The sequence below is a fragment of the Heterorhizobium halophytocola genome (assembly GCF_017873095.1).
Classification (GTDB): Bacteria; Pseudomonadota; Alphaproteobacteria; order Rhizobiales; family Rhizobiaceae; genus Allorhizobium; species Allorhizobium halophytocola.
Window position 1 is genome coordinate 1 of sequence record NZ_JAGGJU010000009.1, and the last position, 56967, is coordinate 56967.

Sequence of the window (56967 nt, forward strand, 5' to 3'; positions counted from 1 at the left end):
AACACCAGAGGAAAAATATAGAAAAAGTTACAAGCAATTGAAAATATTTTGTTTTCTCGATTTTTGCATCTCACGGGGGCGTTTTGGCCGACTGCGACGCCCCTGTTGCTCCACGGATTGCTGCAGGAACATGACGGTGCAGCCCGCAGGATCACAAAGAGCCGGTTTCGGCATGCCGCGCTTGGCGCTAGTGTCCGCCCGACACAGACTTCCAGAGCAGATGACATGAGCGCCAGTCTTCCCACCCTCCCCGTTTCCGCCGTTCTCGACGATCTCGAGACAGCGCTCACCGCAGGTCCAAGAGCCATCCTTTGCGCCCCGCCCGGCGCCGGCAAGACGACGCTGGTGCCTTTGCGATTGCTGGATGCTCCCTGGCGCGCCGGGCGACGCATCCTGCTGCTCGAGCCGCGCCGGCTTGCCGCGCGCGCCGCCGCGCGCCGCATGGCGCAGCTGATCGGCGAAAGCGTCGGTGAAACCGTGGGCTACCGGATGCGGCTCGACACAAGGATATCGGCACGCACCGCCATAGAAGTTGTGACCGAAGGCGTCTTTACCCGGATGATTCTCGATGACCCGGAGCTTGCGGACATAGCGGCCGTTATCTTCGACGAGTTTCACGAGCGCTCCCTCGACGCGGATCTCGGCCTGGCGCTGGCGCTCGACGTGCAGTCGGCCTTGCGGCCGGACTTGCGTATCCTGGTGATGTCGGCGACGCTCGACACGGCACGGATCGCCGACCTGATGGACAGGCCGCCGGTGATAGAGAGCCAGGGCCGCAGTTTCCCGGTGGAGATTCGCCACCAGCCCCGCAGCGGCGGCAGCAGGATCGAGGACGCCATGATCGAGACGGTCACGCGGTGTTACCGGACCGAGCCGGGCTCGATCCTGGCCTTCCTGCCGGGCCAGGCCGAAATCCGCCGCGTGGCCGCCAGTCTTGCGGAGACACTGCCGGGCGATGCGTTGATCGCGCCGCTTTACGGCAATCTCGACCAGGCAGAGCAGGACGCCGCCATCCGGCTGGCAGCGCCCGGTCGGCGCAAGATCGTGCTGGCGACCTCGATCGCCGAAACGTCGATCACCATCGACGGCGTGCGCATCGTGATCGACAGCGGCCTGCAGCGCCTGCCGGTGTTCGAGCCGGCAACCGGCATCACCAGGCTCGAGACCGTCAAGGTGTCGCGCGCCTCGGCCGACCAGCGGGCCGGGCGGGCCGGACGCACCGAGCCGGGGATCGCCATCCGCCTCTGGAACGAGGGCCAGACGGCCGCCATGCCGGCATTCACGCCGCCGGAGATCCTGGCGACCGATCTGTCCGCCTTCCTCCTGGACCTTGCCCATTGGGGCGTGCAGGATCCCGCCACCCTCTCCTTTATCGATCTGCCGCCGGCGGCTGCACTTGCCGAGGCGCGGCAGTTGCTGGCAAGGCTCGGCGCCCTTGACACCAAAGGGCTGCTGACACCCAAGGGCCGGCTGATGCGCGATCTCGGCCTGGAGCCGCGGCTGGCGGCGATGGCGATTGCCGCTGCAACGCTTGGCCAGGGCGAGCCGGCCTGCCGGCTGGCCGTGCTGCTCGGCGAACAGGGACTGGGGGGGCCGTCGATCGATCTGGAAGACCGGCTTCGGCGCTTTTCGACCGACAGGAGCGAACGAGCGACGAAGGCCCGCCAGCTCGCCGCCCAGCTCGCCAAGCGGCTGGGCCCGCGCAACGGCGATCCCGCGGCACGCCAAGAGGTGCTGACGGCGGGACAATTGCTGATGTTTGCCTTTCCCGACCGGATCGCGGCGGCGCGCGGGGCGCGGGGGCGTTTCGTTCTGGCCAATGGGCGCGGCGGCGAACTCGACGAAACCGAACGGCTGGCAGCCGCCCGCATGCTGGTCGTTGCAGACCTCACCGGTCGCGCCGGGCGCCAGCGTATTCTTGCGGCTGCCGAGCTGGAGCGCGGCGATGTCGAGGCGCTGATGCCGGAGCTTGTCGGCCAGAAGGACGAGGTCTATTTCGATCTGGCAAGCCGCCAGGTGCGGGCCCGCCGTGTGACCCGGCTTGGCGCCATCCTGCTCGATGAGGCGCCGCGCGGTGCACCGACCGGTGCGGCGGTGGCCGAGGGTCTTGCAGACGGGGTGAGGCAATTGGGCCTCGACGTCCTGCCCTTCGCCAAGGCCGCACGGCAATTGCGCCAGCGCATCGGCTTTTTGCATCGCACGCTCGGTGACCCCTGGCCCGACATGTCGGAGGAGGCGCTTCTGGCGCGGCTCGACGACTGGTTCGTGCCGTTCCAGGGGTCTGCACGCAGCCTGGAGACGATCGATCCGTCGAGCCTGCATGCGGGGCTCCTGTCGCTGGTGCCGCACGCGCTGCAGCGGGAGCTGGACGTGCTGACGCCCAGCCATTTCACTGCGCCGACCGGACAGGCCCATCCCATCCGTTACGATGCCGAGGAGCCGGTGATCTCGGTCCGGGTGCAGGAGCTCTATGGCCTCAAGACCCATCCGACGATTGGTGGCGGGGCGCTGCCGCTGGTCCTCGAACTGACCTCGCCGGCGCATCGCCCGATCCAGACGACGCGCGATCTGCCCGGTTTCTGGGCGGGGTCGTGGAGAGACGTGCGGGCGGACATGCGCGGGCGCTATCCCAAGCACGAATGGCCCGAGCGTCCGGCAGATGCTATGCCGACCACTCGCGCGAAACCACGCAGCAAATGACGAGGCAGGCATGATCAACCGGCTCAAGGCAAATTTCGACGGGCGCTTCGACGAGGCAAGCCGGCGCCTGCGGCTTGAAACCCTGGTGCGGCTGCGCTGGCTTGCGGTCGCCGGCCAGACGCTGACCGTTCTGGTCGTCGGCCTGTGGTTCCAGTTCTCGCTTCCGCTGTTTGCCTGCCTTGCCCTGATCGGAGGGCTGGCGGCGGCAAACCTGGTGCTGACACTGGCCTTTCCCTCGACCCACAGGCTGTCGCCGCTCTCCGCCTCGCTGCTGCTCGGCTTCGACCTGCTGCAGCTGGCAGCGCTGCTGTTCATCACCGGCGGGCTTGCCAATCCGTTTGCGCCGCTGCTCTGCGTCGCCGTCATCATCTCCTTCTCCTCCCAGCCGCTCAATTACTCGCTGATCCTGATGGGACTCGCCGCCATCGTCGTCAGCGCTCAGTTCTTCACGCCCTTTCCGCTGCCCTGGTATGGCGACCAGCATCTGGTCGAGCAGCCGGTGATGAGCGTGGCGACCTGGACATCGGTCATTTCCATGATGGGGTTTGCGGCATTCTATGCCTACCGCGTCTCGGAGGAGGCATCGCTTCTCTCCGATGCGCTTGCTGCGACCGAACTGGTGCTGCAGCGGGAAAAGCATCTTTCGCAGCTGGACGGGCTTGCAGCGGCCGCGGCGCACGAGCTCGGCACACCGCTTGCGACCATCAGCGTCGTGGCCCGGGAGATGGAGCGCGAGCTTGGAAACGACGAGCGTTTCGGCGAGGACGTGCACCTGCTGCGCAGCCAGAGCGAGCGCTGCCGCGACATCCTGCGGCGGCTGACCAGCCTGCCGTCGGAAAGCGAGCAGCACATGCGCACTTTGCCCCTGTCCTCGATGATCGAGGAAGTGGTCGCGCCGCACCGCGAATTCGGCATCACCATCGATCTGGTCGAACAACGCGGCAAAGGTCCCGAGCCTGTGCTGGAGCGCAGCCCCGGCATCCAGTTCGGCCTCGGCAACCTCGTCGAAAACGCCGTCGACTATGCCCGCGACAAGGTGACGCTCACGGTCGGTTATACCGCGAGCCTTGTGACGATCATGCTCGAAGACGACGGCAACGGCTATTCGCAGGATATCCTGGCCCGCATCGGCGAGCCCTACATGACCAGCCGCAGCCGGGCGGAAAGCGCCGGCGGCCTCGGCCTCGGCCTGTTCATCGCCAAGACCCTGCTGGAGCGATCGGGCGCGGTCCTGCGCTTCGAGAACCGGGGGGATGGCGGCGGAGCCCGCGTCGTCATCACCTGGCCACGGACGCGAATCGAGACAATTTCGGCAGCGCGGGATTGAGGCGCCTATATATAGGGTATAACCGGCTTACAGGTTCAAGAAGCCTTCGAGGACGACCATGACCGAATATACGCCTGCGGAACCCCATCTGGAAGATGCGCAACTTTCATCGACCGATTATATCGGCCCCGACGCCACCCTGCTGATCGTCGATGACGATGCCCCCTTTCTGCGCCGCCTGGCACGTGCCATGGAATCCCGCGGCTTCAGCGTGGACATCGCAGCGTCCGTCGCCGAGGGTGTCGCCAAGTCGCGCAGCACGCCGCCCAAATATGCGGTGGTGGATCTGAGGCTCGGCGACGGCAATGGCCTCGACGTGATCGAGGCAATCCGCCAGCAGCGCGACGACACCAAGATCGTGGTGCTGACCGGCTATGGCAATATCGCAACGGCCGTGACCGCGGTGAAGCTCGGCGCGCTCGACTATCTGTCGAAACCGGCGGATGCCGACGACGTGTTCAACGCCCTGACGCAGCGCCCGGGCGAGAAGGCCGACGTACCGGAAAATCCGATGTCGGCGGACAGGGTGCGGTGGGAACATATCCAGCGGGTCTATGAAGCATGCGAACGCAATGTTTCGGAGACCGCAAGGCGGCTCAACATGCATCGCCGCACGCTGCAGCGGATTCTCGCCAAGCGCGCGCCCAAGTAAGTCGCGGTGCCTGAGGTCCGATCAGACGCCGGGCCACTTTTCGCATGCGGCCAGTTCCGCCTGCATCAGGCGCTCGGCGGCCGTGCGCGAATAGGTGAGTGTTACCGCCTTTCGCGTGGCGGGCGGCAGGCGATGTTCCGGCGCCTCCCGCAACAGATGGGCACCATATCCGTCGGACAGGAACAGTCCGCATTCCTCGGGAAAGATCTCGGTCGGTACGCCGGGATGGGTGGCGAAGAAGAACCGGTCGCAGCAGAGCCGGTATTCCGGCCATTTGCGATCGACCCGGAAGTCCTCGATCGACGACTTGATCTCGATGATCCAGATTTCTCCCTTGTCCGACAGCGAAACGAGATCGGCCCGGCGCCCTCCGGCCAGCACAAGTTCCGGAAGCACCGCATGGCGCATGTCGCGCAACAGCGCCTGCATGCCGCGGCGAATCATTAACGCCTTATCGGACTGGCGTCCGTCCACTAACGGATTGTTTGCCGAAACCTGCAAAAGAGTCATGGGCTAACCGTTTATCCCATCCTTATCTTTGTTGCAAAAAAACCATGGAATTCTAATTTGCGCCACGGTTGCGCCGATCGGTAGCCAGTCTCCTTGCCAAGCGCCCATTAATTTAAAATAAACCATAATCGAAGATGGTCGATACCTCCATCATACCCCAGCACAGATGAGCCCCCCATGCGTTTCCGCAATGCCCTGACCGCCTTCGGTCTCCTGGCTACCCTTTTCGTCGCGGGTTGCGCGACGACCGATGGTTCCAGCGAGAGCGCGAAGGTCGAGACCAAACAGATCTTCAGCGATTCCTACGGCACGATGACGGATGCCGGGTATACGCTTCCGGCGATCCCGATCAGCAAGGTGAAGCCGCAATTCTATCGCCAGGTGGTCAACTATCCGACCAGCGAGCGGGCCGGCACCATCATCGTCAACACCCGCGAGCGTTTCCTCTATTACATCCTGCCCGGCAACAAGGCGATGCGCTACGGCATCGGCGTCGGCAAGGACGGTTTTGCCTGGTCCGGCAATGCCTATGTCGCCTGGAAGCAGCAGTGGCCGAGCTGGCATCCGCCCAAGGAAATGGCAGAGCGCAAGCCTTCGCTCACCAAATACGTCAAGGACGGCATGGACGGCGGCCTGCGCAATCCGCTCGGCGCGCGTGCCATGTACCTGTTCAACGAAAAGGGCCAGGACACGCTGTTCCGCATCCACGGCACGCCGGAATGGAACTCGATCGGCACGGCTGCGTCGTCGGGCTGCATCCGCATGATGAACCAGGACGTCATCGACCTCTACGGTCGCGTGCATCCGGGCAGAAGCTCCAAGGTGATCGTCATCCAGTAGGATCACGACAACAGCATCTTGTGAAAAAGCCGCCCTTCGAGGCGGCTTTTTTGTTGAGCCTAGCTCAGGAGGCGCGGCGTCAGTCTTGGCGCGAGGCCTTCAGCTCCAGCCGGCGGCGATGCAGAACCGGCTCGGTATAGCCGTTCGGCTGCTCGCGCCCCTTCAAGACGAGATCGCAGGCGGCCTTGAAGGCGATCGAGCCATCGAAATCCGGGGCCATGGGCCGGTAGAGCGGATCGCCGGCATTCTGCTTGTCGACGACGGCCGCCATGCGCTTCATTGTTTCTACGATCTGCTCTTCGCCGACCACGCCGTGATGCAGCCAGTTGGCCATGTGCTGCGAGGAAATGCGCAAGGTCGCGCGGTCCTCCATCAGGCCGACATTGTTGATATCCGGCACCTTGGAGCAGCCGACGCCCTGGTCGATCCAGCGCACGACATAGCCGAGGATGCCCTGCGCGTTATTGTCGAGTTCGGCCTGGATCTCGTCCGGCGTCCAGTTCGGCCGCGTTGCCACGGGCACCGAAAGGATGTCGGAAAGCTTGGCCCGGTCGCGGCTCTTCAAGCGATCCTGGACGTCTGCGACATCGACCTTGTGATAATGCGTGGCGTGCAGGGTCGCCGCCGTTGGCGATGGCACCCATGCCGTGTTGGCCCCGGCCTTCGGATGGGCAATCTTCTGCTCCAGCATGGCCGCCATCAGGTCCGGCATGGCCCACATGCCCTTGCCGATCTGCGCATGGCCGGACAGGCCGCATTCCAGTCCGATATCGACGTTCCAGTTCTCATAGGCCGAAATCCAGGCGGCCTGCTTCATGTCACCCTTGCGGATCATCGGACCCGCTTCCATCGAGGTGTGGATCTCGTCGCCTGTCCTGTCGAGGAAGCCGGTATTGATGAAGACGACGCGTTCGCGGGCATTTCGGATGCATTCCTTGAGGTTGACGGTGGTGCGCCGTTCCTCGTCCATGATCCCCATCTTGATGGTGTTGGCCGCCATGCCGAGCATGGCTTCCACCCGCGAGAAAATCTCGACGGCGAAAGCGACCTCCTCCGGCCCGTGCATCTTCGGCTTGACCACATACATGGAACCGGCATGCGAATTCTGCCGCCGACCGTTCGGCCCGATATCGTGCAGCGCGATCAGCGCTGTTACGGCGGCATCCATGATACCTTCCGGCACCTCCGCCCCATCCTTGTCGAGGATGGCCGGATTGGTCATCAGGTGTCCGACATTGCGCACCAGCATCAGCGATCGGGCATGTACATCGAAGCTCGAGCCGTCCGGCGCCGTGAAGCGCACGTCGGGATTGAGCGCGCGGGTGATCGTACGCCCGGCCTTTTCGAGTTTTTCCGTCAGATCGCCCTTCATCAGGCCGAGCCAGTTGGAATAGACGAGAACCTTGTCCTCGGCGTCGACTGCCGCGATCGAATCCTCGCAGTCCATGATCGTCGTGATGGCCGATTCCAGCCTGACATCGTTGATCCCGGCCGGATCCGCCTTGCCGATATCGCCGCCGGCATCGACCACCACTTCGGCCAGCAGGTTGTTATGCCGCAACAGGATGGAGGTCGGCTGCTCGGGCTGTCCGAGATAACCGGCGAAGCTGCCCGACATGGCAGGCTCGCTCGTTACGCCGCCCGCAAGGCCTACCACCAGCTTGCCGCCCGCAACCGAAAGCGACGCCACATCGGCCCATGATCCCGATGCCAGCGGTACGGCGTCGTCGAGGAAGGCACGCGCCCAGGCGATGACCTTTTCGCCGCGCTTCGGGTTGTAGCCCTTGCCTTTCTCCGCGCCGCCTTCTTCCGAGATAGCGTCCGTGCCATAGAGCGCATCATAGAGCGAGCCCCAGCGCGCATTGGCAGCGTTGAGCGCATAGCGGGCATTCATCACCGGGACGACCAGCTGCGGGCCGGCGATCTTTGCAATCTCCGCATCGACATGATCCGTCTTAACGGAGAAATCCCCCCCTTCCGGCAGCAGATAGCCGATCTCGCGCAGGAAGGCTTCATAGACGCCCATGTCGGACGGTGCGCCATTCTCGCGGTACCAGGCATCGATCTTGGCCTGCATCGCGTCGCGGGTGGCGAGCAGTGCCCTGTTTTTCGGCGCAAGGTCGTGGACCAGGCTCGCAAGTCCGGAGAAGAAGGCCTCCGCCTCCACGCCGGTCCCCGGCAATGCGTCGTCGACCAGGAAGTCGTGCAGTTTTTCGTCGATCGCAAGACCGTATTTTTCGACGCGCGCCATGGTCAATCTCCGTCTGGGAATACAAAATTCGTGCGGAAGCAAACGCTGCTTGCCATTGCTTGTCAACGCGGCAGGAGTTCGAAAGATTTTCGCCGAAACGGAAATAATCTCAGGATGCAAAACGCGGTCGCCCGCTGGCGATCGCCGTCACCCGCGCCTCGATCAGCGTCCGCCGCCCCTCGATCTCGGCCCCGTCGATCTCGACGCCCACATCGACCACCGGGGCAACGGCACCGCTTTCGCGCGCGCGTGCGATGGCGCCCGCTTCCGCTCGCGTCCGCGCCGTGGCGATGGCCGTTTCTTCATTGGTGCAGACGGCCGCCTCGCCCTCACCCTGGACCACATAGCGCCCCTCTTCCGGCACCGTGACGAAAACCGTGACGCTCGCACGCACCTGGCCGACCACCGCACCGATGGCATTGGCAACATCCGCGTCATCCGGCACATGGACCTCGGCCGAGAGCAGGGCTCCGATAGCCGGGTAATAAACCGGCGCGGAAGCGCCAAGGGCGATCAGCGGCCGGTCGAGGCCGACCTGAAAGCGGGCAATGCCCCTGGTGCGGTTCAGCGCCCGATCGATGATCGGGGATGTCGCAGGGTCGATGCCGGCGACACCGTCATCTCCGAGTGCTGCGCCCAGCAGCGTTTCAGCCGACCGCCGGACGAGCCGGTCGAAGATGCGTCCGGCAAGCGCCTCGGGGCCGTCGACAATCGGCCGGCCGGCGCCGTCTTTGACACGGGCAGCCAGGCTGAGCCCGAGCACTGCGGCGCGCCGGTCCCATTGCTGCTGGTGTCCGAGCGCCAGCATGGCGTCGGACGGCGTCAGCGCCGCGATATGCACGAGGCCGCGCGCCACCAGCCGGTCGAGCAGTGCCAGCTGCGATGTCATGGTGATCAGATCGTCGAGGGCCACGGGGCTATCGCCGATCCCATCGAACAACTCGGCCTCTTTCGCGGTGAGACCGGCGGCGAAACGGTCGGGCAAGCCGGTTCTGACGGCAAGGCGTGCGTCATGCCGACCGGCGCGCGGTGCCCGCAGTTGCCGTTCGAGCACCGTTGTCACCGCATCGCCATGCAGATGCGCCGCAAGTCCGAGCGGCAGGACGCGGCGCGGTCCGAGATCGATCCTGGCGGTGAGCCCGCGTTCGTCGATCCTCACCTCCGAATCGCCCCCCAAACCAAATGTCCGCATGGCGACGGCCTCGACCATGGTCCGGTAGCCGCCGACCGTGGCGCCCTGTTCGTCCAGCCGCGGCCGGCCGCCTTCGAGAACGGCGATATCGGTCGTCGTGCCGCCAATATCCGAGACCAGGGCCTCGTCGAGTCCGGTCAGATAGCGCGCGCCCACCAGGCTTGCCGCCGGACCGGACAGGATGGTCTCGATCGGGCGAAGCCGCGCATCCTGGGCCGACATCAGCGCACCATCTCCCCGCACCACCATCATCGGCGCGGCAATCCCTCTTGCCGTCGTGAACCGCTCGCAGGCATCGATCAGCCTGCCGATCATGGATACCAGCCGGGCGTTCAGCACCGTGGTCAGCGCCCGGCGCGGACCGCCGAGCTTCGACGACAGCTCGTGGCTGCAGGTCACGGGCAGATCGGTGGCCTCCAGCAACAGGTCACGCACCCTGCATTCATGGGCCGGATTGCGCACGGCGAAATAGCCGGCAATGGCAAAAGACGAGACCTCGTCCTTCAGCGCGGCAATCCTCTGCCGCAGAGGATCGAGGTCGAGCGGCGTTTCGCCCCCATGGACATCGTGGCCGCCGGCCAGAAACACGACAGGATCCTGACCCAGCGCATGGTCAAGCCCGTCCCGCTTCAGATCGTCGGGGCCAAAACCGATCATGACCAGCCCGACGCGGCCCCCCTGCCCCTCGACTAGGGCATTGGTGGCTAGGGTGGTGGACAGGGAGACCATGGCAATGTCGCCAGGCGCCGTTCCGGCACTTAAAAGCACCGCATCGACGGCGCCGGCCATGCCGATGGCAAGGTCGTGCCGCGTCGTCAGCGCCTTGGCCTTGGCAATCACGCCCTGTTGTTCGGAAAAAAGCACGGCATCGGTATAGGTGCCGCCCGTATCGATACCCAGCAAAACCGGCGAGGCCACGCCATCCTCCACGCATACGCTCATCACAGGCAACCGTTATGGCAGGAGAAAGATCTGCTCGCCAGCGCGTCCACGGCAAAAGCCGGCGTGTTCGAACCTCAGAGGGCTTGCTTGGCGGCACGCGGCGTGACCCGCATCGGCATACCCTTGATCGGCTGAACCGTCAGCCGCTGGACAGGCCAAGGCCTGAAGCCGGGCAAAGGATCGAAACGGTATCGATGCATCAGCACCCCGAGCGCAATCACCGCCTCCTGCAGGGCGAAGGTAGCGCCGATGCACACACGCGGGCCGGCGCCGAAGGGCAGATACTGGAAACGGTCGATCTTGCCACGATTCTCCGGCAGGAAGCGCTCCGGTCTGAACAGCCGCGGCTCCTCCCAGAGCAGTTCGTGACGATGCAGCGTCCAGGGCATGATCAGCACGGTCACGCCGGCCGGGATCTCGACCACTTCGCCTTCCGGCGATGTCCAGCTGTCGGCCTTCACCGCCTGCCGGTTGATCGAGGGCGCCGGCGGATAGAGCCGCATCGCTTCCTCGAAAGCCGCCCGGACATGCGGCATGCTTTCCAGCCAGTCGACGGGATCGACCGCCTCCGCCAAGACACGGTCGATCTCGTCTTCCATGGCTTCACGGACCGATGGCGTATTGGCGACACAATAAAGCGTCCAGGCAAGTGCCCGGGCCGTGGTTTCGTGGCCGGCGCCGATGAAGGTCAGGATATTGTCCTGCAGCTCGTCTTCGGTAAGGCCGCTGTCGGTGTCGATCAGCGCCAGCATCAGGGTGAGAAAATCCTGCGGCGCATTTGCGGGATCCGCCGCGACGCGCCTGCGACGCATGTCGATCGTGTTCTTCACGATATCGCGGAACTTCGCCATTACCGGTCCACCGCCGATCCGGGTGACGCGCGGCACCCAGGAGGGCGCTTCCATCAGGTCCATCGGATCGATCCGGCCCATGAAGTGCAGGAGATTTTCGGTATCCCTGGAAAAGGTCTCCTCCGACACCGCGATCTCGCCTGAAAACAGCGTTTCGGACAAGATGGCGAAGGTCATCTGAGCCATGTCGACGGAGATGTCCCGTGGCAGCCCGGTCGCATCGGCGCCGAAATAGCTTTCCTCGACGAAGTCGATCGATTTGGCGTACATCTGGGTGGCGAAACCCTTCGCATGACGCGGCGTGAACACAGGGGCTATGGCCTTGCGGGTGCGCTTCCATACCAGTCCTTCAGCCGTCAGCAAGCCGTCCCGCAGGATCGGCCGCAAGACAAGCTGGCGGACGTTCTGCATCTTGTAGTTCGAGGCGTTGTCGACCAGCAGATGCCGGATCAGGCCGGGATGATTGACGATCAGGCTGCGCCGGCCAAAGAAGCGCGTGTCAATCCAGGGTAGCGTGTAAGACGCCTCACCCCAAAGTTCGAGCGGATTGCGAAAGACGGTGCGGATCACCTCCAGCCGCCCGGGGGGCACGGTTCGCGGGATCGGCGCCGGCGGCTCGAAGGGCGGAATTGCAAGGTCCATCGACGTCATTCCCTCACCTTCGCGTTGAGCCTGATATCCTTCGACGAACGTTACAGCAGCCGCTGCAGTTCCGGCAGCTTGTCGTTGATCAGCCAGCCATAGTAATTCTCTTCCGGCAGACCGCCCTTGGCCGCCAGAGCCTGGGCGCGCTGCTTCGGGTCGCCGACATTGAAAAGCGTTGCCGTGATGCCCGGATTGCCGGAGATATCGACATTTGCATATCGGCGATAATCGTCGATTGACGTCCGGATGATCGCTGCCATGTAGGCCAGCGAACGGTCGGGATCCATGATGGCCTTGTAGACGGCACCCGCGTCGTCGGCATCGAGCTTGGGATAGCCCGATGTCCTGTTGACCAGATCGCTCATCATCAGAGCGGTCAGCGGATTGATCTGGCCGAGGCCGAAGGTCTGCCCGGCATAGAAGGGCTGGAAGAAGACCGCGCTGAATCGATTGTTCGGAAAGCTCTTGCCGTCGACCGACTTGCCCTGGAAGGTGGCGCGCCAGACTTCGTCGCGACAGGTCCACAACTGGTAGGACTCGGTGATGCCGGCACATCTGGCAAATTGCGGCCGGGCCACGAAGTCGTCGATCTTCTCGCCGTCATAGGAAAAGTTGAAGGCCTTGCCGGCATAGGACGCGGCCTTGACGTAGTAGCTCTGCAGCCGGTCATAGGCATCGACATTATAGGTGTGCTCGCCGACGATCGCGCCGATCATGTGGATCGGATCGATGCCATAGGCGGACGCTGTGGACTTGATCTTGCCCATCAGCCGGTGATCCGTCGACAGCAGCTCATAGACCTTGTCGTATTTCAGGTCGAAGGTGGTCTTGCCGGCCTTGGTGCGGCGAACGGAGGCGCCGGGCACCGGCGGCTGTTCGGCATGGCGGTTGCCGGGCGGCATCCGGGTCGCGGCGACAGCAGAGGCGGCCGGCATGGTCAGGCCAAGGATGAGAAAAGCGGTAAGGACGGAGCGTCGCACGATCATATGCCTTTATTGTCTCAGCAGCCTCGCGTCCCCCGAAGCAGGCCTGGAATCATTTCGACCCGGGCCATCATGGCCGGGGCGGACATACTTATAAAGCGATCGTGCCACTGTCGAGGCCGGGGCAGATTTTTCGGCCGCCCCGGCCTTGTTGCATTGAAGCGTCAGAGGATGTAGCGCGACAGATCCGCATCGCCGGCAATATCGCCGACATGCTTTTCGACATAGGCGCGGTCGATCATCACCTCGCTGCCCGAGCGATCGGGCGCATTGAACGAGATCTCGTCGAGCACCCGCTCCATGACGGTCTGCAGGCGGCGGGCACCGATATTCTCGATCGAGGAGTTGAGCTTGACCGCGATATCGGCAAGCGCATCGATCGCATCCTCGGTAAAGTCGAGATTCAGCTCTTCCGTGCCCATCAGCGCCTTGTACTGGCGGATCAGGCTCGCCTCCGGTTCCGTCAGGATCCGTCGGAAGTCGTCCTGGGTCAGCGGCTTCAGCTCGACCCGGATCGGCAGACGTCCCTGAAGCTCCGGCAGAAGGTCCGAGGGCTTGGAGACGTGGAAGGCGCCGGACGCGATGAACAGGATATGATCGGTCTTCACCGGACCATATTTGGTCGAGACGGTCGTGCCTTCGACCAGCGGCAGCAGGTCGCGCTGCACGCCTTCGCGCGACACGCCCGCGCCCATGCCGCCGTCGCGAGCCGCGATCTTGTCGATCTCGTCGAGGAAAACGATGCCGTCATTCTCGACCGACCGAACGGCCTCGCGCTGGATCACCTCGTTGTCGATCAGCTTGTCGGACTCGTCGCGGATCAGATCGGTGTAGGAGGCCCGGACCGTCGTGCGGACCTTCTTGGTCTTGCCACCCATGGCCTTGCCGAACAGATCGGAAATGTTGAGCACACCGATATTGGCGCCGGGCATGCCCGGTATCTCGAGACCCGGCATGCCGCCGCCACTGTCGGCAACCTCGATGTCGATCTCCTTGTCGTCCATCTCGCCGGCGCGCAGCTTCTTTCTGAAGCTGTCGCGGGTGCCGGGCGATGCGGTGGCGCCAACCAGCGCATCCAGCACGCGTTCTTCCGCTCCGGCATGGGCCTTGGCTTCCACCTCCGTACGCTTCTTTTCGCGCACCAGCGTGATGCCGGTCTCCACCAGATCGCGGATGATCTGCTCGACGTCGCGGCCGACATAGCCGACTTCGGTGAACTTGGTCGCCTCGACCTTGATGAAGGGCGCGCCCGCAAGCTTTGCCAGCCGGCGCGAGATTTCGGTCTTGCCGACGCCGGTCGGGCCGATCATCAGGATGTTCTTCGGCATCACCTCGTCGCGCAGCCCTTCCTCGAGCTGCTGGCGGCGCCAGCGGTTTCTGAGTGCAATCGCGACCGCGCGCTTGGCGTCATGCTGGCCGATAATGTAGCGGTCGAGCTCGGACACGATCTCCCGCGGGGAAAAATTGGTCATTCTGATATCCTTAGAAGACAGGGTCAGGCGTCGGCTTCCAGCGCTTCGACGATGATGCTGTGATTGGTGTAGACGCAGATGTCTGCCGCGATATCCAGCGCCTTGCGGGCGACCTCCTCGGCCGACTTGTCGCTGTCCATCATGGCGCGTGCGGCGGCAAAGGCATAATTGCCGCCCGAGCCGATGGCGATCGTGCCATGTTCGGGCTCCAGAACGTCGCCATTGCCGGTGACGGCCAGCGTCGTCGACTTGTCTGCGACCAGCATCATGGCTTCGAGATTGCGCAGATACTTGTCGGTGCGCCAGTCCTTGGCAAGCTCGACGGCGGCGCGCATCAGCTGCCCCGGATATTGCTCGAGCTTCTTTTCCAGCCGGTCGAGCAGCGTGAAGGCGTCGGCCGTGGCGCCGGCAAATCCGGCGATCACCTCGCCGCCCTTGCCGATGCGGCGCACCTTGCGGGCATTGCCCTTCATGACCGTCTGGCCGAGGCTGACCTGGCCGTCGCCGGCCATGACAACCGTTCCACCTTTGCGAACTGTGATAATTGTCGTCATTCATTCACCCGTGTGCCCCAGTGCGGGGCGGTTCGTCTGGCCAACAATGGCCTGCTTGGCGCTTTATGTAAGTGTGGCCCGCGCATTTGCAAACGTCCCGGTCCCCGGTCTGCCCCCGACAGGCTGCAGGCGCTTGCCTGCTGGATATTTGCAAAACCTGCTGATATGGAACCTCGACAGTTCCAAGGAGAAGCCTGATGGCCGAACGTAAAGCCGAGATTTCCCGCAAGACCAACGAGACCGAAGTCTCCGTTTCCGTCAACCTGGACGGCACCGGTACATCGAAGATCTCGACCGGCGTGGGCTTTTTCGACCATATGCTCGACCAGCTGAGCCGCCATTCGCTCGTCGACATGGTGATCGAGGCAAAAGGCGACCTGCATGTCGACGACCACCACACGGTCGAGGACACGGGCATTGCCATCGGCCAGGCGATTGCCAAGGCGCTGGGCGACCGCCGCGGCATCACCCGCTATGCCTCGATCGACCTTGCCATGGACGAAACCATGACCAAGGCGGCGATCGATGTTTCCGGCCGGCCCTTCCTGGTCTGGAATGTCGAGTTCTCCTCGCCGAAGATCGGCACCTTCGACACCGAACTGGTGCGTGAATTCTTCCAGGCGCTGGCCCAGAATGCCGGGATCACCCTGCATGTCTTCAACTATTACGGTGCCAACAACCACCATATCTCCGAGACCTGCTTCAAGGCGGTCGCCCGCGCATTGCGTACGGCGCTCGAAATCGACCCGAGACAGGCAAGCCGCATTCCATCGACCAAGGGCACCCTTGGCTAAGCGGACACGGCAAAGGAACAGACCATGCGTGTTGCCATCATCGACTACGGCTCCGGCAATCTGAAATCGGCCACCAAGGCCTTCGAACGGGCCGCCCGCGAAGCCGGCATCGACGCGACCATCGACCTGACCGACAGGCCGGAGGCCGTGGCAGCGGCCGATCGTATCGTCCTGCCGGGCGTCGGCGCCTATGCCGACTGCCGAAAGGGCCTCGATGCCGTCACCGGCATGCCGGAGGCACTGGTCGAAGCGGTCGAGGGCAAGGCCCGGCCATTTCTCGGCATCTGCGTCGGCATGCAGCTGATGTCGTCGCGCGGACTTGAAAAGACCACGACCCACGGCTTCGGCTGGATCAAGGGCGACGTGGTCGAGATGACGCCCGCCGATCCGGCGCTGAAGATCCCGCAGATCGGCTGGAACACGCTCAATCTCAACCGGCCGCATCCGCTGTTCGACGATATCGAGACCGGGCCGGACGGACTGCATGCCTATTTCGTCCATTCCTACCATCTGGCGGCCGAAAACGCCGATGAGGTCATCGCGACCACCGATTACGGCGGGCCGATGACGGCTGTCGTCGGTCGCGACAATCTGGTCGGCACCCAGTTTCACCCGGAAAAGAGCCAGAAGCTCGGCCTGAAGCTGATCGCAAACTTCCTGTCCTGGGCGCCCTGAGGCCCCTTCCCGGCACACGAGGATAAACCGAAATGATCCTTTTCCCCGCCATCGACCTCAAGGATGGCCAGTGCGTGCGCCTCAAGCTCGGCGATATGGAGCAGGCGACGGTCTACAATCCCGATCCGGCCGGCCAGGCCCGGGCCTTCGAGAACCAAGGCTTCGAATGGCTGCATGTGGTCGATCTCAACGGTGCCTTTGCCGGTTCCAGCGTCAATGGCGCTGCGGTCGATGCGATCCTGCAGGCGACGAAGAACCCGGTGCAGCTCGGCGGCGGCATCCGCACCCTCGAGCATATCGAGAACTGGCTGTCGCGCGGCCTGTCGCGGGTGATCCTCGGCACGGTTGCCGTGCGCGATCCGGCGCTGGTGATCGAGGCCTGCAAGCGTTTCCCCGGCAAGATTGCCGTCGGCATCGATGCCAAGGGCGGCAAGGTGGCGGTCGAAGGCTGGGCGGAGGCGAGCGAACTCGGTGTGATCGAGCTTGCCCGCAAATTCGAGGGCGCCGGCGTCGCGGCGATCATCTATACCGATATAGACCGTGACGGCATCCTGACCGGAATCAACTGGGACTCGACGCTGGAACTGGCCGATGCCGTTTCCATTCCCGTCATCGCCTCCGGCGGGCTTGCCTCGATCGACGATGTCCGCCGCATGCTGGAGCCCGATGCCGGGAAACTCGAAGGTGCGATTTCCGGACGCGCCCTCTATGATGGCCGGATAGACCCCACCGAGGCACTCGACCTCATCCGCGCTGCCCGCGCCAGCGCCTGAAGGAACCGCCATGACCCTCAAGGCCCGCGTAATCCCCTGCCTCGACGTCAAGGACGGACGTGTCGTCAAGGGCGTCAACTTCGTCGACCTGATCGACGCCGGCGACCCGGTCGAGGCCGCCAAGGCCTATGACGCGGCCGGTGCCGACGAACTCTGCTTTCTCGACATCACCGCCTCTTCCGACAATCGCGACACGATCTTCGACGTCGTCGCGCAGACGGCCGAGCACTGCTTCATGCCGCTAACGGTCGGCGGCGGCGTGCGCGCGGTGGCGGATATCCGCAAGCTGCTGCTCTGCGGCGCCGACAAGGTATCGATCAATTCGGCGGCGGTGAAGAACCCGAATTTCGTTGCCGAAGCCGCCGACAAGTTCGGCAACCAGTGCATCGTGGTGTCGATCGACGCGAAAAAGGTTTCACGTGAAAACGAAATTCCGCGCTGGGAGATCTTCACTCATGGCGGACGTCAGTCGACCGGTATCGACGCCGTGGAATTCGCCCGCAAGGTGGTAGAGCTCGGCGCCGGCGAGTTGCTGGTCACCTCCATGGACCGCGACGGCACCAAGAGCGGATACGATATCGGACTGACACGCACGATCGCCGACAGCGTGCGCGTGCCGGTGGTCGCTTCCGGCGGTGTTGGCAATCTCGACGATCTGGTGGCCGGCGTGCGCGAGGGCCACGCGACAGCCGTGCTTGCAGCATCCATTTTCCACTTTGGCACCCATTCGATCGGGGAAGCCAAGCGTTATATGTCGGAACACGGGCTTGCCATGCGCCTCGATTGAGGCTGTAACGCGGGTGTGAGGACGGAGGATACGGGTTGAGCGATTTTTCTCTCAAGGATCTCGAGGAGATCGTGGCCAGGCGCGCCGCGGCGTCGCCGGAGGAATCCTGGACGGCAAAGCTCGTTGCTGCTGGCCAGCCGAAGGCTGCCAAGAAGCTCGGTGAGGAAGCGGTGGAAACGGTGATGGCCGCCGTCACCCATGATCACGACAATCTCGTCTATGAGAGTGCCGATCTGCTCTATCATCTGATGGTGGTGCTGAAGATCGCCGATATTCCTCTCGACACCGTGATGCAGGAACTGGAGCGCCGGACCACACAGTCCGGGCTTGCGGAAAAGGCCGGTCGTAAAAACCCATGAGCACGTCAAGCAGGAATGCCGAACCGCGGGCGCCGCTGGATCATTTCCAGGCTAACGATTTTTCCCCCTACCACTTCTTCTCTTCCGAAGAGTGGGCCCGCTTTCGCGCCGACACGCCGCTGACGCTGACGGCGGACGAGGTGCAGCGGTTACGCTCGCTTGGCGACCCGATCGACCTCAACGAGGTGCGGCGGATCTATCTGTCGCTGTCGCGTCTGTTGTCGGCCCATGTGGAATCCTCGCTGCTGCTGTTTCAGCAGCGCAACCGCTTCCTCAGCCTGTCCGACGTAACGAAGACACCCTTCGTTATCGGCATTGCCGGGTCTGTCGCGGTCGGAAAGTCGACCACCGCGCGTATCCTGAAGGAATTGCTGCGGCGCTGGCCCTCCAGCCCCAAGGTCGACCTGATCACCACCGACGGTTTTCTCTATCCCAATGCGACGCTGATCCAGAAGGATATCCTCAACCGCAAGGGCTTTCCGGAAAGCTACGATACCAGCGCCATCCTCGGCTTTCTCGCGGCGATCAAGGCCGGGCGTCCGAATGTTGCGGCACCCTGCTATTCGCACCTGACCTATGATGTCCTGCCGGAACAGTTCACCACGATCGACCGGCCCGATATCCTGATCTTCGAGGGCATCAACGTGCTGCAGTCGCGCGACCTGCCGGCCGACGGCAAGATCGTGCCGATGGTCTCAGACTTCTTCGACTTCTCGATCTATATCGACGCCGACGAGCCGCTCATTCACAACTGGTATGTCAACCGCTTCATGAACCTGCGGCAGACGGCCTTCCGGGATCCCAATTCCTATTTCCATCGCTATGCGGCGATCAGCGAGGACGAAGCGCTGGCGCGGGCCGAGGATCTGTGGGCCAATATCAATCTGAAGAACCTGCGCGAAAACATCCTGCCGACCCGCCCGCGGGCGGATCTCATCCTGCGCAAGGGGGAAAACCACCTGATCGATTCGGTCGCACTCAGAAAACTGTAGGCGATCCATCGCCTGCAATGTGTTCGGCGAAGCTTGTGTCCCTATGGCGTGACGCGGCGCAGCGTCAGATTGATGCGGCCTTCCGATTTCAGCAGTGTCGAGGTGCCCGGATAGATCCGGTCGACGCCATGAAAGCGCAGCCGGCTTTCGCCGCCGAGAACGAGAACATCGCCGCTTTCCAGCCGAAACGACCGCGTCGGCGCATTGCGCTCGAAGCCACCCACCCGGAACAGGCAGCTGTCGCCCAGGGAAATGGACAGGACCGGCGCGGAAAGATCGGTCTCGTCCCTGTCCTGATGAAGGCCCATTTTTGCGTCCGGCCCATAGTAATTGACCAGGCAGGCCTCCGGCGGCCGGTCGCAGCCGCCGACGCTTTGCCAGATGTCGAGCAATTTCCGTGGAATGGCCGGCCAGGCTTTGCCGGTCACCGGATGCGTCTCCTGGTAGCGATAGCCGCGCTGACGATCGGTCAGCCAGCCGAGGCGGCCGCAATTGGTCATCCGCACCGAAAGCGGCTTGCCGCTGCGCGGCATTTCCGGCGTATAGAGCGGCGCTGCGGCCACCACGTCCCTGATGTCTAGGAGCAGGGCTTCCTGCTCCGCACGATCCAGAAAGGCCGGATGGAAATCGAGGCCCTCTGGCAGGCTGTCGGGCTTTGCCATATCCGCCGAACTCCTCTTGCCCTTCCCGCGCGTACTATTGGTCTTTTTCCGGACGGCTGCGCATCTTCTTGACCTCGGAGCGGCCGCTCTTTTCCTTCAGCCGCCGCTCGATCGATCCCTTGGATGGCCGCGTCTTGCGTCTCGGCGGTGGCGGCGGCTCGGCGGCCTTCAGGATCAGCTCCTTCAGCCGCTCGCGGGCATCCTCGCGGTTGCGCTCCTGGCTGCGAAACCGATTGGCCTCGATCATCACCACACCGTCCTTGGAGGCCCGGCGACCGGCAAGCTTCAGCGCATTGGCCTTCACGCGATCATTCAGTGCCGGTGAATTCTGCACGCTGAAAAACAGCTGGACCGCCGTCGAGACCTTGTTGACGTTCTGTCCGCCCGGCCCGCCGGCCAGCACGAATTGCTCGCTCAGCTCCCAGCCGGCGATGGTGATCTTGCTGTTGACGATGAGCGCTTCGCTGGCCATGGCCCAAATCCCTTCGGCGGCTTCTATTCCACACAATCCACCGGTCTGTCGCCCCCCAAACGCGAAAACCCGGCGAAGCGTTCGCCGGGTTTTCTGAAATCGGAAAGCGGGATGCCGATTATTCGGCGGCCATCGGCAGTTGCGGGGCTGCCTCCAGCACGCCGGCATCCACATGGTCTTCGAACTTGGCGAAGTTGGAGATGAACATGCCGACCAGCTTTTGCGCCTGGGCGTCATAGGCATCGCCATCGGCCCATGTCGAGCGCGGATCGAGGATACCGGGCTCGATCCCCTCGACCGCCACCGGAACGGCAAAGCCGAAATTCGCATCGATGCGGAAATCGGCCGCGTTCAGATTGCCGTTCAGCGCCGCAGACAGCAGGCCGCGCGTCACCTTGATCGGCATCCGGCTGCCGGTGCCGTAGGCGCCGCCGGTCCAGCCGGTATTGACCAGCCAGCAATCGACGTCGTGCCGTGCGATAAGATCGCGCAGCAGGCGCCCATATTCGGCCGGATGACGCGGCATGAACGGCGCGCCGAAACATGTCGAGAAGGTCGCTTCCGGCTCGGTCACGCCCTTTTCGGTGCCGGCCACCTTGGCGGTGTAGCCAGACAGGAAGTGGTACATCGCCTGTTCCGGCGTCAGCTTGGCAATCGGCGGCAGCACCCCGAAGGCGTCGGCCGTCAGCATGATGATCGTCGTCGGATGCCCGGCCTTGCCGCTGTCGGAAGCGTTCGGAATGAAGTCCAGCGGATAGGCGCAGCGGGTGTTTTCGGTGCGCGAGCCATCGTCGAAGTCCGGAACGCCGTTCTCGTCGAGCACGACATTTTCCAGCACGGTGCCGAAGCGCTTGGTGGTGGCATAGATTTCCGGCTCGGCTTCGGCCGAAAGACGAATGGTCTTGGCGTAGCAGCCCCCCTCGAAGTTGAAGATGCCCGCCTCGCCCCAGCCGTGTTCGTCATCGCCGATCAGCGTGCGGGCGGGATCGGCCGACAAGGTGGTCTTGCCGGTGCCGGACAGGCCGAAGAAGACCGCCGCGTCGCCATCCGGCCCCGCATTGGCGGAGCAATGCATCGGCATCACGCCCTTTTCCGGCAAGAGGTAGTTCAGCGTGGTGAACACCGACTTCTTCATTTCGCCGGCATAGGATGTGCCGCCAATCAGGATCAGCCGGTTCTTGAAATCGCACGCGATGACGGTTTCCGTCCGGCAACCGTGCCGTTGCGGATCGGCCTTGAAGCTCGGCAGGTCGATGATCGTCAGTTGCGGCAGGAAGCCCTTCAGCCTCTCGCGCTCCGGCCGGATCAGCAGATTGCGGATGAACAGCGAATGCCAGGCATATTCGGTGACGACGCGGGTCGGAAGCGCGTTGTCGGCGTCGGCGCCACCCACCAGATCCTGCACGAAAAGATCCATCCCGGCCGCATGGGCCAGCATGTCCTGGCGCAGCAGCTCGAACTGATCGGGCGACATCGGCTTGTTGTTGTCCCACCAGATCTGCCCCTCGGTCATCTCGTCCCTGACGACGAACTTGTCCTTCGGCGAGCGGCCCGTGTGCTGGCCGGTATCGGCACAGACGGCGCCGTCGGCGGTCAGCACGGCCTCGCCGCGGCGGATCGTTTCCTCGTAAAGCTTGTTGGGCGTCAGATTGTAATAGACGCGCGCAGCATCCTTCAGACCGAGTCTTGCCACCCCGTTGTCTGGGTTGAACAGGCCGAGCTCCTCCATCATCCGCTTTCCTTCATGTTGCGACGAAAAATTGAAAACTTCGATCAGAACCTAGGGCGGAATGCCTAAGCTAGCAAGACAAGAATCAGAAATAGCCAATAATTTCAATTATTTAATCGATTTAAAGAAATTTTTTCGATTTTAAATCGGTTGAATGAAGGGGTATCTTCCGGCCCTGTGCGACCCGTCTCCAAGACAGGACGGAACCTTTCCCGTCAGCCCACCCTTTATGTTTGCCACAATTTGTTCCACCTTTATCCCCAAAAGCGGTCTCCTCTTGTTGAGGGAGCCGAATGATGATGACGGAGACAAGCATTATGCAGACCATCGCGCTCGTAGATGACGATCGCAACATCTTGACCTCCGTGTCGATCGCCCTGGAGGCTGAAGGCTACAAGGTCGAGACCTATACGGACGGCGCATCGGCGCTGGAGGGCTTGCTCGGCCGGCCGCCGCAGCTGGCGATCTTCGATATCAAGATGCCGCGCATGGACGGCATGGAACTGCTGCGCCGCCTGCGCCAGAAATCCGACCTTCCGGTGATCTTCCTGACCTCCAAGGATGAGGAGATCGATGAATTGTTCGGCCTGAAGATGGGCGCCGACGATTTCATCACCAAGCCGTTTTCGCAGCGCCTGCTGGTCGAACGCGTAAAAGCGATCCTGCGCCGTGCTGCAAGCCGCGATACGGCAGCGATCACAGGCGGCGCGCGCAGCCCCGGCGACCAGGCGGCGCGCACGCTGGAGCGCGGTCAACTGGCCATGGACGAGGAGCGGCATACCTGCACCTGGAAGGGCGATCCGGTGACCCTGACCGTCACCGAATTCCTCATCCTCCAGGCCCTCGCCCAGCGCCCCGGTGTCGTCAAGAGCCGCGATGCCCTGATGGATGCGGCCTATGACGAGCAGGTCTATGTCGACGACCGGACCATCGACAGCCACATCAAGCGCTTGCGCAAGAAGTTCAAGATGGTCGATAACGACTTCGACATGATTGAAACACTGTACGGTGTCGGATACCGGTTCCGCGAAGCGGCGTGAGTGCGGCGCAAAGTTCCGGACATGGCGTCGGGGGCGGCTGAGCCCGCCCCGGCGCGCGCCCCAAGGGTTTGACGGTTGGCCAGACGCGTATCTGACATTGACATCGACGATCTCGACGACGCGCATCAGCCGCGCCGGCGCATGTTCGGCCATCCGTTCACACTGATCCGGCGGATCTTCGGCAATGCGCTGTTTTCCAGCCTCACGCGCCGGATCATGTTCTTCAACCTGGCGGCACTGGTCGTGCTGGTCGGCGGCATTCTTTACCTCAACCAGTTTCGCGAAGGCCTGATCGATGCGCGCGTCGAAAGCCTGCTGACCCAGGGTGAGATCATTGCGGGTGCCATCTCCGCCTCGGCATCGGTCGACACCAATTCGATCACCATCGATCCGGAAAAACTGCTGGAGCTGCAGGCCGGCCAGAGCATCACCCCGGTGCCGAACGACGAGGATCTGGAATTTCCGATCAATCCCGAGCGGGTCGCCCCTGTTCTCCGGCGGCTGATTTCGCCGACCCGCACGCGTGCACGCCTGTTCGACGCGGATGCCAATCTGCTGCTCGATTCCCGCCATCTCTATTCGCGCGGCCAGGTGCTTCGCTACGATCTGCCCCCACCCGACGGCGAGACGACCAGCTGGGCGGAATTCTTCAACCGGATGTTCAACCGCCTGCTGCAGCCGGGCAACCTGCCGCTCTACAAGGAAGCGCCGGGCGGTGACGGCTCGATCTACCCGGAAGTGATGAATGCACTGACCGGCGTGCGCGGCGCCGTGGTGCGGGTCACGGAAAACGGCGAACTCATCGTCTCGGTCGCCGTGCCCGTCCAGCGTTTCCGCGCGGTGCTCGGCGTGCTTTTGCTGTCCACCCAGGCCGGCGACATCGACAAGATCGTGCATGCCGAGCGCCTGGCGATCCTGCGCGTTGCAGGCGTCGCGACGTTGGTCAACATCCTGCTGTCGCTTCTGTTGTCGTCGACCATCGCCAACCCGCTGCGGCGCCTCTCGGCGGCAGCGGTCAGGGTCAGGCGGGGCGCCAAGGAGCGCCAGGAAATCCCGGACTTCTCGGCCCGCCAGGATGAGATCGGCAACCTGTCACTGGCGCTGCGCGACATGACGACCGCGCTTTACGACCGCATCGATGCGATCGAAAGCTTTGCCGCCGATGTCAGCCACGAGCTGAAAAACCCGCTGACCTCGCTGCGCAGCGCCGTCGAGACCCTGCCGCTGGCCCGCAACGAGACATCGAAGCAGAAGCTGCTCGATATCATCCAGCATGACGTGCGCCGCCTCGACCGCCTGATCAGCGACATTTCGGACGCATCGCGGCTGGACGCGGAACTGGCGCGCAGTGATTCCAAGACCGTCGATCTCAATGTGCTGCTCACCGACCTGGTCGACGTCTCCCGGCAGATCAGCGCCAGCAAGAAGCAGGTGAAGATCGACTATGTGCTCGACCAAAAGGCCGGCACGAAGAAGGACTTCGTCGTTACCGGCTATGATCTTCGCCTCGGCCAGATCATCACCAACCTGATCGAGAACGGACGCTCCTTCGTGCCCGAAAAGACCGGACGGATCGTCGTCAGGCTCTCGCGCACCCGGACCCGCTGCATCGTCCAGGTCGAGGACAACGGCCCCGGCATCCAGGCGGAAAACATCGATCGGATCTTCGAGCGCTTCTATACGGACCGGCCCGAAGGCGAGTCCTTCGGCCAGAACTCCGGTCTCGGCCTGTCGATCAGCCGCCAGATCGCCGAAGCGCATGGCGGCAGTCTGCGGGCGGAAAACGTGCCGGACGAGAGCGGCGAAGGCTTCAAGGGCGCGCGCTTCATCCTGACCCTGCCGACGGAAAATCCGGCATGAGCAATGGAGGCATCAATCTCCATGCGACCGTCATCGTCGCCGGACATCGCGGCATTCTCTTTACCGGACCGTCCGGCAGCGGAAAATCCGCCCTCGCCTTTCGCTGCCTCGCCGAAGCGTCCGGCCACGGGCGGCATGCCGCCCTCGTTGCCGATGACCAGGTTTTTCTGCAAATTTTCGAGCGGGGTGTCATTGCAACGCGCCCCGACAGCATCGCCGGCCTGATCGAGCTGCGGCAGAGTGCCATCGTCAAGGTCGCAAGCCAGAGGCGCTGCCTGATCGATGTCGCCGTTCAGCCGGTCGGCCCCGACGCAGAGCGCCTTCCACCGGCGGATCTGCGCTTTGCGCCCGGGCATGGCATTGATCTGCCTCTGGTGGTCATTCCGCGCGATGCCGTCGCGCCGCTTGCCGCCATCGAGGCCATCCTCGCGACCCTTGCCGCGCCCCTCGCTACGGGGAGCCCCCAATTTTGAGCTTGCGCTTGGCGTTCACATAACCAAGATGGACGGCCACCAATGGACGAACCCGTTACATTAGGATATTTGCCGAACTTGCGTCAGCAAAGGGACTGAAAGAATGATCGGACTAGTGCTTGTCACCCATGGCAAGCTGGCGGAAGAATTTCTTCACGCATTGGAACATGTGGTCGGACCGCAGAAGTGCATCGAGACGGTATCGATCGGTCCCGAAGACGACATGGACCAACGTCGCCAGGACATTCTCGACGCAGTCTTGCGTGCCGACAATGGCCACGGCGTGGTCATCCTGACCGACATGTTCGGTGGCACGCCGTCCAATCTGGCCATCTCGGTGATGAACAGCGGCCGCATCGAAGTCATTGCCGGCGTCAATCTGCCCATGCTGATCAAGCTTGCCGGCGTGCGTGCCGACAACGACATGGAAAAGGCATTGGTCGAAGCGGCCGAAGCCGGGCGGAAATATATCAACGTCGCCAGCCGCGTTCTCAGCGGCAAGTGACCCGGACCGGATTCCCTTATGTCGCTTGCGCGTGAACTCCTGATTATCAACAAACGCGGCCTTCATGCCCGCGCGTCGGCGAAATTCGTCCAGACAGTCGGCGGCTACGACGCGCAGATCACCGTTGCAAAGGACGGAACGACGGTCGGCGGTACCTCCATCATGGGCCTGATGATGCTGGCTGCCAGTCCCGGCTGCCGCATCCTGGTGACTGCCGAGGGGGTGCAGGCCACCGAAGCGCTGGATGCGCTGGAGTCGCTGGTCAACGACAAGTTCGGCGAGGAAGCCTGACCAATATGACATAAAGATATAAAGACTTCTTTATGTCACGGTTGTCATTCCGGCCGAACCCTGCTATCTCCACTCTCCGAAAAGTCCTTCTCGACGTTGAGGGACGTGAGCGCGCGCAGCGATCCAACGACTGCGCCCGAACCAGGCTGGAGACGCTTCATGAGCAACACCCAAGATTATATCGTCGCTGATATTTCTCTTGCAGATTTCGGTCGCAAGGAACTCGACATCGCCGAAACCGAAATGCCGGGCCTGATGGCCTGCCGCAGCGAATTCGGCGAATCAAAGCCGCTGAAGGGCGCGCGCATCACCGGCTCGCTGCACATGACCATCCAGACCGGCGTGCTGATCGAAACGCTGGTGGCGCTCGGCGCCGAAGTCCGCTGGGCCTCGTGCAACATCTTCTCGACCCAGGACCATGCCGCTGCGGCGATCGCCGCCGCCGGCATTCCGGTCTATGCGGTCAAGGGCGAAAGCCTCACCGAATACTGGCAGTACACCGACCGGATCTTCCAGTGGACCGATGGCGGCGTCTCCAACATGATCCTCGATGACGGTGGCGACGCAACCATGTACATCCTGCTCGGCGCCCGCGCCGAAGCCGGCGAGGACATCCTGAAGAACCCGGAATCGGAAGAAGAGGAAATTCTCTTCGCCCAGATCAAGAAGCGGCTGGAAGCCTCGCCGGGCTGGTTCACCCGCCAGCGTGACGCCATCCAGGGCGTCACCGAAGAAACCACGACAGGCGTCAACCGTCTCTACCAGCTGTCGCAGAAGGGCCTCCTGCCCTTCCCGGCGATCAACGTCAACGATTCGGTCACCAAGTCCAAGTTCGACAACAAATACGGCTGCAAGGAATCGCTGGTCGACGGCATCCGCCGTGCAACCGACGTGATGATGGCCGGCAAGGTTGCCGTCGTCTGCGGCTACGGCGATGTGGGCAAGGGCTCGGCAGCCTCGCTTCGCGGCGCCGGCGCCCGCGTCAAGGTCACGGAGATCGATCCGATCTGCGCCCTTCAGGCTGCCATGGACGGCTTCGAGGTCGTGCAGCTCGAGGACGTCGTCTCCTCCGCCGACATCTTCGTCACCACCACCGGCAACAAGGACGTCATCCGCATCGAGCACATGCGCGAGATGAAGGATATGGCGATCGTCGGCAATATCGGCCACTTCGACAACGAGATCCAGGTCTCCGCCCTGCGCAACCTGAAATGGACGAACATCAAGCCGCAGGTCGACATGATCGAGTTCCCCAAGGGTTCGCGCATGATCCTGCTGTCGGAAGGCCGCCTGCTGAACCTCGGCAATGCCACCGGCCACCCGTCCTTCGTCATGTCGGCTTCGTTCACCAACCAGGTGCTGGCCCAGATCGAACTCTTCACCAAGGGCGACGAGTACGAGAACAAGGTCTATGTCCTGCCGAAGCACCTCGACGAAAAGGTCGCGCGCCTTCACCTCGAAAAGCTTGGCGTGAAGTTGAGCAAGCTGTCCGATGAGCAGGCGTCTTATATCGGCGTTACGCCTCAGGGTCCGTTCAAGGCCGATCACTACCGCTATTGATCGACCGCCGACTATCCACAAGATGTAGTATGGCGCGGCCTTGACAAAGGCCGCGCTTTCTTTTTTCCGCCTCGCCCTTCCCGGCAAATCCGTTCGGCAGTATTGTTTTTGACACTTGATTCGTCTGTTTGCGGCAAGCTTCGCAGGCGAATATGGGATGTCTTGTCGAGATGCGGCACATAGGACGGAGACAGACCGAGGATGTCGGTAGAACGAATTGAACGGTCGCGGACACTTATCGTGTCCCGCGATGTGGTCTCCTGTGCGAGGCAGGACCACGACATGGAACAGGGCGCGGCACCGGTCGGTGGGCGGGCGGCCCTCGGCGTCTTGCGACGCCTGAGACGCGGATGCCTGGTCGGCAGCGCGCTGGCTCTCGTGCCGGTCTCGGCTTTTGCCCAGATCGGCCTTCCGTTTCTCAACGATCCACGCGCCTTTTCCTCGGCCGAGATGATCGGCTTCTCGATCGTTGTCGGGCTGTTTTCGGCAAGCCTGCTTTCGGCCCTCTGGCTGGTGCGGCAGAAGAGCAATATCGAAGCCGAGGGCGAAGAGATGCGCTCGGTCCTGGCCGACGCACAGCAGCGCATCTCGCGTTACGAGGCGTTGATCGCCGACAAGAACCGCCGGATCGTCGTCTGGGAAGGGCACAGCGGCAAGGCCGATATCCTCGGCCAGCTGCCGGCGGAGACCGGTGCCCCGACGAGTGACCGGGATTTCCTGGCCTTTGGCCGCTGGCTCAAATCCAATTCGGCCATCGATCTGGAGCGCGCGCTGGAATCGCTGCGCGTCGATGCCCGCAGCTTCGACATCGTGGTCGAGACGCAGCGCGGCGAAATTCTCGAAGTCCAGGGCCGCGTTTCCGGCGGCCGCGCCTTTGCCCGCTTCGTCGCCCTCAACAATCTGCGCGCCGATCTCGCCGAGCTGAAGATCGAAAAGAACCGGCTGATGTCGTCGATCAGCGCGTTCGAAGCGCTGTTGAACTCCATCGAGCAGCCGGTCTGGCGGCGCGACGCAGACGGCAAGCTGATCTGGGTCAACCATGCCTATGGAGAGGCTGTGGAAGCCCTGTCGCCGGAACAGGCGACGGGTGAGCAGCGCGAAATCCTCGGCACCGTCGACCGCGCAACCATCAAGGCACGCGCCACCGATGTTTCGCCCTATCACGGCACCGTTTCTACCGTGATCCATGGCAATCGCGCCTTTCTCGATGTCGTCGATGCCAAGAGCGCCGATGGCTCCTGCGGCATGGCGCTCGATGTCAGCCAGATCGAGGCTGTGCGCGAGGAGCTGTCGCGAACCCTGAAGAGCCACGCAGACACGCTGGATCACCTGGCGACACCGGTCGCGATCTTCGATGGCGCCCGGCATCTGCAGTTCTACAATCAGGCCTTCGCCCAGCTCTGGGAACTCGACACACCCTTCCTCGAAAGCCATCCGGACAACAGCCAGCTGCTCGATCGTTTGCGCTCGGAAAAGAAGCTGCCCGAGCAGCTGAACTGGCGGACCTGGAAAGAGCAGGCGCTGGCGGTCTATCGCTCGCTCGATACCCACACGGACCTCTGGCACCTGCCCAACGGCCAGATCCTCAGGGTCATCATGTCGGCGCATCCCCAGGGCGGCGCCACCTGGGTATTCGAAAACATGACCGAACAGGTCGATCTGGAAACCCGCTACAACACGCTGTTGCGCGTGCAGGGCGAAACCATCGATCACCTGTCGGAAGGCGTCGCCGTGTTCGGTCCCGATGGCCGACTGAAGCTGTCGAACCCCGCCTTCAGGGCTCTCTGGGGCATCACAGAGGAAGTCGCCAAGCCCGGCGCCCATATCCAGGCGATCGAATCGGCCTGCTCCGCCTCCTATGACAAGACGGACGGCTGGAAGACCTTCGGCCGGATGATCACCAGTTTCGACGACGAACGCCCGTCGCTGCAGGGGACGATGGAGCTCTATTCCGGCCTCGTGCTCGACTACGCCGTGATCCCGCTGTCCAACGCCCAGACCATGCTGACCTTCGTCAACATGACCGACAGCGTGCGCGCCGAACGGGCGCTGACGGAAAAGAACGAGGCGCTGCAAAAGGCCGACGAGCTGAAGAACGATTTCGTCCAGCACGTCTCCTACGAACTGCGCTCGCCGCTCACCAACATCATCGGCTTTACCGACCTGCTGAAGACGCCTGCGATCGGCCCGGTCAACGAGCGTCAGGCCCAGTATATCGATCACATCTCGACCTCGTCGGCCGTGCTGCTGACGATCGTCAACGACATCCTGGATCTTGCAACCGTCGACGCCGGTATCATGCACCTCAACCACGAGGACATCGATCTCGACGACCTCTTGGACGACGTGTCGCTGCAGATGACCGACCGCCTGCAGGAGGGCAATGTCACCCTCGACATCTCCTCGCCGGCCCGCCTCGGCCATCTTGTCGCCGACCAGCAGCGGCTGAAGCAGATCCTCATCAAGATCCTCACCAATGCGGTCAATTTCGCGCCCGACGGGACAGCCGTCGAGCTGAAATGCTGGCGCGAGGGTGTCGATTTCGTCTTCACCGTGGCCGATCACGGCTGCGGTATCCCCGACGAACAGCTGGCCAGCGTCTTCGAACGCTTCTCGTCGAATCCCAGGGGCGGCAAGCGCAGCGGCGCCGGTCTCGGCCTGTCGATCGTGAAGAGCTTTGTCGGCCTGCACAACGGCGATGTGACGATCGACAGCAAGACCGGTGAAGGCACGCTGGTCACCTGCCGCATTCCATCGGCTGTGGAAACGCCGAGCATCGCCGCTGCCGAATGAGCGACGCTGCCACCTCGCTCAGCCTCTATCTCGAAGATGACGCCGCCACCGCGCGCTTCGGCGAGGATCTGGCGCTTGCGCTGAAACCCGGTGACTGCGTCACGCTGAGCGGCGATCTCGGCGCCGGCAAATCGACGCTCGCGCGGGCGCTGATCCGCGCCGTTGCCGACGATCCCGGGCTCGAGGTGCCGAGCCCGACCTTTACCCTCGTGCAGGTTTACGATCTGCGCCTGCCGATCGCCCATTTCGATCTCTACCGGCTGGGCCATGCCTCCGAACTCGACGAACTCGGGCTCGAGGAGATCCTCGACGGCGGCATCGCCCTGATCGAATGGCCGGAACGCGCGGTCGATGATCTGCCGGCCGAACGGCTGGCACTCGCCTTCGGTTTCGAAGGTCCGGGCCGCCGCATCGAGATATCCGGCCCGGCCGCCAGGCTGGCCCGGCTCGAGCGTGTATTGGCCATCCGCCGGTTTCTCGACGATCACGGCTATGCAGGCGCCGCCCGCCGGTTTCTGATCGGCGACGCCTCGACCAGGGCCTATGAACGGATCCACACCGTGGATGGCCGGTCGCTTGTCCTGATGGATGCCCCTCGCCGGCCGAACGGGCCGCCGATCAGGGACGGTAAGCCCTATTCGCAGCTCGTGCATCTGGCCGAGGATGTGGCGCCCTTCGTGGCGGTCGACAATCTGCTCGGCGCGCAGGGTTTTGCCGTGCCTGCAATCCACGCCGCCGACCTCGAGGCCGGCCTGCTGGTTCTCGAGGATCTCGGTCAGGAGGGCGTGCTCGACGCCGATGGCGATCCGGTCGCCGAGCGTTATGAGGCGGCCGTCGAATGTCTGGCGGAGATGCATGGACGGACATTCGATCCTCAGGTGACGCTCGCCACGGGCCATGTCCACACCGTCCCGCCGTTCGACCGTGCCGCGCTGACCTTCGAGACAAGCCTTCTGCTCGACTGGTATCTGCCGTGGAGACGCGATGGCGCCTTGGCGACCGATAGCGAGCAGCAGGACTATGCGGATATCTGGAACGCCCTTTACGACGAGCTGCAGGGCGCCGAACAGGGCCTGCTGCTGCGCGACTTTCATTCGCCCAACATCATCTGGCGTCCGCAAGAAGCCGGCATCCGCCGCATCGGCCTGATCGATTTCCAGGACGCGCTGATCGGCCCCCTCGCCTATGACGTGGTCTCGATCGTCCAGGACGCGCGCGTGACGATCCCCTCGCCGCTCGCCGACCGGCTGATGCAGCGCTATCTCGCGTTGCGGGCGGAACAGGGCGATTTCGACTGTGAGAACTTCCTCAAGGCCTGGCACATCATGGCGGCACAGCGCGCCTGCAAGCTGAACGGGCTCTGGGTGCGGTTGCTCCGGCGCGACGGCAAGCCCAACTATATGAAGCACATGCCCCGCACACTGTGGTATCTCTCCACGGCGCTCTCCCATCCTGCCCTCGCCCCCTTGCGCGATTGGTGCGCAAAGGCTGGAATCGGCGCGACCGAATCAACGCGATAAAGGCGAATGGCCATCACCGAAGCAATGGTGCTCGCAGCCGGGCTCGGCACCCGCATGCGTCCGCTCACCGACACGACGCCGAAACCGCTTATCAAGGTCGCCGGCAAGCCGCTGATCGACTATGCGCTGGATCACCTGAAGGAGGCCGGGGTCACGAGGGCCGCCGTCAACGTGCATCACCATGCCGACCAGATGCTTACGCATCTTGACAACTATCCCGGCATGGAGATCGTCATTTCGGACGAGCGCGACGGCCTGCTCAACAGCGGCGGCGGCCTGGTCAAGGGCCTTGGCTGTCTTGGCCGTGATCCGGTCTTCGTGATGAATGCCGATCTCTTCTGGATCGAGGAAGGGACACCTTCCAATCTCCGGCGTCTGGCCGAATTCTTCGATCCCGCGACGATGGATATGGCGATGCTGTGCATCGATCTGGACCGCACCACCGGGCACAACGGCAAGCGCGATTTCTCGCTCGGTCCCGACGGGACGCTGCGCCGCTACCAGGAAGGCGATCCGAGCCCGGTCGTCTATGCCGGCGCCATCCTAATGCGGCCTGACGTGATGGACGACTCACCGGACGGCGCCTTCAATTTCAATGCCTATTTCGACAAGGCGATCGGCGCCGGACGGCTCTTCGGCCTGATGATGACCGGCCACTGGATTACCGTCGGCACGCCCGAGGCGATCGGCGACGCCGAGCGACGCATCGCCCTCGAAACCAGCGAGGCCTGAGCGGATGGAGCGGCGGGACAATGCAAGGGTCTGGACCATCCCGCCGGGCGTCGGCTTTTTGCGGGCGCTGGCGGCAGCACTGACCGAAGGCCGGCTCGCGCCCGGTTTCCGCTATGACCCCGCCAAGCCGCTGGACCTTGCCCGCGCCACGATCTTCGTTCCGACACGCCGTGCGGCCCGTGAACTGCGCTCCGAATTCGTCGATATCCTGGGCGGACGCTCGGCCATCCTGCCGGTGATCAAGCCCCTCGGGGAAACCGAGGACGATGACGGCTATTTCGACACCGATACGCCGGCCCTCCTCGATCTCGCCCCCCCGATCAACGGCACCGCGCGTCTGATCGAACTCGGCCGACTGATCCTGGCCTGGCGCAACCAGCTGCCGAGCATCGTCCGCGAAATCCATTCCGACACGCCGCTCGTCGCGCCCGCCAGTCCGGCCGACGCCATCTGGCTGGCCCGCGCCTTGGTGGAGCTGATCGATGCGGTCGAAACCGAAGAGCGCGACTGGAGCCAGCTGAAGCAGATCCAGGTCGGCAATGTCGCGAGCTGGTGGCAGCTGACGCTCGACTTCCTGGAGATCGCCAGTGCCTTCTGGCCCGCACGCCTCGCCGAACTCAATCGCTCCGCGCCTGCGCGTCATCGCAATGCCCTGCTGAAGGCCGAGGCCCGGCGCATCGCCAGCCGTACCGATGGCGATCCGACAGCCCCGGTGATCGTTGCCGGGTCGACCGGTTCGATCCCGGCAGCGGCCGAGCTGATCGCGGCCATTGCCGGCCTGGAAAACGGCGTTGTCGTCCTGCCGGGCCTCGACCAGACCATGCCGGAGGAACACTGGCATCAGGCCGGTGCCGTGCTTGCCGAAGGCATCTCCACCGACCCCGCCAGCCGCAGTCATCCGCAATACGGGCTCTACCGGCTTGTCGAGCGTCTCGGCGTCAAACGCCACGACGTACTGCCGCTGGAGGAATCCCCCGCCGATCTCGCAGACCGCGCGGAGGTTCTGTCTCGCGCCATGGCGCCAGCGGCGGCAACGGACGGCTGGATTGCCTGGCGCGACGAATTCGGGCCCGAGCGGATCGAGTCGGGCTTTGCCGATGTCGGCCTGATCGAGGCCGCCAACGAGCGTGAAGAGGCAACAGCCATCGCGGTCGCCCTTCGGCTGGCGCTTGAGGAGCCCGGCCGCCACGGCGAGAGCCGGGTCGCCGTTCTCAGCCCGGATCGCGAGCTCGCCAAAAGAGTGCGCGCCGAGCTTGCACGCTTCGGCATCGATGCCGATGATTCGGCCGGCACGCCGCTCTCGGCCACGCCGCAGGGCACGCTGCTGCAGCTTCTGCTCGAAGCGGCGCTGCGGCCTGGCGACCCGGTTTCGGTCACCGCGCTCTTGAAGCATCCCCTCACCCGGTTCGGCCTGTCGCAGGAGCAGTATCGCTCCGCCGCCGAGGCGCTGGAGCTTCTGGCCCTGCGCGGCGGCGTGCGCGAGGTCCATCTCGGCACGCTGGACGAACTGCTCGCCCGCAGCCTGGAGGCGCAGGCCGAAAGCCATCACGCCCCCATTTGGCGCGCGCGCCTCGATGAAGACGCGGTCACGGCTGCCCGGGATCTGGCGATCGCTATCCGCGACAGTGTCGAAATCCTCCACGATGCCGCCGGCAAGCAGCTTGCGATCCGCGAATGGGCCGAGCTCAGCGGCCGGGTGCTGGAATCGGTCGCCGCAGACGACACCGGTAATCTTGCCGGTCTCTGGTCCAACGCGGCGGGCGAAAAGCTGGCCTCGCTGCTGGAGCAGATCGTCGGTACCGAGGGCGCGCTCGAAGCCGATGGCCCGCAATGGATCGACCTCGTCGTCGCCTTTACCGCCGGCGAAGCAGTCAAGCCCCGCGCCATGCGCCATCCCCGCGTGTTCATCTTCGGCACGCTGGAGGCCCGGCTGCAATCGATGGACATGCTCGTGCTTGGCGGCCTCAACGAGGGTTCCTGGCCGGGGCAGACCAAGAACAATCCCTTCCTGTCGCGGATGATGAAGACGGAGATCGGGCTGGAGCCGCCGGAACAGCAGATCGGCCAGCTTGCCCACGACTTCCAGATGGCAAGCGGTACGCGCAGGCTGATCTTCACCCGGTCCATGCGCCAGGGCGGCGCACCGACGGTCGCCTCCCGCTGGCTGCAGCGGCTTGTCGCGCTCGGCGGTCCGCAGTTCTACGATGGCCTGAAGACGCGTGGCGAGCAGTACCGCGCCTATGCCCGGCTCTTGGATACCGGCGACAATCAGCCGTCCTCCCCGCGCCCTGCCCCCAAACCGGATGCCGCCTTGCAGCCGAAGAAATATTCCTTCAGCGAGGTTGGGCGCCTGCGCCGCGATCCCTATTCGATATATGCGCGCCGCATCCTGCGGCTCGATCCGCTGGCCCCGTTCAATGCCGAGCCGGGCCCCGCCGAGCGCGGCACGCTCTACCACGCGATTGTCGATCGCTTCGTGCGCGAAAGCGTGAGCACGCTCGGGCCCGGCAGCGACGCGGCGGTCGACCGGATCATCGCCGAAGCCTTCGCGGAAGAACAGCTTCCGCTGCATATCGAGGTGATCTGGCGCCATCGCTTCCGCGATATCGCCCGCCAACTGATGGCCTGGGAGACGTCTCGCGCCGACGGGCTGGTCCGCAGCCTGACGGAGGTGCGCGGCGGCTATGAGATCGCCGATGCCGGCATTCGGCTCAGCGGTGTGGCCGACAGGATCGACATCAAGCCCGGCGGCTTTGCCGATATCATCGACTACAAGACCGGCTCCAATCCAAGCATGGCACAGGCCCGCAGCCTGCTCGATCCGCAATTGCCGCTCGAAGCCGCAGCCCTTGCCGCCGGCGCTTTTGGCGATGTCGGGGCGCTGAGGCCCGAACATCTGATCTATGTGCGCCTGCGCCCCGGCGAACGCTTCCTCTCGGAACAGGTGAACAACGAACTGACCGGCAAGGGCGACAATGCCAAGTCGTCCGTCGATCTCGCACAGGATTCGATTGCCCAGCTGATCCGCTTCGTCAACCTGCTGTCTACAGGCGAGCGCGGCTTTGCCTCGCGGCTGGTCCCCTTCATGCAGGCCGATTTCTCCGGCGACTACGATCATCTGGCGCGGGTGGCCGAATGGTCGACGGCCGAAGCCGAGGAGGCCGGCGATGCGTGACGGCACCATCCTGCCCGAAGGGGCAAATCCGCTCGACTGGACCACGGCGCAACAGGCGCTTGCCTCCGACCCCTTGCGCTCGGCCTGGGTGTCGGCCAATGCCGGCTCGGGCAAGACCCATGTGCTGACCCAGCGGGTCATCCGGCTTCTGCTCGCCGGCGCCCGGCCATCTGCCATACTCTGCCTGACCTATACCAAAGCGGCCGCATCGGAGATGTCGAACCGGGTGTTTTCCAGGCTTGCCGAATGGGCGCGCCTCGACGACGCGGAGCTGGCAAAACGCATCGCCTCGATCGAGGACAAGCAACCGGACCGGATCAAGCTCATCGAGGCGCGCCGCCTGTTTGCCAAGGCGCTGGAGACACCGGGCGGCCTGAAGATCCAGACCATCCACGCCTTCTGCGAGGCGCTGCTGCACCAGTTTCCGCTGGAGGCCAATGTCGCCGGGCATTTCTCCGTGCTGGATGACGCAGCTGCCGCCACGCTGCTGGCCGAAGCGCGCCGATCGCTGCTGACCGCGACTGCCCTCGGCAAGGACGCCGATCTCGCCTGGGCCTTCGAGCATGCGCTGGGGCTCGCCGACGAATTCGGGCTGGAAACGCTGCTCGGCGAGATCGTTGCCAATCGCCGGGCCATCGCCGCCTTCCTTGCCTACGCTGGTCCAAGAGGGGGCTTCGAGCCGCTGCTGCGGCGTCGCCTCCGGCTGGAGCCCGGGGATACGCCGGAGGCGCTGGCGTCGGCCGCCTTTCCGCTGGCCGGCCTCTCGGGGCCGCGCCTCAGCCTCTATATCGATCTTGCGGAGGAAAAGGGTGGCGTGACCGCGCAGGCGATCGCCGACAGCCTGCGCCGCGCCGTCGCCGAGGAAGACCCGTTCGCGCGCCTGCGCCACCTGCAGGATGCCTTCTTCACCAAGTCGGGATCGCCGAAATCGCTGAAGACGCTGGCAACCGCCAAGATGCAGCAGGCCGCTCCCGAGCTGGCGGAGAGCCTGGAAGAAGCCCAGACACACTTGGTCGGTGCGATCGACCGGCTGAACACCTTGCGCATGTTCGAGGCGACGGTCGCCGCGCTGACCCTGGCCTCCCGTCTGATCGAGGACTATGAGAACCTGAAGAAGCGGCGCAGCCAGCTCGACTTCGAGGATCTGATCGCTCGAACGGCGCAGCTTCTGCTGCGTTCCGATGCCGGCCCGTGGATCCACTACAAGCTCGACCAGGGCATCGACCACATGCTGGTCGACGAGGCCCAGGACACCAGTCCCGTCCAGTGGGATGTGATTCGCTCGCTCAGGGAAGACTTCTTCGCCGGCCAGTCGGCCCGCCCGGGCCTTCGTACCTTCTTTGCCGTTGGCGACGAAAAGCAGTCGATCTACTCTTTCCAAGGCGCCCGGCCCGAGCGCTTTGCCGAAGAGGGCAAGGTCACGGGCCGCGAAGTCGCGCATGCCGGGCTCGATTTCAGCGCGATCCGCCTGCCGCTCTCCTTCCGCTCGACCAATGCCGTGCTGTCGGCCGTCGACCAGGTCTTCCGCTTTGCCGGCAATGCCCGCGGCCTGAGCGCCGACCCGCAGGCAATCATCCACATGTCCAACCGTATCGGCCATCCGGGCCGCACCGAACTCTGGGAGATGATCGCCGCCGATATCCCGGTCAAGGACGAGGACTGGACAGCCCCCTTCGATGCCACGCCCGAAAGCGCGCCGCCGGCGATCCTTGCCCGCCGTATGGCCGATTACATCGAACGGATGATCGGCAATGATACCATCGTCGACAAGGGCGTCGAGCGCTCCGTCGAGGCCGGCGATATCCTGGTCCTGGTGCGCAAGCGCGACAGCTTCGTCACTGCCTTGACACGCGAACTCAAGCGCCGTTCCGACATCCCGGTCGGCGGCGCGGACCGGTTGAAGCTCACCTCCCATATTGCCGTCCAGGATCTGCTGGCGCTCGGGCGCTTCGTGCTGCTGCAGGCAGACGACCTGTCGCTGGCCGCCCTGCTGAAAAGTCCGCTGTTCAACCGGACGGAGGAAGAGCTCTACGGACTGGCCGCCTACCGGTCGGCGGAGGCCAGCCTGTTTGCAGCCCTCATCGAACAGGCCGCGCGCGAGGACGACACCGTCTGGCGTTCGGTCAGCGCCGATCTCCAGCGCATGATCGAGCTTTCGCGGGACGCGACGGCCCATGAATTCTTCGCCACCGCGCTCGGCCGCTTCGGTGGCCGGCGCAAATTCCTCGGGCGGCTCGGCACCGAGGCCGCCGATATCCTGGATGAATTCCTCAGCCACGCCCTGACCTCCGAGACAACGGGGCTACCGGGCCTGCAGGCCTTCATCTCCGCGCTTGAACTCGAAGCGCCGGTGATCAAGCGGGAGCAGGACCAGGCGCGTAACGAAGTGCGGATCATGACCGTGCACGCCTCCAAGGGACTGGAGGCGCCGGTCGTCTTCCTGGTCGACGGCGGCGGCAAGCCGTTCAACACCAGTCACCTGGCGAAGTTTCGCTTCATCCAGACGCCGGATGGCGACGACAGCTTTCCGATCTGGATGCCGGTCAAGGCGCTCGATAACGACATCGCCGCGGCCGATGTCGAACGCGCCCGCGGACTGGCGGAAGAGGAATATCGCCGCCTGCTCTATGTCGGCATGACGCGGGCCGCAGATCGCCTGATCGTCTGCGGCTATCGGGGCCGCTACGAAGTGCCGGACATCTGGCACATGATGATCGATCAGGCCCTGCGCCAGGACGAGATCGCCTGCCGGCCGCAGACCTTCTCCGGTGCCGACGCAGAGTGGGAGGGGCTGGTCTGGCAGACGGCAGACACCCTTGAGCGCTTCGAGAAGCACATGCCGCAGACGCGTCCAGAAGAAAACATTTCCCTGCCGCCTGCCCTTCTGCGGCAATTGCCGGCGTCGAAACGCCTACCGCGTCCCTTGAGCCCTTCCGGCGCCGGTGTCGTGATCGAGGATCGGGCAGCCGATCTTGTCATCACCTCCAGGCTCTTCGGTCCCAAGCAGGCCGGTGACCTGGCGCTGCAGAAGGGTCGGCTGACCCATCGCATGCTGCAGGTGCTGCCTGCCATCGCCCCTATGGACCGCGCGGCGGCGGCAGAACGCTATCTCGACCGCGCGGCCCGGTTCTGGCCGGTGGACGAGCGTCGCGCCCTGCAGGAGCGCGTGCTGGCCGTGCTCGCCCATCCCGGTCTGGCCGGTGTCTTCGACGGACAGGGCGAGGCGGAAGTCTCCGTCATGGGAACGCTCGATCTCGGTGGAGAAGAGCGCGCCGTCAGCGGCCGGCTGGACCGCTTGGCCGTCCTTGACGACCGCGTCGTGCTGCTCGACTACAAGACCAATCGCCGGCCGCCGGAGGATGCTGCCGACGTGCCGTTCTCGCATCTGGCGCAGATGGCGATCTACCGGGCGCTGCTGCAGCCGCTTTATCCCGGCCAGGCGATCGAATGCCTGCTGATCTACACCGAAACGGCCAATGTCGTGACCTTGCCGCCGGAGCGAATGGAGGCCGCGCTTGCCGAGCTCAAGACACTGTGAAATACACGGTCATTGAAAGTGCCGCGCCGCATGCTCACATGTTGGCTAACATCCATTTCAAAGGAGCACCCGATGACTACGGTAAAAGTCGACAATTCAAACTTTCAGGCAGAGGTTCTCGGTTCGACCGAGCCGGTCGTCGTAGACTTCTGGGCGGAGTGGTGCGGTCCCTGCAAGATGATCGCCCCGAGCCTTGAAGAGATCGCCACCGAGATGGCCGGCAAGGTTAAGATCGCCAAGCTCAACATCGACGAAAACCCGGAACTGGCAGCCCAGTTCGGCGTTCGCTCGATCCCGACGCTTGCCATCTTCAAGGGCGGCGAAGTGGCCGACATCAAGGTCGGCGCAGCCCCGAAGACCGCGCTTGCAAGCTGGATCTCCGGCGCAGCCTGAACGCCAATTGTCACTGAAAATGAAAAAAGCCCGGTCTCAGCCGGGCTTTTTTCATTTGGGCGGGGTACCGTTCTGACCGAGCGCATTGCCTGCCAGATAGAGCGAGCCGCCGATCAGGATGCGCGGCGCAGGCATGCGGTCACCGACCGCCTGCGTGATGGCGCCAAGCGCCTCGGCAAGACTTGAGACCGGCGAGCTTGCAAGTCCCGCCTCGCCTGCCGCGTCCGCCAGCACGACCGGATCGAGCGCGCTATCGGTGCCGCTGATCGGTACCGTGTAGACATGCCGGGCGATGCTCGAGAAGGCCTTGAAATAGCCGACCGGGTCCTTGGTGTTCAGCATGCCAGTCACGAGATAGAGCGGCCGCGGCTGGCGCTCTTCCAGTCCCACCATGGCTTCGGCGATAACCTCGCCGGCGCCGGGATTATGGCCGCCATCGACCCAGAGTTCGCAGCCGGCCGGCGCCATCTGATGCAGCGTGCCTTCGGTCAGCTTCTGCAGGCGCCCCGGCCATTCGACCGACACCATGGCACGCTCCATGGTCTCCTCGGTCACCGGAAAATCGGCGGCCTTCACCGCACGGATCGCCGCTGCGGCATTGGCATGCTGGTGCCGGCCAAGCAGGCGCGGTAGCGGAATGTCGGAAAGCCCGAATTCGTCGTGATAGATCAGCCGCCCGAATTCCTCGTGCGCACCGAAATCCTGGCCGTAAATACTGCTCGGGCAGCCGAGCCGCTCGGCCGTCGACATCAGCACTTCCAGCGCCGCGTCGAACGGCTGCTGGCCGATCACCACCGGACAGCCGCGCTTCATGATGCCGGCCTTTTCGGCGGCAATCAGTTCGACCCGGTCGCCGAGATAAGGCTGGTGATCGAGCGAGATCGGCATGATCACGGACACCGCCGGCTTGTCGATCACATTGGTGCAGTCGAAACGGCCCCCCATGCCGACTTCCATGATCACCGCGTCGGCCGGCTCTTCGGCAAACAGGACGAAGGCGGCAGCCGTCAGGATTTCGAAGACGGTAATCGCCTGGCCCTCGTTTGCCTTGGCGATGCGCCGCAGGACTTCCGCCAGGCGTGAATCGTCGACCAGTCGCCCGGGTTCGCCCTTGCGACCGATCCGGTAGCGCTCCTGCCAGTTCACCAGATGCGGTGATGTATGGACGTGGACGCTGAGGCCCGCCGCTTCCAGCAGCGCACGGCTGAAGGCCGAGACGGAACCCTTGCCGTTGGTGCCGGCAACATGAATGACCGGCGGCAACCGGTTCTGCGGATTGCCGAGAACCTCGAGCAGACGGGTAATGCGGGTCAGCGAAAGATCGAAGCCCTTGGGATGCAACCCCATCAGCCGCTCAATCTCGACTTCCGACTCGCTGATCGCGGTGCTTGGCATCATGATGGACTCACAATTGCAGCAGCCGTTCAGGCTGGCTCTACGGCTTCCAATGCGGGAGCAGGCAGCTTTTTCTGGGTATCCAGCGGCGGCTGCTTCATCATCATCCGCAGGATGCGCGCCATGACATCGGGGATCTCATGGCGGTGCACCACCATGTCGACCATGCCATGTTCCAAAAGGTATTCCGAGGTCTGGAAGCCTTCCGGCAGCTGCTCGCGCAAGGTCTGCTCGATGACGCGCTTGCCGGCAAAACCGATTTCGGCACCCGGTTCCGCGATATGGACATCGCCGAGCATGGCATAGGACGCGGTGACCCCGCCCGTGGTCGGGTTTGTCAGCACGACGATATAAGGCAGGCCTGCTTCCTTCAGCATGTCGACGGCAATGGTCGTGCGCGGCAGCTGCATCAGCGACAGGATGCCCTCCTGCATGCGCGCGCCGCCGGAGGCCGGGAAGATGACCAGCGGGCACTTCTCGGCAATCGCGCGTTCCGCCGCCTTGACGATCGCCTCACCGGCTGCCATGCCGAGCGAGCCGCCGATAAAGGCGAATTCGTGCACCACGGCAACCAGCTTGACCCCCTTGACGAAGCCGAGACCGGCGAGGATCGTGTCCTCCTGCTCGGTCTTGATGCGGCTATCCTTCAACCGGTCGGCATAGCGCTTGGAATCGCGGAACTTCAACGGATCCTGCGCCACCTTCGGCTGCGGCAGGGATTCGAATTCGCTGTCGAACAGATCGATCAGACGGGCTTTGGCCGGCATCTTCATATGGAAGCCGGAGGCCGGAATGACCCACTTGTTTTCCTCAAGGTCCTTGTGGAAGACCATCTCGCCCGTCTCCGGGCACTTGATCCAGAGGTTTTCCGGGACTTCGCGCCGGCCAAGCATCGAATTGATGCGGGGGCGCACGTAATTGGTGATCCAGTTCACTGCAACGTCTCCTGATAGTTCTGCTCGGCGCTAGCCTTATTCCGCAGCCACGGGCCGCGCCTGGCGCACGCCTGTGGCCAGGCCGCTGACCAGTGTCGCCACAGCCTCGACCGTGTCGGCGGTTGCCCAGTTCTGGCTGTCGAGGCTGAGGGCCACCTGATTGACGATCGCCGTTCCGACCACGACGCCATCGGCGCTCGCACCGATCAGGCGGGCCTGTTCGGCCGTCTTGACGCCGAAGCCGACGCAGATCGGCAGGTCGGTCTGTTCCTTGATGCGGCCGACAGCGCCTGCCACCTTCGCAGTATCCGGCAGGGCCGAGCCGGTGATCCCGGTCATCGAGACATAATAGACGAAGCCCGAGGTGTTCTTCAAAACGGCCGGCAGACGCTTTTCATCGGTCGTCGGCGTCGCCAGACGGATGAAATTGATATCGTGCTTGCGGGCCGGCAGGCAAAGTTCGTCATCCATCTCCGGCGGCAGGTCGACGACGATCAGCCCGTCGATCCCGGCATCCAGCGCCTCCGCCAGGAAGCGCTCGACACCGTAGACATAGATCGGATTGTAATAGCCCATCAGCACGATCGGCGTGTGCTCGTCTTCCTGGCGGAAGGCACGGGCCAGATCGAGGGTCTTGGCAAGCGTCTGGCCCGCCTTCAGGGCGCGCTGGCCGGCCAGCTGGATAGCCGGACCATCGGCCATCGGATCGGAGAACGGCATGCCGAGTTCGATCACGTCGGAACCTGCCTTCGGCAGTGCCTTCATGATCGCCAGCGAGGTGTCGTAATCCGGGTCGCCGCCCATAAAATAGGTGACCAGGGCCGGACGGCCCTCGGCCTTCAGATCGGCGAACCGTTTGTCCATGCGTGCCGTCATGATCAGAGCTCCATTCCGAGAATCTTGCCGACGGTGAAGATGTCCTTGTCGCCGCGACCGGAGAGGTTCATCAGGATGATCTCGTCCTTGCCCATGTTAGGCGCCCTCTTGATCACTTCGGCAATCGCATGCGCCGGTTCCAGGGCCGGAATGATACCTTCCAATTTGGTCAAAAGCTGGAAGGCGTCCAGAGCTTCGCCATCCATGATCGGCACGTATTCGACGCGACCGGTATCGGCAAGCCATGCATGTTCGGGGCCGATGCCGGGATAGTCGAGGCCGGCCGAGATCGAGTGGCCTTCCTTGATCTGTCCATCGCCGTCCTGCAGCAGATAGGTGCGGTTGCCGTGCAGCACGCCGGGCGAACCGGCGGTGATCGAGGCACAATGTTCCTCGCCCGACAGGCCCTTGCCGCCGGCTTCGACGCCGACCATCTTCACGTCGCGATCGTCGAGGAACGGGTGGAAGATGCCGATGGCGTTGGAGCCGCCACCGACCGCAGCCAGCACCAGATCCGGCAACTTGCCCTCGGCCTCCAGGATCTGCTCGCGGGCTTCCTGGCCGATCACGGCCTGGAAGTCGCGGACCATTTCCGGATAGGGATGCGGGCCGGCCGCCGTGCCGATCAGGTAATAGGTGTCGTCGACATTGGTGACCCAGTCGCGCAGGGCCTCGTTCATCGCGTCCTTCAGCGTGCCGTGACCGGCGGTCACCGGCTTTACCTCGGCGCCGAGAAGCTTCATGCGGAAGACGTTCGGCGCCTGCCGCTCGACGTCGGTGGCGCCCATATAGACGACGCAAGGCAGGCCGAAGCGCGCGGCGACGGTCGCCGAGGCAACGCCATGCTGGCCGGCGCCCGTTTCGGCGATGATCCGGGTCTTACCCATGCGCTTGGCCAGCAGGATCTGGCCGATGCAGTTGTTGATCTTGTGCGAACCCGTGTGGTTCAGCTCTTCCCGCTTGAAATAGATCTTCGCGCCGCCGAGATGCTCGGTCAGGCGCTCGGCGAAATAGAGCGGGCTCGGGCGGCCGATATAATGCGTGCCGAGGTTCTTCAGCTCGGCCTGAAACGCCGGGTCGTCCTTGGCCTTGTCCCACTCGGCCTGCAGATCGAGGATCAGCGGCATCAGGGTTTCAGCGACGAAGCGCCCGCCGAAAATGCCGAAGCGGCCATCTTCGTCCGGGCCTTCGCGGAAGGAATTCGGTCTCGGAGTTTCGTTCACGTCAGTCTCCCTTTCAAAGCCGTCTTGCCCGCCAGGTCCACCGCATCGAAGAACGCGTCGATCCTGTCGACATTCTTGACGCCGGGTGCGGATTCCACGCCCGACGAGATATCGATGCCGCGCGCGCCGGTTTCCGCCAGGGCCTCGGCCACATTGTCCTTGTTGAGGCCACCGGAAAGCATGTAATTTATGTCCGCGTCAAGCGACTGCAACAGTCTCCAGTCGAAGGACACGCCGTTGCCGCCCGGCAGATCGGATCCGGCAGGCGCCTTGGCGTCGAACAGGAAGCGGTCTGCCACCCCTATATAGGGATCGATCCGATCAAGATCATCGGCTGTCCGGATCGAGAAGGCCTTCATCACCGGCAGACCGAAGAGCGCCTTGACCGCCAGCAGCCGGTCCGGGCTCTCATGCCCATGGAATTGCAGTATGTCGGGCTGCATCAGGCTGACGATATCGTCCAGCGTCTCGTCATCGGCATCGACCGTGACCGCGACCGTCTTGGCCCTGCCCTTTGCGAGCGACGCCAGTTCGCCGGCGAGGTCGGGCTCGATATTGCGCGGGCTCTTATCAAAAAAGATGAAGCCCAGATGGGTCGCGCCGCGCGCAAGGGCTCGTTCCGTCGCATCCGGTGTTTTCAGCCCACAGATCTTGACATCCAGTTTCATGGCAGCGGACTCGCACGAATCTGTCAAAGAGTCGAGCCAAATTGCGACCTTGTCGGGTCTCGGATCAACCGAAATCGATGGCGTGCAGGCCCGAGCCATGGCGTTTCAGCCAGGCCTTGCCGGTCTCCATGTCGGGGCAGAGCTTCTCGCACAGCGCCCAGAAACGCGGACCGTGGTTCATCTCCTTCAGATGCGCCACCTCGTGGGCTGCGAGATAGTCGATGACCCTTGGCGGCGCCATGACGATGCGCCAGGAGAAGTTCAGTGCACCGTCATGGGTGCAGGAGCCCCAGCGGCTGCGGGTATCGCGCAAGGTCAGCGATTTCGCCGGTCGGCCGACAGCCGCTGTGTGCTGCTCGACCAAGGCCTCCAGATCCCGCCGCGCCTCCTTTTTCAGGAAATCGGCGATGCGCCGGCCGATATGTTCCTCCATGCCGCTGACGCGCAGCACCGGTTCGCCGTCGATGGCGGTCGCTTCGGTCAGTCCCCTGAGACTGCCGGTGTGGACGATCCGGTGGGCAACCCCGCGCAGTGCCAGTTCCGCCCCGTCGCAAAGACCACCGTGGACCTCGAAGCGCGAAAGCCGGGCTGCGAGCCAGCCCCGGTAACGGTCGAGGAAATCGGCGACCTCGCGTTCGCTGATGCGGGGCGGCACGGTCATCTTCAGTGCCCGGCCACCGGGCTCGATCCTGAGCACGATCCGGGTCGAGCGCGGATTCTGCCGGATTGACAGCGGCATCGACCGGCCATCGATGTTCAGGATGCGGTCTGCTGGCGGCGGGCTTGGCCGCCGGGTGCGAAGTGAGAGGATCATGGGGCCGATCTTTAAACGATTCGCCGGACGGAAAACGAGAAAAACCGGCACGCAGGGTGCCGGTCTTTTGGTGGTTGGGCCTTGTGCTATCCGTCCCGGCGGCCTCAGGCCGGTGCGGTGCCTCCGTCGAAATCCTGGACCTCGTTCCGCTTGGTGGCGCGGTCGCGCATGAAGCGGTCGAATTCTTCCTGGTCCTTTGCACGGCGCAGTTCGCGCAGATAGCTGTCGAACTCCTCGCGCATCTCATCCAGCTTGCGGCGCTCGGCTTCGATGCGATCGAACTCTGCCTTGCGCCAATCGTCGAATGCGACATTGCCGGTGTTGTGACGGAATTGCGAACCGTTGCTGGCGCGGCGGCAACGCGAGAACATGCCGTCGACGCGTGAATTGGCTTCCCGCTTGAAGTGTCCGAAGCGTTCGCCAAACAGGATATAGGCCAGCATGGCCAGGCCGAGCGGCCAGAACACCATGAAACCCAGTACCATCAAGACAACGGTAGCCGGAGTCCAATCCGGCCGCAGCAATGCTGACTGATTCATCTCACTACCCTTGGTCAAAAGGCGGGGACGACATGTCCTCCGCCTTTCTCGATGTGGTAGGGGAGCGGATCGGCTTCAAGAAAAACCGAATCGAAATCGATCAAACAGCTGATTTCACTTTGCTAAATTGAAAGCGACTCACGCCGATTTTCCACCGCGAATCACCCGCTTGACCGCCGGCGCGTTGCGCTGCGCATGGGCATTAGCGAAGTTGATGATGCGCGGCGCGATTTCCTTGCGGAACCTGGAACCGTTGAACACGCCGTAATGTCCGACATCCGGCTGCATGTAGTGCATGCGCATGTCGTCGGGAATATTCGTGCAAATCGTCTGCGCCGCCTGCGTCTGTCCGACGCCGGAGATGTCGTCATTCTCACCCTCGACGGTCAGAAGCGCCACGCTGCGGATCGCCGTTGTGTCGACCGGAACGCCATGATGGGTCATTTCGCCCTTGGGCAGCGAATGCTTGATGAACACTTCATCGACGGTCTGCAGATAGAACTCTGCCGTCAGGTCCATCACCGCCAGATATTCGTCGTAGAAGTCGCGGTGCTTTTCGGCCGGATCGCCGTCGTCCTTCACCAGATGCATGAAGAAGTCCTTGTGGGCGATCATGTGGCGGTCGAGGTTCATCGACATGAAGCCCGACAGCTGCAGGAAACCCGGATAGACGGGACGCAGGAAGCCCGGCTGCGGCCAGGGCACGTTCATGATCACATTGTCACGGAACCATTCGATCGGCTTGGTCTGCGCCAGTTCATTGACGGCGGTCGGGTTGATGCGCGTGTCGATCGGGCCGCCCATCAGCGTCATCGAGGCCGGTGCCAGCGGATCGCCCGCCGCTTCCATCACGGCAACGGCAGCCAGAACCGGCACGGAGGGCTGGCAGACCGCAACCACATGGGTGTTGGGTCCGAGGTGGTGCAGCATCTCGATGATGTAGTCGACATAGTCGTCGAAATCGAATGTGCCGTCGGCCATGGGGACCATGCGGGCATCGATCCAGTCGGTAATGTGTACATCCGCCTTCGGCAGAAGCGCCTCCACCGTGCCGCGCAGCAAGGTCGCATAATGGCCGGACATCGGCGCGACGACCAGGAAGCGCGGATCGGACGGCCGCTTTGCCGGCACGGCGCGGTCGAAATGGATGAGATTGCAGAACGGCTTCTTCCAGACGATCCGCTCCTGCACGGGCACCGGCTTGCCGTCGACTTCCGTCTCGTGCAATCCGAATTCCGGCTTGGAATAGCGGCGCGTCATCCGTTCGAAAACCTCGAAGCCCGCCGCCATGGTCCGGCCCAGTGTCGTGTGGGACATCGGGTTGAGCGGGCTCTGATAGGCAAGTTTCATCGCGTCTGCGCTCGCCCGGAAGGGCACCATGGCGGCGTGATTCATTTCATAGAGCTGATAGAACATACCTTAACCTTTGCGATCCGATGTCCGATTGAAACCCGTCAATCCGATATTCCGGCTGGAAAACCTAACAGAGTTTGTATCCACGCGGTACGCTTTTGTCGGGCTTCCGGATTGGTGCCCCATGAGAGCACACCGGCATTGTGGCGAGCTTACGCTCAAGCGATTAAGCTTTTTGCCGCACAAGCTGGTTAAGGAAGCGCTATGCTGCAGCCGTCGAGCAGCTGACGCTTGGCGGCGGTGTTCTGCCGAAGCGCATGATGCCGCCCGTTTTCCAGCCATGTCCCAAAGCCACCCCAGGAGGTTCCATGATTTCCCGCAATGGTCGCCAGAGCGCCTATTCCATCGATCCGATGTTTCTCGAACGGTGGTCCCCCCGTGCCTTTACCGGTGAGGCCATGGCAGAAGAACAGCTGATGACGCTGATCGAGGCCGGGCATTGGGCACCTTCCGCTTCCAATATCCAGCCCTGGCGGTTTGTCTACGCTCTGCGCGGGACGCCGTCTTTCGACACCTTCCTCGACCTGCTCCTGCCGGGAAACCAGCTCTGGGCCGGTTCGGCATCGGCCCTGCTGTTCATCGTCTCGGACAGTCTGTCGCGCCGCGCCGACGGCAGCAGCCGCCCTGCCCGCAGCCACAGCTTCGATGCCGGCGCCGCCTGGGCGATGTTTGCGCTTCAGGCACATCTCAGCGGCTACGCGGCCCATGGCATGGGCGGCGTCGATTTCGATCGCGCAATGAAAGTCTTGAACATACCGGCCGATTACCGGATCGAGGCCGCCGTGGCCCTTGGCCGGATTGCCGACAAGTCGGTCCTGCCTGGGGATCTGCAAGCCCGCGAAGTGCCGAGCCAGCGCAAGGCGCTGTCGGAGATTGCGCTCGAAGGCGGCTTCTAACGCCGGCTAAGAAATGTTTCACGTGAATCCATTAACCGTGATTCACGTGAAACCTGTTGATAGAACCGGCTAAATATCCAGGTTGGCAACGCTGAGCGCATTTTCCTGGATGAAGTCGCGGCGCGGCTCGACTTCGTCGCCCATCAGACGGGAGAACAGGCCGTCCGCGTCGGTGGCGTCCGGCACCCGGACCTGCAGCAGCGAACGGACGTTCGGATCGAGCGTCGTTTCCCACAACTGCTCGGCATTCATCTCGCCCAGTCCCTTGTAGCGCTGCATCGACAGGCCCTTGCGGCCGGCGGCGAAGATCGAATCCAGCAAGGCGCGCGGTCCGGTGATGGCCGTCTGGCCGTCCTTGCGGGTCAGCACGGGCTGCGTTCCATAGACTTCATTGAGCCGTGCGGTCATCTGGTCGATGTGACGCGCATCGAGCGAGCCGATCAACGCCATGTCGAGCGTCGCCAGCTCCTTGACGCCGCGCACGGTAAGCTCGAAGCGAAGGCCGCCCTCGTCGGTAACGTGGCCGGTCCAGCCGCGCTCGGTTTCCTCGGCGATCAGGTCCAGACGTTCGGCGACCTTGGCGGCGATCGCCTCGGCCTGCTCGCGGTCGCTGGTCAGTTCGGCATTCAGCGCACCGACGATGGCCGCCTGCTCGACGACCGAGCGGCTGTAGCGGGAATGCAGACCGTCGATCAGCGAGCGAAGGCGCAACGCATCATTGATGACATCGCGCAGATCGATGGCCGCCCGCACTTCGCCGGAGCCGAGCGTCAGGGTGGCGTCGTCGAGACCCATCGAAATCAGATAGTCCTCGAGCGCCTTCTCATCCTTCAGATATTGAACCGACTTGCCGCGCGTCACCTTGTAGAGCGGCGGCTGGGCGATATAGAGGTGGCCGCGCTCGATCAGTTCCGGCATCTGCCGGAAGAAGAATGTCAGCAACAGCGTGCGAATATGCGCACCGTCGACATCAGCATCGGTCATGATGATGATCTTGTGATACCGCAGCTTGTCGGCGTTGAACTCGTCCTTGCCGATCGAGGTGCCGAGCGCGGTGATCAGCGTTCCGATTTCCTGGCTCGACAGCATCTTGTCGAAACGCGCGCGCTCGACATTGAGGATCTTGCCGCGCAGCGGCAGGATCGCCTGCTTTTCGCGCGAGCGGCCCTGCTTGGCAGAGCCGCCGGCGGAATCGCCCTCCACCAGGAAAAGTTCGGACTTCGACGGATCGCGCTCGGAGCAGTCGGCAAGCTTGCCGGGCAGCGAAGCGATATCGAGCGCGCCCTTGCGGCGTGTCAGTTCGCGGGCCTTGCGGGCAGCTTCACGGGCGATTGCCGCCTCGACCACCTTGCCGACGAGAATCTTGGCTTCCGACGGATGCTCCTCGAACCAGGTGCTGAGCGCCTCGTTGACGAGGCTTTCGACCACGGGACGCACTTCCGACGATACCAGCTTATCCTTGGTCTGCGACGAGAACTTCGGATCCGGCACCTTGACCGACAGCACCGCCGTCAGCCCTTCGCGGCAGTCTTCCCCCTGCAGCGACACCTTCTCGCGCTTGATGATGCCCGAGCTGTCGGCATAGGAGGTGACCTGCCGGGTCAGCGCCGCGCGGAAGCCGGCCATATGCGTGCCGCCGTCGCGCTGCGGGATGTTGTTGGTAAAGCAGAGCACGTTTTCGTGGTAGCTGTCGTTCCACCAGAGCGCCACCTCGACGGTAATGCCGTCCTTCTCGCCGATGATCGCCACCGGCTTGTCCACCAGCGGCTTCTTCGAACGGTCGAGATAGGCGACGAAGGCTTCCAGACCGCCGTCATAGAGCAGCTCGTCCTGGCGCACATCGGAATGGCGCTTGTCGGTCAGCAGGATGCGCACGCCGGAATTGAGGAAGGCGAGCTCGCGCAGGCGATGCTCCAGCGTTTCGTAGTTGAATTCGATCTTGGTGAAGGTTTCCGGGCTGGGCAGGAAGGTCACTTCCGTACCGGAGCGCCCCTCATATTCGCCGGTGACGATCAGCGGTGCATCCGCCACCCCGTGGGTAAAGCTCATCTCGTTGATCTTGCCGGCGCGGCGGATCTTCAGTCGCAGCTTGGTCGATAGCGCGTTGACCACCGAGACACCCACGCCGTGCAGACCACCCGACACCTTGTAGGAGTTCTGGTCGAACTTTCCGCCGGCATGCAGCTGGGTCATGATGACTTCGGCAGCCGACACGCCTTCTTCGGTGTGGATATCGGTCGGAATGCCGCGGCCATTGTCGGTGACGGTGACCGAACCCTCGGCATTCAGCGTCACGGTGACGATGTCGGCATGTCCGGCCAGCGCTTCGTCGATCGCGTTGTCGACGACTTCGTAGACCATGTGATGCAGGCCCGAGCCGTCGTCAGTATCCCCGATATACATGCCCGGGCGCTTGCGGACCGCGTCCAACCCCTTCAAAACCTTGATCGAATCGGCGCCATATTCCTGCGATGCGTCTTCGGGCGTATTGACTGGGGTATCGGTCATTCAGCGTCTTTCCAATTCCGAAAAAGCCGCCGCTCGAATCAGCGGCATGCTGTCGCTCTGACTATAGTGACTTTGGCAAGGACTTCCAAACCACCGGGACGGTCCGGATGGTGAAAAGCCGTGAGAAACCACGGTTTATCGCGGGTTTTCCTGTATCTGTTCCTCCAGCACTCTATCCAGCACCGCGATCGCGTCGGGCGGGAGGTCCCGCAGGCTCGATGCGATGCGGTTGGCAAAGGCCGTATAGGCCGGCGGCAGGCCGGCCGTATCGAGCACGACGCGCGGGTCGGAGGCCCCGGCAACGGCAAACAGGTTCTCCGCCTCGTCCCAGATGATGTTGAAATAACCGGCTATCCGTTGCAGGAGATCGAAGCTCGGCTTTCCCTTGCGTCCATGTTCCAGCGCCGACAGATAGGCCGGCGAAACGCCGATCGCGAGGGCCATGTCCTTCTGGCTGACGCCCTTTCGCCGTCGAAGTTCGCGGATCGCTTCGGCAAACGGCGTCATCGCGGCTCACCCCGGGGACGCGACAGCCGCACGTAAAGCGCGCCGTCTCCGCCGTGGTGATGGGCTGCCGGCTCGTAGGAGGAGATCAGACCGCGAAAGTCGGGCTTGGAAAACCACATCGGCACGGCCCGCTTCAGCGCGCCTTCACTGCCGAGCGAACTGCCCTTGCCAGTGATCACCAGGACATGGCGCAAACCACGGGCATGCGCACGCCACAAAAAATCGAGCAGCACGGCATGCGCCTCGCTCTGGACCAGCCCGTGCAAATCGAGCCTTGCTTCCAGCGCCAGATGACCGCGCGCCAGCTTCCTCTTCACAGGCCGCTCCAGCGGGTGATGATGGCCCTGGGCGGGCTTGTTAGCCGGCTCAGACGGTCCGGCGGCAACGACTGCGCCGGTGCTGACGGTGGCGCTCAGGCTTTTCGGGCTGGCATCGATCGGTTTTTCCGCCGCGGCCAACTCCTCCTCGAAATCGACCAGATCCTCCAGCCGGCCCGGCATCGGCCGCGTCGAGCGGGCCACCTTGCTCCACAGCATCCGGTCTTCGGCGGAAAATCTGCGCCCCTTTTTCATCCGCCATATCTCCCGGCGGCAGTCCGCGGAATCAGAATGGTGAAATCGGCCGTGTTGCGCACCGCGCCCGCCATCAGGCCTGCAGCTTCCCCCGACCCGGTGAAGATGTCGCCGCGCGCCGGTCCGACGATGGCGGTGCCCGTATCGAGCGCCAGCATCAGCCGCGCGAAAGGCGCGCCATCGTCCATATGGGTAATCGTGTCCGAGCGGATGAAGAACGGAGATCCGAAGGTGTGGATCATCCGGTCGACCGCAAGCGAACGTCCCGCGACCAGCGGCACCTTGGCCGCGGCAATCGGCCCGAGCAGCCGATCCTCGACCGCCGCCTCGCGAAAGAAGATATAGGACCGGTTATGCCAAAGCACCGCGTCCACCCTGTCCGGATGGGCGGCAAGCCAGGCGCGGATCGCCTGCATGGAAATCTCGTCGCGCGCGATCTCGCCGCGATCGATCAGCAGCTTTCCGATCGGGCTGAAGGCATGGCCGCTCTTGGCGGCATAGGTGATCCGGCTCTGGCGGCCGTCCGGAAAGACGAGCCTTGCCGCCCCCTGCACATGAGCAAAGAAGACATCGACCTTCGAACGGGCATAGGCGATTTCAAGCCCCAGGCCCTGAAGGCATCCCTCGTCTATCCGACGCCGGTCGGGATGAAGCTCGATGCCCTCCGCCGTGCGGCGACCAAAGCGGATGCCGGGATCCCATCCCTCCGGCGCATGCGTCTCGTCCACCTCGACCAGGTCATCAGGCTGGCGATAGAAGGGATAGCGAAATTCACTGTCGGCGCGGTCCGAAACCGACACTTCCGGCTCGTAGAAGGCCGTCACGAACCCGCGGCCGGAGGCCATGGGCTCGATTTGGAACGGCTGGAACACCGCCTCGAAATAGCGCCGCGCCTGATCGGCTGTGACGTCTGATCCCCGCGGCGCTTCGGCAAAGGCTGCTGCAAGCTCTTCGGGTTTCACTCCGAGAGAACCGGTCTTGTAGGGCTTGATATCTTCGATATGCCGGCGGCAGGCCTGCATCGCCGTCAGCAGCGGCCGGGGGTCGTCCCTTTCCCAGCCCTCAAGCTGGGAAAAGGCAAGCGGTGTCAGGCGGAAATCGGCCGCTTCACTCATTGATCCGCTTCGGTGGCAATCAGCTTCCAGTTCGGATCCCGGTTGCGCGTGTCGCGCATGAAGGTCCAGATATCATTGACCTCGCTCACCGTATCCGGGTCGCCGTCGACCAGCTTGCCATCCTGGTCATGGGTCGCCTGAATGAGCTGCGAGATGATGCGGACGGTGACCTGCACTTCATTCTCCCGCACGGCGGCGCGAATGATGTCGGCCTTCTCGATTCCGACAAAGGTCGACTTGACGCTTTCGCCTCGGGATTCGCGCTCGTTGATCGCCTGGGCGAAGCCTTCGAACACGTCCTTCGACAACAGGTTTTTCAGCGTCTTGCGGTCCCCTTCGGAAAACGCCATGACGATCATCTCGTAGGCCATTCGCGCGCCCTTGAGAAAATCCTTCGGCGTGAAGTCCGGGTCTGCGGCAATCACCTCGCGCAGGCTGCCGTTCAGTTCGGCCGGCGGCGGCGCATAGGCGTCGATGGCGGCAAAGCGCTCTTCGTCGTCTACAGGTTCGCGCTTCGGCAAGGTGACGACCTTGCTGTCCTCGCCCACCGGTGCGGCCTTGGCGGCATCGCGTGCGCTGTAGGGTTCCACCGGCGGCTTCTCGTTTCCGGTGCGCCGGCCCAGCACGCTGCGCAACTGCAGAAAAATCAAAACGGCGGCCACCAAGAAAAACAGCGTTACTAATTCATTCGATCCCATTGTGCCCCGGCCATTGTTTCAATTCATTTCATTCTATCCCATATAGTCTCGAAATTACGATCCTTCAAATACCGAACCCGGCGAACATCAGCGTCGACCGGAAACGGAGACATTGATGCGCCTCGCTCTGCTGCTTTTCTTCATGCTGCCCATTCTCGAAATCACCGGTTTCGTGGTGGTTGGCGGCTATCTCGGCGTCACCGGGACGATCGGACTGACCATTCTGTCCGGACTTCTCGGCATGCTGATTTTGCGGACCCAGGGGTTGGGGACACTGCGCCGGCTCAACACCGAGCGGCTGTCGGCACTGGAGGCAGGCCGCGAAATCGTCGACGGACTGATGATCGCGATCGCCGGATTGCTGCTGATCATCCCGGGTTTCGTTACCGACTGCATTGGCCTTCTGCTGTTGCTGCCGCCGGTGCGCCACGCCGCATGGGGTCTTGCCAAACGGCGTTTCGTGGTCGTCAGGGCCGGCAGTGCCGGTTTCCAGCCGCCGCCCGGCAACCGCGAACCGCCGACGCGTGACGATGGAGACGGTCCGATCATCGATCTTGACGAAGACCAGTATCGGCGCCGCGGAGAGCCCTCCAGCGGCCGCCGTAACCCCGATACCCGGGAGATCGACAACGACCCCAGGGGCTAGCCAGCGGGGCGCTGCAAGGGTTGTAAGGTATTGATCGAAGTGCTAGACGAGCCGCAACTAGTCATTCGTGAGGAAGATATATGGCTGACGAGAACGGTACCCAGGGAGCGGCAAGCCCCGCGCTGAATATCCTTGCCCAATACATCAAGGATCTGTCCTTCGAAAATCCGGGCGCACCGCGTTCGCTGCAGTCCCGCGACAAGGCACCGGCGATCAACATCAATGTCAACGTCAACGCCAATCCGATTTCGGAAACGGATTTTGACGTTCTGCTCAGCCTGAACGCCGAAGCCAAGGAAGACGACAAGGTCGTGTTCGCCACCGAACTGGTTTATGGCGGCGTCTTCCGGATCACCGGCTTCCCGCAGGAACACATGCTGCCGCTGCTCTTCATCGAGTGCCCGCGCCTGCTGTTTCCGTTCGCCCGCCAGATCATCGCCGACGCGACCCGCAATGGCGGCTTCCCGCCGCTGATGATCGACCCGATCGATTTTGCCCAGATGTTCTCGCAGCGCATGGCTGAGGAAAAGGCCCGCTCGCAGGTCCAGACCGCACCGAACTGATTTCAGTTCGCGCAGCCGAGAGATGATCAAAAGGCCCCCGGCGCTGGCGCGACGGGGGCCTTTTTGCATCCTGGTTCACGTCTGGTAGCGGTTCCAGATCGCCTTGTCGCCAAGCCGCTCGCAAAGAGCGGCATGACGGGCTGCTTCCTCTGCGCTCAATCTTGCCGCCAAGGGGCGTGGACGGCTGCCAAGTGTGATGACCACGTCCTCCTCGGTCCCTCCATTGGGAGCGGACTTGCTCTCGGCCTGGACCAGGCCGAAGGTCGCCTGCCGGCCACCGAGCATCTCGATATAGACTTCCGCCAGGAGTTCCGAGTCGAGCAACGCGCCGTGCTTGGTACGGTGGGAATTGTCAATGCCGTACCGCCGGCAAAGCGCATCCAGCGAATTGGGTCCCATCGGATGCTTGCGCCGGGCAAGTGCCAGGGTGTCGACGACCAGGCTGTTTTCCACTGGCGGCAAACCGAGTCTGTCATATTCGGCATTGATGAAGCTCATGTCGAAGGTGGCGTTATGCGCCACCCATTTCGCCCCGTCGAAAAACGCTTGCAGCTCAGCCAGGATCTCGCCGAATTTCGGCTTGTCGAGCAGGAACTCGTCGGTGATGCCGTGCACCGCAAGCGCGTCCGGATGCACCTTGCGGTCGCCCGGATTGACATAGACGTGAAAGGTGCGGCCGGTCGGGAAATGGTTGAAGAGCTCGACGCCACCGATTTCGATCACCCGGTCGTTCTTGAATTCGAGCCCGGTGGTTTCCGTATCGAAAACGATTTCGCGCATGGGTCTACTCCTGTGGTTGCCGCGCCTTCAGGGCGGCGATGACATCTCGCACCTGCCGGCGGGCCGCGTCAATTCCGTGGGCGCTGTCGATGATGAAATCCGCCCGCTCGCGCTTTCTGGAATCCGGCAGCTGGCGGCTTTTCAACAGCGCGAATTTCTCGTCGGTCATTCCGGGCCTGGCCATCACGCGTTGCCGCTGGGTCTCTTCATCGGTGCTGACGACGACGATCGCGTCAACCCGATCCGCGCCGTCCGTTTCGAACAGCAAGGGAATGTCGAGCACGACGAGCGCGGCACCCGCCTGTCTGTGGGACTCGACGAACTGGCGCTCTTCCTCCCGCACCAGCGGATGGACGATCCGTTCCAGTTCGACAAACTTAGCCGGATTCTTAGTCAGAGTCCGAGACAAGGCCGCTCGATCGACAGCCCCGTCCGTGACCGTACCGGGAAAGGCCTTGCCGATCGGTTCGACGGCCTTGCCCCGGTAGAGCCGGTGCACGACCTCGTCGGCATCATTGACTGGAATGCCCTCCTCGGCAAACAGCCGCGCCGTCGTGGACTTGCCCATACCGATAGAGCCCGTCAGCCCGACGACGATCATGCCCGTGCCTCCATGTCGTCGATAATCAACTGGCGAAGCTCGGTCGTGACGGCAGGCTCTTTGCCGAACCATTTTTCAAAGCCACAACCGGCCTGGTGCAGCAGCATGCCGAGCCCGTCGACCGTCTTTAGACCATGCCGTGCGGCTTCCCGCAGAAACGGTGTTTCGAGCGGAAT

At 63.4% G+C, this 56967-nt stretch carries 51 protein-coding genes (1 of these 51 only partly in view); 25 read left to right on the plus strand and 26 right to left on the minus strand.

What is annotated here, in order from left to right; all coding sequences use genetic code 11:
- The first annotated feature begins 225 nt into the window (after positions 1 to 225).
- From hrpB to J2Z17_RS16095, 3 genes are read left to right on the plus strand one after another with little or no spacing between them, the layout of a single operon-like run.
- Entirely contained in the window at positions 226 to 2700 is a 2475-nt protein-coding gene (gene hrpB, locus J2Z17_RS16085) for an ATP-dependent helicase HrpB (protein ID WP_209946656.1), read from the plus strand.
- 10 nt (positions 2701 to 2710) lie between these two features.
- Positions 2711 to 4027 (plus strand): ActS/PrrB/RegB family redox-sensitive histidine kinase, encoded by a 1317-nt coding sequence (locus tag J2Z17_RS16090; RefSeq protein WP_209946657.1) that lies wholly within the window; start codon positions 2711 to 2713, stop codon positions 4025 to 4027.
- Between the two features lie 58 nt (positions 4028 to 4085).
- Positions 4086 to 4679, plus strand: a complete 594-nt coding sequence (locus J2Z17_RS16095; RefSeq protein ID WP_280923373.1) for an ActR/PrrA/RegA family redox response regulator transcription factor — start codon at positions 4086 to 4088, stop codon at positions 4677 to 4679.
- A gap of 21 nt (positions 4680 to 4700) precedes the next feature.
- Here the strand turns inward: J2Z17_RS16095 and J2Z17_RS16100 are convergent, their stop codons facing one another.
- Positions 4701 to 5189 (minus strand): MmcB family DNA repair protein, encoded by a 489-nt coding sequence (locus J2Z17_RS16100; protein ID WP_209946658.1) that lies wholly within the window; start codon positions 5187 to 5189, stop codon positions 4701 to 4703.
- 177 nt (positions 5190 to 5366) lie between these two features.
- On the opposite strand from J2Z17_RS16100, the gene J2Z17_RS16105 reads away from it, so the two are divergent.
- Positions 5367 to 6029 carry a L,D-transpeptidase gene (locus tag J2Z17_RS16105; RefSeq protein WP_209946659.1) on the plus strand — a complete coding sequence of 221 codons (663 nt, stop codon included), beginning with the start codon at positions 5367 to 5369 and terminating at the stop codon, positions 6027 to 6029.
- Between the two features lie 79 nt (positions 6030 to 6108).
- On the opposite strand, the gene J2Z17_RS16110 is transcribed toward J2Z17_RS16105, so the two are convergent.
- The 6 genes from J2Z17_RS16110 to hslV all read right to left on the minus strand — a co-directional run bounded on the left by J2Z17_RS16110 (position 6109) and on the right by hslV (position 14919).
- A complete protein-coding gene (locus J2Z17_RS16110) occupies positions 6109 to 8280 on the minus strand; it encodes a malate synthase G (protein ID WP_209946660.1) in 2172 nt (723 codons plus the stop codon).
- Positions 8281 to 8389: 109 nt separating this feature from the next.
- Positions 8390 to 10390: a hydantoinase/oxoprolinase N-terminal domain-containing protein gene (locus tag J2Z17_RS16115; RefSeq protein WP_209946876.1), complete on the minus strand. Its 2001-nt coding sequence runs from the start codon at positions 10388 to 10390 to the stop codon at positions 8390 to 8392.
- 98 nt (positions 10391 to 10488) lie between these two features.
- A complete protein-coding gene (locus J2Z17_RS16120) occupies positions 10489 to 11907 on the minus strand; it encodes a cytochrome P450 (RefSeq protein WP_209946661.1) in 1419 nt (472 codons plus the stop codon).
- Positions 11908 to 11957: 50 nt separating this feature from the next.
- A complete protein-coding gene (locus tag J2Z17_RS16125; RefSeq protein ID WP_209946662.1) occupies positions 11958 to 12896 on the minus strand; it encodes a DUF1402 family protein in 939 nt (312 codons plus the stop codon).
- Between the two features lie 161 nt (positions 12897 to 13057).
- Positions 13058 to 14365 (minus strand): ATP-dependent protease ATPase subunit HslU, encoded by a 1308-nt coding sequence (hslU, locus tag J2Z17_RS16130; RefSeq protein ID WP_209946663.1) that lies wholly within the window; start codon positions 14363 to 14365, stop codon positions 13058 to 13060.
- A 23-nt stretch (positions 14366 to 14388) separates the two neighbouring features.
- Positions 14389 to 14919 (minus strand): ATP-dependent protease subunit HslV, encoded by a 531-nt coding sequence (gene hslV / locus J2Z17_RS16135; RefSeq protein WP_209946664.1) that lies wholly within the window; start codon positions 14917 to 14919, stop codon positions 14389 to 14391.
- Between the two features lie 197 nt (positions 14920 to 15116).
- Between hslV and hisB the strand changes: the two genes are divergently transcribed.
- From hisB to coaA, 6 genes are read left to right on the plus strand one after another with little or no spacing between them, the layout of a single operon-like run.
- Complete coding sequence (gene hisB, locus J2Z17_RS16140; RefSeq protein ID WP_209946665.1) at positions 15117 to 15713, plus strand: imidazoleglycerol-phosphate dehydratase HisB; 597 nt, start codon at positions 15117 to 15119, stop codon at positions 15711 to 15713.
- Between the two features lie 24 nt (positions 15714 to 15737).
- On the plus strand, positions 15738 to 16388 hold the full coding sequence (gene hisH, locus J2Z17_RS16145) for an imidazole glycerol phosphate synthase subunit HisH (protein ID WP_209946666.1): 651 nt from the start codon (positions 15738 to 15740) through the stop codon (positions 16386 to 16388).
- 32 nt (positions 16389 to 16420) lie between these two features.
- A complete protein-coding gene (gene hisA / locus J2Z17_RS16150) occupies positions 16421 to 17161 on the plus strand; it encodes a 1-(5-phosphoribosyl)-5-[(5-phosphoribosylamino)methylideneamino]imidazole-4-carboxamide isomerase (RefSeq protein ID WP_209946667.1) in 741 nt (246 codons plus the stop codon).
- A 10-nt stretch (positions 17162 to 17171) separates the two neighbouring features.
- On the plus strand, positions 17172 to 17948 hold the full coding sequence (gene hisF, locus J2Z17_RS16155; protein ID WP_209946668.1) for an imidazole glycerol phosphate synthase subunit HisF: 777 nt from the start codon (positions 17172 to 17174) through the stop codon (positions 17946 to 17948).
- Between the two features lie 35 nt (positions 17949 to 17983).
- Positions 17984 to 18307, plus strand: coding sequence for a phosphoribosyl-ATP diphosphatase (locus tag J2Z17_RS16160; protein ID WP_209946669.1), 324 nt, complete (start codon positions 17984 to 17986; stop codon positions 18305 to 18307).
- Entirely contained in the window at positions 18304 to 19299 is a 996-nt protein-coding gene (coaA, locus tag J2Z17_RS16165) for a type I pantothenate kinase (RefSeq protein WP_209946670.1), read from the plus strand. Before J2Z17_RS16160 ends, coaA begins: the two co-directional genes overlap by 4 nt.
- Before the next feature lie 41 nt (positions 19300 to 19340).
- Here coaA and J2Z17_RS16170 read toward each other — a convergent pair whose 3' ends face one another.
- The 3 genes from J2Z17_RS16170 to J2Z17_RS16180 all read right to left on the minus strand — a co-directional run bounded on the left by J2Z17_RS16170 (position 19341) and on the right by J2Z17_RS16180 (position 22162).
- Positions 19341 to 19961, minus strand: coding sequence for an alpha-ketoglutarate-dependent dioxygenase AlkB family protein (locus tag J2Z17_RS16170; protein WP_209946671.1), 621 nt, complete (start codon positions 19959 to 19961; stop codon positions 19341 to 19343).
- Between the two features lie 34 nt (positions 19962 to 19995).
- Positions 19996 to 20433 (minus strand): alternative ribosome rescue aminoacyl-tRNA hydrolase ArfB, encoded by a 438-nt coding sequence (gene arfB, locus J2Z17_RS16175; protein WP_209946672.1) that lies wholly within the window; start codon positions 20431 to 20433, stop codon positions 19996 to 19998.
- A gap of 118 nt (positions 20434 to 20551) precedes the next feature.
- Complete coding sequence (locus tag J2Z17_RS16180) at positions 20552 to 22162, minus strand: phosphoenolpyruvate carboxykinase (RefSeq protein ID WP_209946877.1); 1611 nt, start codon at positions 22160 to 22162, stop codon at positions 20552 to 20554.
- 317 nt (positions 22163 to 22479) lie between these two features.
- Between J2Z17_RS16180 and J2Z17_RS16185 the strand changes: the two genes are divergently transcribed.
- The 12 genes from J2Z17_RS16185 (at position 22480) to trxA (ending at position 40042) form a co-directional block, all read left to right on the plus strand.
- Entirely contained in the window at positions 22480 to 23202 is a 723-nt protein-coding gene (locus J2Z17_RS16185) for a response regulator transcription factor (RefSeq protein ID WP_209946673.1), read from the plus strand.
- 141 nt (positions 23203 to 23343) lie between these two features.
- Complete coding sequence (locus J2Z17_RS16190; protein WP_209946878.1) at positions 23344 to 25062, plus strand: stimulus-sensing domain-containing protein; 1719 nt, start codon at positions 23344 to 23346, stop codon at positions 25060 to 25062.
- The gene (locus J2Z17_RS16195) at positions 25059 to 25535 is read left to right on the plus strand and encodes an HPr kinase/phosphorylase (protein ID WP_209946674.1); all 477 of its coding nucleotides are present in this window, start codon (positions 25059 to 25061) and stop codon (positions 25533 to 25535) included. The genes J2Z17_RS16190 and J2Z17_RS16195 overlap by 4 nt, the downstream gene beginning before the upstream one ends.
- A gap of 103 nt (positions 25536 to 25638) precedes the next feature.
- Positions 25639 to 26040, plus strand: a complete 402-nt coding sequence (locus J2Z17_RS16200) for a PTS sugar transporter subunit IIA (protein ID WP_209946675.1) — start codon at positions 25639 to 25641, stop codon at positions 26038 to 26040.
- A gap of 18 nt (positions 26041 to 26058) precedes the next feature.
- A complete protein-coding gene (locus tag J2Z17_RS16205; RefSeq protein ID WP_209946676.1) occupies positions 26059 to 26331 on the plus strand; it encodes an HPr family phosphocarrier protein in 273 nt (90 codons plus the stop codon).
- A 159-nt stretch (positions 26332 to 26490) separates the two neighbouring features.
- Positions 26491 to 27891, plus strand: a complete 1401-nt coding sequence (ahcY, locus tag J2Z17_RS16210; RefSeq protein WP_209946677.1) for an adenosylhomocysteinase — start codon at positions 26491 to 26493, stop codon at positions 27889 to 27891.
- Positions 27892 to 28173: 282 nt separating this feature from the next.
- Positions 28174 to 30684: a sensor histidine kinase gene (locus J2Z17_RS16215; RefSeq protein ID WP_209946678.1), complete on the plus strand. Its 2511-nt coding sequence runs from the start codon at positions 28174 to 28176 to the stop codon at positions 30682 to 30684.
- Positions 30681 to 32204, plus strand: a complete 1524-nt coding sequence (tsaE, locus tag J2Z17_RS16220; RefSeq protein ID WP_209946679.1) for a tRNA (adenosine(37)-N6)-threonylcarbamoyltransferase complex ATPase subunit type 1 TsaE — start codon at positions 30681 to 30683, stop codon at positions 32202 to 32204. The genes J2Z17_RS16215 and tsaE overlap by 4 nt, the downstream gene beginning before the upstream one ends.
- A 6-nt stretch (positions 32205 to 32210) precedes the next feature.
- On the plus strand, positions 32211 to 32936 hold the full coding sequence (locus J2Z17_RS16225; protein ID WP_209946680.1) for a nucleotidyltransferase family protein: 726 nt from the start codon (positions 32211 to 32213) through the stop codon (positions 32934 to 32936).
- A gap of 4 nt (positions 32937 to 32940) precedes the next feature.
- Positions 32941 to 36111 carry a double-strand break repair protein AddB gene (gene addB / locus J2Z17_RS16230; RefSeq protein WP_209946681.1) on the plus strand — a complete coding sequence of 1057 codons (3171 nt, stop codon included), beginning with the start codon at positions 32941 to 32943 and terminating at the stop codon, positions 36109 to 36111.
- Positions 36104 to 39649 carry a double-strand break repair helicase AddA gene (addA, locus tag J2Z17_RS16235; protein WP_209946682.1) on the plus strand — a complete coding sequence of 1182 codons (3546 nt, stop codon included), beginning with the start codon at positions 36104 to 36106 and terminating at the stop codon, positions 39647 to 39649. The genes addB and addA overlap by 8 nt, the downstream gene beginning before the upstream one ends.
- A 72-nt stretch (positions 39650 to 39721) precedes the next feature.
- Positions 39722 to 40042: a thioredoxin gene (trxA, locus tag J2Z17_RS16240; RefSeq protein WP_209946683.1), complete on the plus strand. Its 321-nt coding sequence runs from the start codon at positions 39722 to 39724 to the stop codon at positions 40040 to 40042.
- Positions 40043 to 40093: 51 nt separating this feature from the next.
- On the opposite strand, the gene J2Z17_RS16245 is transcribed toward trxA, so the two are convergent.
- The 8 genes from J2Z17_RS16245 to J2Z17_RS16280 all read right to left on the minus strand — a co-directional run bounded on the left by J2Z17_RS16245 (position 40094) and on the right by J2Z17_RS16280 (position 47908).
- A complete protein-coding gene (locus tag J2Z17_RS16245) occupies positions 40094 to 41437 on the minus strand; it encodes a bifunctional folylpolyglutamate synthase/dihydrofolate synthase (protein WP_209946879.1) in 1344 nt (447 codons plus the stop codon).
- 29 nt (positions 41438 to 41466) lie between these two features.
- Positions 41467 to 42372 carry an acetyl-CoA carboxylase, carboxyltransferase subunit beta gene (gene accD / locus J2Z17_RS16250; RefSeq protein ID WP_209946684.1) on the minus strand — a complete coding sequence of 302 codons (906 nt, stop codon included), beginning with the start codon at positions 42370 to 42372 and terminating at the stop codon, positions 41467 to 41469.
- 36 nt (positions 42373 to 42408) lie between these two features.
- Positions 42409 to 43248: a tryptophan synthase subunit alpha gene (gene trpA, locus J2Z17_RS16255; protein ID WP_209946685.1), complete on the minus strand. Its 840-nt coding sequence runs from the start codon at positions 43246 to 43248 to the stop codon at positions 42409 to 42411.
- A 2-nt stretch (positions 43249 to 43250) separates the two neighbouring features.
- Positions 43251 to 44471, minus strand: coding sequence for a tryptophan synthase subunit beta (trpB, locus tag J2Z17_RS16260; protein ID WP_209946686.1), 1221 nt, complete (start codon positions 44469 to 44471; stop codon positions 43251 to 43253).
- Positions 44468 to 45139, minus strand: coding sequence for a phosphoribosylanthranilate isomerase (locus J2Z17_RS16265; RefSeq protein WP_209946687.1), 672 nt, complete (start codon positions 45137 to 45139; stop codon positions 44468 to 44470). Before J2Z17_RS16265 ends, trpB begins: the two co-directional genes overlap by 4 nt.
- Positions 45140 to 45203: 64 nt before the next feature.
- Positions 45204 to 45953 (minus strand): M48 family metallopeptidase, encoded by a 750-nt coding sequence (locus J2Z17_RS16270; protein ID WP_209946688.1) that lies wholly within the window; start codon positions 45951 to 45953, stop codon positions 45204 to 45206.
- Positions 45954 to 46057: 104 nt separating this feature from the next.
- Positions 46058 to 46492, minus strand: a complete 435-nt coding sequence (locus tag J2Z17_RS16275; RefSeq protein WP_209946689.1) for a DUF2852 domain-containing protein — start codon at positions 46490 to 46492, stop codon at positions 46058 to 46060.
- A gap of 138 nt (positions 46493 to 46630) precedes the next feature.
- On the minus strand, positions 46631 to 47908 hold the full coding sequence (locus J2Z17_RS16280; protein WP_209946690.1) for a polyhydroxyalkanoate depolymerase: 1278 nt from the start codon (positions 47906 to 47908) through the stop codon (positions 46631 to 46633).
- Positions 47909 to 48213: 305 nt separating this feature from the next.
- On the opposite strand from J2Z17_RS16280, the gene J2Z17_RS16285 reads away from it, so the two are divergent.
- Positions 48214 to 48801 (plus strand): nitroreductase family protein, encoded by a 588-nt coding sequence (locus J2Z17_RS16285; protein ID WP_209946691.1) that lies wholly within the window; start codon positions 48214 to 48216, stop codon positions 48799 to 48801.
- 69 nt (positions 48802 to 48870) lie between these two features.
- On the opposite strand, the gene gyrB is transcribed toward J2Z17_RS16285, so the two are convergent.
- The 5 genes from gyrB to J2Z17_RS16310 all read right to left on the minus strand — a co-directional run bounded on the left by gyrB (position 48871) and on the right by J2Z17_RS16310 (position 54201).
- Positions 48871 to 51309 carry a DNA topoisomerase (ATP-hydrolyzing) subunit B gene (gene gyrB / locus J2Z17_RS16290; RefSeq protein WP_209946692.1) on the minus strand — a complete coding sequence of 813 codons (2439 nt, stop codon included), beginning with the start codon at positions 51307 to 51309 and terminating at the stop codon, positions 48871 to 48873.
- Positions 51310 to 51444: 135 nt separating this feature from the next.
- Positions 51445 to 51816 (minus strand): helix-turn-helix domain-containing protein, encoded by a 372-nt coding sequence (locus tag J2Z17_RS16295; protein WP_209946693.1) that lies wholly within the window; start codon positions 51814 to 51816, stop codon positions 51445 to 51447.
- Positions 51813 to 52388 (minus strand): Smr/MutS family protein, encoded by a 576-nt coding sequence (locus tag J2Z17_RS16300; RefSeq protein WP_209946694.1) that lies wholly within the window; start codon positions 52386 to 52388, stop codon positions 51813 to 51815. The genes J2Z17_RS16295 and J2Z17_RS16300 overlap by 4 nt, the downstream gene beginning before the upstream one ends.
- Positions 52385 to 53503 (minus strand): murein transglycosylase A, encoded by a 1119-nt coding sequence (gene mltA, locus J2Z17_RS16305; protein WP_209946695.1) that lies wholly within the window; start codon positions 53501 to 53503, stop codon positions 52385 to 52387. The genes J2Z17_RS16300 and mltA overlap by 4 nt, the downstream gene beginning before the upstream one ends.
- Positions 53500 to 54201, minus strand: a complete 702-nt coding sequence (locus tag J2Z17_RS16310; protein ID WP_209946696.1) for a Tim44/TimA family putative adaptor protein — start codon at positions 54199 to 54201, stop codon at positions 53500 to 53502. Before J2Z17_RS16310 ends, mltA begins: the two co-directional genes overlap by 4 nt.
- A gap of 115 nt (positions 54202 to 54316) precedes the next feature.
- Between J2Z17_RS16310 and J2Z17_RS16315 the strand changes: the two genes are divergently transcribed.
- Together J2Z17_RS16315 and secB are read left to right on the plus strand one after the other, a co-directional pair.
- Positions 54317 to 54847 carry an FxsA family protein gene (locus J2Z17_RS16315; protein WP_245224165.1) on the plus strand — a complete coding sequence of 177 codons (531 nt, stop codon included), beginning with the start codon at positions 54317 to 54319 and terminating at the stop codon, positions 54845 to 54847.
- 80 nt (positions 54848 to 54927) lie between these two features.
- Positions 54928 to 55410, plus strand: coding sequence for a protein-export chaperone SecB (secB, locus tag J2Z17_RS16320; protein WP_209946697.1), 483 nt, complete (start codon positions 54928 to 54930; stop codon positions 55408 to 55410).
- Between the two features lie 75 nt (positions 55411 to 55485).
- Here the strand turns inward: secB and dnaQ are convergent, their stop codons facing one another.
- The 3 genes in view from dnaQ to J2Z17_RS16335 are tightly spaced (at most 4 nt apart) and all read right to left on the minus strand, a layout consistent with a single transcriptional unit that may run on beyond the window.
- Complete coding sequence (gene dnaQ / locus J2Z17_RS16325) at positions 55486 to 56190, minus strand: DNA polymerase III subunit epsilon (RefSeq protein ID WP_209946698.1); 705 nt, start codon at positions 56188 to 56190, stop codon at positions 55486 to 55488.
- A 4-nt stretch (positions 56191 to 56194) separates the two neighbouring features.
- Complete coding sequence (coaE, locus tag J2Z17_RS16330; protein WP_209946699.1) at positions 56195 to 56791, minus strand: dephospho-CoA kinase; 597 nt, start codon at positions 56789 to 56791, stop codon at positions 56195 to 56197.
- Positions 56788 to 56967 carry the 3' portion of a shikimate dehydrogenase gene (locus tag J2Z17_RS16335; RefSeq protein ID WP_209946700.1) on the minus strand. 681 nt of this gene lie beyond the right edge of the window, so the window shows 180 of its 861 coding nt (coding positions 682-861); the start codon falls outside the window, past its right edge; the stop codon is at positions 56788 to 56790. Before J2Z17_RS16335 ends, coaE begins: the two co-directional genes overlap by 4 nt.

Coding starts and splice junctions, on each gene's coding strand:
- hrpB (WP_209946656.1), top strand. CDS start 226: ATGAGCGCCAGTCTTCCCACCCTCCCCGTTTCCGCCGTTCTCGACGAT.
- J2Z17_RS16090 (WP_209946657.1), top strand. CDS start 2,711: ATGATCAACCGGCTCAAGGCAAATTTCGACGGGCGCTTCGACGAGGCA.
- J2Z17_RS16095 (WP_280923373.1), top strand. CDS start 4,086: ATGACCGAATATACGCCTGCGGAACCCCATCTGGAAGATGCGCAACTT.
- J2Z17_RS16100 (WP_209946658.1), bottom strand. CDS start 5,189: ATGACTCTTTTGCAGGTTTCGGCAAACAATCCGTTAGTGGACGGACGC.
- J2Z17_RS16105 (WP_209946659.1), top strand. CDS start 5,367: ATGCGTTTCCGCAATGCCCTGACCGCCTTCGGTCTCCTGGCTACCCTT.
- J2Z17_RS16110 (WP_209946660.1), bottom strand. CDS start 8,280: ATGGCGCGCGTCGAAAAATACGGTCTTGCGATCGACGAAAAACTGCAC.
- J2Z17_RS16120 (WP_209946661.1), bottom strand. CDS start 11,907: ATGGACCTTGCAATTCCGCCCTTCGAGCCGCCGGCGCCGATCCCGCGA.
- J2Z17_RS16125 (WP_209946662.1), bottom strand. CDS start 12,896: ATGATCGTGCGACGCTCCGTCCTTACCGCTTTTCTCATCCTTGGCCTG.
- hslU (WP_209946663.1), bottom strand. CDS start 14,365: ATGACCAATTTTTCCCCGCGGGAGATCGTGTCCGAGCTCGACCGCTAC.
- hslV (WP_209946664.1), bottom strand. CDS start 14,919: ATGACGACAATTATCACAGTTCGCAAAGGTGGAACGGTTGTCATGGCC.
- hisB (WP_209946665.1), top strand. CDS start 15,117: ATGGCCGAACGTAAAGCCGAGATTTCCCGCAAGACCAACGAGACCGAA.
- hisH (WP_209946666.1), top strand. CDS start 15,738: ATGCGTGTTGCCATCATCGACTACGGCTCCGGCAATCTGAAATCGGCC.
- hisA (WP_209946667.1), top strand. CDS start 16,421: ATGATCCTTTTCCCCGCCATCGACCTCAAGGATGGCCAGTGCGTGCGC.
- hisF (WP_209946668.1), top strand. CDS start 17,172: ATGACCCTCAAGGCCCGCGTAATCCCCTGCCTCGACGTCAAGGACGGA.
- coaA (WP_209946670.1), top strand. CDS start 18,304: ATGAGCACGTCAAGCAGGAATGCCGAACCGCGGGCGCCGCTGGATCAT.
- J2Z17_RS16170 (WP_209946671.1), bottom strand. CDS start 19,961: ATGGCAAAGCCCGACAGCCTGCCAGAGGGCCTCGATTTCCATCCGGCC.
- arfB (WP_209946672.1), bottom strand. CDS start 20,433: ATGGCCAGCGAAGCGCTCATCGTCAACAGCAAGATCACCATCGCCGGC.
- J2Z17_RS16180 (WP_209946877.1), bottom strand. CDS start 22,162: ATGGAGGAGCTCGGCCTGTTCAACCCAGACAACGGGGTGGCAAGACTC.
- J2Z17_RS16185 (WP_209946673.1), top strand. CDS start 22,480: ATGCAGACCATCGCGCTCGTAGATGACGATCGCAACATCTTGACCTCC.
- J2Z17_RS16190 (WP_209946878.1), top strand. CDS start 23,344: ATGTTCGGCCATCCGTTCACACTGATCCGGCGGATCTTCGGCAATGCG.
- J2Z17_RS16195 (WP_209946674.1), top strand. CDS start 25,059: ATGAGCAATGGAGGCATCAATCTCCATGCGACCGTCATCGTCGCCGGA.
- J2Z17_RS16200 (WP_209946675.1), top strand. CDS start 25,639: ATGATCGGACTAGTGCTTGTCACCCATGGCAAGCTGGCGGAAGAATTT.
- J2Z17_RS16205 (WP_209946676.1), top strand. CDS start 26,059: ATGTCGCTTGCGCGTGAACTCCTGATTATCAACAAACGCGGCCTTCAT.
- ahcY (WP_209946677.1), top strand. CDS start 26,491: ATGAGCAACACCCAAGATTATATCGTCGCTGATATTTCTCTTGCAGAT.
- J2Z17_RS16215 (WP_209946678.1), top strand. CDS start 28,174: ATGGAACAGGGCGCGGCACCGGTCGGTGGGCGGGCGGCCCTCGGCGTC.
- tsaE (WP_209946679.1), top strand. CDS start 30,681: ATGAGCGACGCTGCCACCTCGCTCAGCCTCTATCTCGAAGATGACGCC.
- J2Z17_RS16225 (WP_209946680.1), top strand. CDS start 32,211: ATGGCCATCACCGAAGCAATGGTGCTCGCAGCCGGGCTCGGCACCCGC.
- addB (WP_209946681.1), top strand. CDS start 32,941: ATGGAGCGGCGGGACAATGCAAGGGTCTGGACCATCCCGCCGGGCGTC.
- addA (WP_209946682.1), top strand. CDS start 36,104: ATGCGTGACGGCACCATCCTGCCCGAAGGGGCAAATCCGCTCGACTGG.
- trxA (WP_209946683.1), top strand. CDS start 39,722: ATGACTACGGTAAAAGTCGACAATTCAAACTTTCAGGCAGAGGTTCTC.
- J2Z17_RS16245 (WP_209946879.1), bottom strand. CDS start 41,437: ATGCCAAGCACCGCGATCAGCGAGTCGGAAGTCGAGATTGAGCGGCTG.
- trpA (WP_209946685.1), bottom strand. CDS start 43,248: ATGACGGCACGCATGGACAAACGGTTCGCCGATCTGAAGGCCGAGGGC.
- J2Z17_RS16265 (WP_209946687.1), bottom strand. CDS start 45,139: ATGAAACTGGATGTCAAGATCTGTGGGCTGAAAACACCGGATGCGACG.
- J2Z17_RS16270 (WP_209946688.1), bottom strand. CDS start 45,953: ATGATCCTCTCACTTCGCACCCGGCGGCCAAGCCCGCCGCCAGCAGAC.
- J2Z17_RS16275 (WP_209946689.1), bottom strand. CDS start 46,492: ATGAATCAGTCAGCATTGCTGCGGCCGGATTGGACTCCGGCTACCGTT.
- J2Z17_RS16280 (WP_209946690.1), bottom strand. CDS start 47,908: ATGTTCTATCAGCTCTATGAAATGAATCACGCCGCCATGGTGCCCTTC.
- J2Z17_RS16285 (WP_209946691.1), top strand. CDS start 48,214: ATGATTTCCCGCAATGGTCGCCAGAGCGCCTATTCCATCGATCCGATG.
- gyrB (WP_209946692.1), bottom strand. CDS start 51,309: ATGACCGATACCCCAGTCAATACGCCCGAAGACGCATCGCAGGAATAT.
- J2Z17_RS16295 (WP_209946693.1), bottom strand. CDS start 51,816: ATGACGCCGTTTGCCGAAGCGATCCGCGAACTTCGACGGCGAAAGGGC.
- J2Z17_RS16300 (WP_209946694.1), bottom strand. CDS start 52,388: ATGAAAAAGGGGCGCAGATTTTCCGCCGAAGACCGGATGCTGTGGAGC.
- mltA (WP_209946695.1), bottom strand. CDS start 53,503: ATGAGTGAAGCGGCCGATTTCCGCCTGACACCGCTTGCCTTTTCCCAG.
- J2Z17_RS16310 (WP_209946696.1), bottom strand. CDS start 54,201: ATGGGATCGAATGAATTAGTAACGCTGTTTTTCTTGGTGGCCGCCGTT.
- J2Z17_RS16315 (WP_245224165.1), top strand. CDS start 54,317: ATGCGCCTCGCTCTGCTGCTTTTCTTCATGCTGCCCATTCTCGAAATC.
- secB (WP_209946697.1), top strand. CDS start 54,928: ATGGCTGACGAGAACGGTACCCAGGGAGCGGCAAGCCCCGCGCTGAAT.
- dnaQ (WP_209946698.1), bottom strand. CDS start 56,190: ATGCGCGAAATCGTTTTCGATACGGAAACCACCGGGCTCGAATTCAAG.
- coaE (WP_209946699.1), bottom strand. CDS start 56,791: ATGATCGTCGTCGGGCTGACGGGCTCTATCGGTATGGGCAAGTCCACG.